The 57,671-nt window shown below is 62.8% G+C and carries 48 protein-coding genes and 1 pseudogene (1 of these 49 cut by a window edge); 28 read left to right on the plus strand and 21 right to left on the minus strand.

Translation table 11 applies throughout. The annotated features are described in order from the left end of the window. The 7 genes from EK16_RS09975 to EK16_RS10005 all read left to right on the plus strand — a co-directional run. Positions 1 to 1,763: the end of a baseplate multidomain protein megatron gene (locus tag EK16_RS09975; RefSeq protein WP_038036721.1), read on the plus strand. The gene continues 2,224 nt to the left of window position 1, outside the view; 1,763 of the gene's 3,987 nt are visible here — the last part of the coding sequence; the start codon falls outside the window, past its left edge; its stop codon occupies positions 1,761 to 1,763. Between the two features lie 9 nt (positions 1,764 to 1,772). Then, entirely contained in the window at positions 1,773 to 3,206 is a 1,434-nt protein-coding gene (locus tag EK16_RS09980) for a DUF2793 domain-containing protein (protein WP_038036872.1), read from the plus strand. A 30-nt stretch (positions 3,207 to 3,236) separates the two neighbouring features. After that, positions 3,237 to 3,872 carry a lysozyme gene (locus tag EK16_RS09985; RefSeq protein ID WP_231573667.1) on the plus strand — a complete coding sequence of 212 codons (636 nt, stop codon included), beginning with the start codon at positions 3,237 to 3,239 and terminating at the stop codon, positions 3,870 to 3,872. Next, on the plus strand, positions 3,851 to 4,138 hold the full coding sequence (locus EK16_RS09990) for a hypothetical protein (protein ID WP_156098571.1): 288 nt from the start codon (positions 3,851 to 3,853) through the stop codon (positions 4,136 to 4,138). Before EK16_RS09985 ends, EK16_RS09990 begins: the two co-directional genes overlap by 22 nt. A 322-nt stretch (positions 4,139 to 4,460) precedes the next feature. Next, a complete protein-coding gene (locus EK16_RS09995) occupies positions 4,461 to 4,775 on the plus strand; it encodes a hypothetical protein (RefSeq protein WP_051929231.1) in 315 nt (104 codons plus the stop codon). Further along, positions 4,772 to 5,215, plus strand: a complete 444-nt coding sequence (locus tag EK16_RS12555) for a thermonuclease family protein (protein WP_231573668.1) — start codon at positions 4,772 to 4,774, stop codon at positions 5,213 to 5,215. The genes EK16_RS09995 and EK16_RS12555 overlap by 4 nt, the downstream gene beginning before the upstream one ends. After that, positions 5,212 to 5,652, plus strand: a complete 441-nt coding sequence (locus EK16_RS10005; protein ID WP_081910472.1) for a 3TM-type holin — start codon at positions 5,212 to 5,214, stop codon at positions 5,650 to 5,652. Before EK16_RS12555 ends, EK16_RS10005 begins: the two co-directional genes overlap by 4 nt. 488 nt (positions 5,653 to 6,140) lie before the next feature. On the opposite strand, the gene EK16_RS10010 is transcribed toward EK16_RS10005, so the two are convergent. Beyond that, complete coding sequence (locus EK16_RS10010) at positions 6,141 to 7,580, minus strand: FAD-binding oxidoreductase (protein WP_051929232.1); 1,440 nt, start codon at positions 7,578 to 7,580, stop codon at positions 6,141 to 6,143. Positions 7,581 to 7,583: 3 nt separating this feature from the next. Next, complete coding sequence (locus EK16_RS10015) at positions 7,584 to 8,654, minus strand: L-threonylcarbamoyladenylate synthase (RefSeq protein WP_081910473.1); 1,071 nt, start codon at positions 8,652 to 8,654, stop codon at positions 7,584 to 7,586. 147 nt (positions 8,655 to 8,801) lie between these two features. On the opposite strand from EK16_RS10015, the gene EK16_RS10020 reads away from it, so the two are divergent. Then, positions 8,802 to 9,743: a histone deacetylase family protein gene (locus EK16_RS10020; RefSeq protein WP_038036724.1), complete on the plus strand. Its 942-nt coding sequence runs from the start codon at positions 8,802 to 8,804 to the stop codon at positions 9,741 to 9,743. A 49-nt stretch (positions 9,744 to 9,792) separates the two neighbouring features. Further along, positions 9,793 to 10,056, plus strand: coding sequence for an exodeoxyribonuclease VII small subunit (locus tag EK16_RS10025; RefSeq protein WP_051929233.1), 264 nt, complete (start codon positions 9,793 to 9,795; stop codon positions 10,054 to 10,056). Positions 10,057 to 10,810: 754 nt separating this feature from the next. On the opposite strand, the gene secB is transcribed toward EK16_RS10025, so the two are convergent. Both secB and EK16_RS10035 read right to left on the minus strand, forming a co-directional pair. Continuing rightward, positions 10,811 to 11,350: a protein-export chaperone SecB gene (gene secB / locus EK16_RS10030; RefSeq protein ID WP_038036727.1), complete on the minus strand. Its 540-nt coding sequence runs from the start codon at positions 11,348 to 11,350 to the stop codon at positions 10,811 to 10,813. 160 nt (positions 11,351 to 11,510) lie between these two features. Further along, complete coding sequence (locus tag EK16_RS10035) at positions 11,511 to 12,023, minus strand: FxsA family protein (RefSeq protein ID WP_051929234.1); 513 nt, start codon at positions 12,021 to 12,023, stop codon at positions 11,511 to 11,513. 278 nt (positions 12,024 to 12,301) lie between these two features. On the opposite strand from EK16_RS10035, the gene EK16_RS10040 reads away from it, so the two are divergent. From EK16_RS10040 to EK16_RS10080, 9 genes are all read left to right on the plus strand, one after another. After that, positions 12,302 to 13,018 (plus strand): Tim44/TimA family putative adaptor protein, encoded by a 717-nt coding sequence (locus EK16_RS10040; RefSeq protein ID WP_038036890.1) that lies wholly within the window; start codon positions 12,302 to 12,304, stop codon positions 13,016 to 13,018. A 242-nt stretch (positions 13,019 to 13,260) separates the two neighbouring features. Then, complete coding sequence (locus EK16_RS10045) at positions 13,261 to 14,655, plus strand: glutamate--cysteine ligase (protein ID WP_051929236.1); 1,395 nt, start codon at positions 13,261 to 13,263, stop codon at positions 14,653 to 14,655. 494 nt (positions 14,656 to 15,149) lie between these two features. Continuing rightward, the gene (locus tag EK16_RS12430) at positions 15,150 to 15,404 is read left to right on the plus strand and encodes a PepSY domain-containing protein (protein WP_197059675.1); all 255 of its coding nucleotides are present in this window, start codon (positions 15,150 to 15,152) and stop codon (positions 15,402 to 15,404) included. Between the two features lie 131 nt (positions 15,405 to 15,535). Continuing rightward, the gene (locus tag EK16_RS10055) at positions 15,536 to 16,225 is read left to right on the plus strand and encodes a response regulator (protein WP_038036734.1); all 690 of its coding nucleotides are present in this window, start codon (positions 15,536 to 15,538) and stop codon (positions 16,223 to 16,225) included. Positions 16,226 to 16,244: 19 nt separating this feature from the next. Continuing rightward, positions 16,245 to 17,714 carry an ATP-binding protein gene (locus tag EK16_RS10060; RefSeq protein WP_051929237.1) on the plus strand — a complete coding sequence of 490 codons (1,470 nt, stop codon included), beginning with the start codon at positions 16,245 to 16,247 and terminating at the stop codon, positions 17,712 to 17,714. Positions 17,715 to 18,336: 622 nt separating this feature from the next. Beyond that, entirely contained in the window at positions 18,337 to 19,539 is a 1,203-nt protein-coding gene (gene ccmI / locus EK16_RS10065; RefSeq protein ID WP_051929238.1) for a c-type cytochrome biogenesis protein CcmI, read from the plus strand. 63 nt (positions 19,540 to 19,602) lie between these two features. After that, the gene (ccmE, locus tag EK16_RS10070) at positions 19,603 to 20,094 is read left to right on the plus strand and encodes a cytochrome c maturation protein CcmE (RefSeq protein WP_038036735.1); all 492 of its coding nucleotides are present in this window, start codon (positions 19,603 to 19,605) and stop codon (positions 20,092 to 20,094) included. Next, a complete protein-coding gene (locus EK16_RS10075; RefSeq protein ID WP_038036737.1) occupies positions 20,091 to 22,082 on the plus strand; it encodes a heme lyase CcmF/NrfE family subunit in 1,992 nt (663 codons plus the stop codon). The genes ccmE and EK16_RS10075 overlap by 4 nt, the downstream gene beginning before the upstream one ends. Before the next feature lie 13 nt (positions 22,083 to 22,095). Beyond that, the gene (locus EK16_RS10080; RefSeq protein ID WP_038036740.1) at positions 22,096 to 22,602 is read left to right on the plus strand and encodes a cytochrome c-type biogenesis protein; all 507 of its coding nucleotides are present in this window, start codon (positions 22,096 to 22,098) and stop codon (positions 22,600 to 22,602) included. Between the two features lie 910 nt (positions 22,603 to 23,512). Here EK16_RS10080 and EK16_RS10085 read toward each other — a convergent pair. The 8 genes and pseudogenes from EK16_RS10085 to EK16_RS10120 form a co-directional block, all read right to left on the minus strand. Further along, entirely contained in the window at positions 23,513 to 26,461 is a 2,949-nt protein-coding gene (locus EK16_RS10085; RefSeq protein ID WP_081910474.1) for a bifunctional [glutamine synthetase] adenylyltransferase/[glutamine synthetase]-adenylyl-L-tyrosine phosphorylase, read from the minus strand. Positions 26,462 to 26,579: 118 nt separating this feature from the next. Continuing rightward, positions 26,580 to 27,977 (minus strand): sensor histidine kinase, encoded by a 1,398-nt coding sequence (locus EK16_RS10090; protein WP_038036747.1) that lies wholly within the window; start codon positions 27,975 to 27,977, stop codon positions 26,580 to 26,582. A gap of 1 nt (position 27,978) precedes the next feature. Continuing rightward, positions 27,979 to 28,653, minus strand: coding sequence for a response regulator transcription factor (locus tag EK16_RS10095; protein ID WP_051929239.1), 675 nt, complete (start codon positions 28,651 to 28,653; stop codon positions 27,979 to 27,981). Between the two features lie 310 nt (positions 28,654 to 28,963). Then, a complete protein-coding gene (locus EK16_RS10100) occupies positions 28,964 to 30,442 on the minus strand; it encodes a Do family serine endopeptidase (protein WP_231573669.1) in 1,479 nt (492 codons plus the stop codon). Between the two features lie 329 nt (positions 30,443 to 30,771). Then, entirely contained in the window at positions 30,772 to 33,216 is a 2,445-nt protein-coding gene (locus EK16_RS10105) for a PAS domain-containing sensor histidine kinase (protein WP_156098572.1), read from the minus strand. Positions 33,217 to 34,529: 1,313 nt separating this feature from the next. Then, positions 34,530 to 34,985: pseudogene (locus EK16_RS10110) on the minus strand (CoA-binding protein); the annotation flags it as partial. A gap of 59 nt (positions 34,986 to 35,044) precedes the next feature. Further along, positions 35,045 to 35,872: an enoyl-CoA hydratase gene (locus EK16_RS10115; RefSeq protein WP_051929242.1), complete on the minus strand. Its 828-nt coding sequence runs from the start codon at positions 35,870 to 35,872 to the stop codon at positions 35,045 to 35,047. 149 nt (positions 35,873 to 36,021) lie between these two features. After that, the gene (locus tag EK16_RS10120; RefSeq protein ID WP_038036753.1) at positions 36,022 to 36,828 is read right to left on the minus strand and encodes a hypothetical protein; all 807 of its coding nucleotides are present in this window, start codon (positions 36,826 to 36,828) and stop codon (positions 36,022 to 36,024) included. A gap of 1,093 nt (positions 36,829 to 37,921) precedes the next feature. Between EK16_RS10120 and rplM the strand changes: the two genes are divergently transcribed. Together rplM and rpsI are read left to right on the plus strand one after the other, a co-directional pair. Further along, positions 37,922 to 38,392, plus strand: a complete 471-nt coding sequence (gene rplM, locus EK16_RS10125; protein WP_038036754.1) for a 50S ribosomal protein L13 — start codon at positions 37,922 to 37,924, stop codon at positions 38,390 to 38,392. After that, a complete protein-coding gene (gene rpsI / locus EK16_RS10130) occupies positions 38,392 to 38,883 on the plus strand; it encodes a 30S ribosomal protein S9 (protein ID WP_038036755.1) in 492 nt (163 codons plus the stop codon). The genes rplM and rpsI overlap by 1 nt, the downstream gene beginning before the upstream one ends. A gap of 815 nt (positions 38,884 to 39,698) precedes the next feature. Here rpsI and EK16_RS10135 read toward each other — a convergent pair. After that, positions 39,699 to 41,195: a DEAD/DEAH box helicase gene (locus tag EK16_RS10135; RefSeq protein ID WP_038036901.1), complete on the minus strand. Its 1,497-nt coding sequence runs from the start codon at positions 41,193 to 41,195 to the stop codon at positions 39,699 to 39,701. 369 nt (positions 41,196 to 41,564) lie between these two features. Next, positions 41,565 to 42,194, minus strand: a complete 630-nt coding sequence (locus tag EK16_RS10140) for a class I SAM-dependent methyltransferase (protein ID WP_038036757.1) — start codon at positions 42,192 to 42,194, stop codon at positions 41,565 to 41,567. 596 nt (positions 42,195 to 42,790) lie between these two features. Here EK16_RS10140 and hemA point away from each other — a divergent pair. Then, complete coding sequence (gene hemA, locus EK16_RS10145) at positions 42,791 to 44,023, plus strand: 5-aminolevulinate synthase (RefSeq protein WP_038036903.1); 1,233 nt, start codon at positions 42,791 to 42,793, stop codon at positions 44,021 to 44,023. Positions 44,024 to 44,524: 501 nt separating this feature from the next. Here hemA and EK16_RS10150 read toward each other — a convergent pair. Continuing rightward, complete coding sequence (locus EK16_RS10150; RefSeq protein ID WP_197059676.1) at positions 44,525 to 45,172, minus strand: TrmH family RNA methyltransferase; 648 nt, start codon at positions 45,170 to 45,172, stop codon at positions 44,525 to 44,527. A 419-nt stretch (positions 45,173 to 45,591) separates the two neighbouring features. Here EK16_RS10150 and EK16_RS10155 point away from each other — a divergent pair, with 419 nt between their 5' ends. From EK16_RS10155 to EK16_RS10175, 5 genes are all read left to right on the plus strand, one after another. Next, positions 45,592 to 46,275, plus strand: a complete 684-nt coding sequence (locus EK16_RS10155) for a DUF1045 domain-containing protein (protein ID WP_051929244.1) — start codon at positions 45,592 to 45,594, stop codon at positions 46,273 to 46,275. Between the two features lie 105 nt (positions 46,276 to 46,380). Then, positions 46,381 to 46,953 (plus strand): molybdenum cofactor biosynthesis protein B, encoded by a 573-nt coding sequence (gene moaB, locus EK16_RS10160; RefSeq protein ID WP_051929245.1) that lies wholly within the window; start codon positions 46,381 to 46,383, stop codon positions 46,951 to 46,953. Between the two features lie 183 nt (positions 46,954 to 47,136). After that, a complete protein-coding gene (locus EK16_RS10165; RefSeq protein ID WP_038036759.1) occupies positions 47,137 to 47,769 on the plus strand; it encodes a 5-formyltetrahydrofolate cyclo-ligase in 633 nt (210 codons plus the stop codon). A 123-nt stretch (positions 47,770 to 47,892) separates the two neighbouring features. Continuing rightward, positions 47,893 to 48,711, plus strand: a complete 819-nt coding sequence (locus EK16_RS10170; RefSeq protein ID WP_038036761.1) for a TIGR00282 family metallophosphoesterase — start codon at positions 47,893 to 47,895, stop codon at positions 48,709 to 48,711. A gap of 185 nt (positions 48,712 to 48,896) precedes the next feature. Further along, positions 48,897 to 49,646 (plus strand): YebC/PmpR family DNA-binding transcriptional regulator, encoded by a 750-nt coding sequence (locus tag EK16_RS10175; RefSeq protein WP_038036762.1) that lies wholly within the window; start codon positions 48,897 to 48,899, stop codon positions 49,644 to 49,646. 607 nt (positions 49,647 to 50,253) lie between these two features. Here EK16_RS10175 and EK16_RS10180 read toward each other — a convergent pair. From EK16_RS10180 to EK16_RS10205, 6 genes are all read right to left on the minus strand, one after another. Further along, positions 50,254 to 50,799, minus strand: coding sequence for a protease adaptor protein RcdA (locus EK16_RS10180; protein ID WP_038036763.1), 546 nt, complete (start codon positions 50,797 to 50,799; stop codon positions 50,254 to 50,256). Between the two features lie 347 nt (positions 50,800 to 51,146). After that, entirely contained in the window at positions 51,147 to 52,556 is a 1,410-nt protein-coding gene (locus EK16_RS10185) for an RsmB/NOP family class I SAM-dependent RNA methyltransferase (protein ID WP_038036911.1), read from the minus strand. A 10-nt stretch (positions 52,557 to 52,566) separates the two neighbouring features. Further along, a complete protein-coding gene (gene htpX, locus EK16_RS10190) occupies positions 52,567 to 53,538 on the minus strand; it encodes a zinc metalloprotease HtpX (RefSeq protein ID WP_081910475.1) in 972 nt (323 codons plus the stop codon). A 482-nt stretch (positions 53,539 to 54,020) separates the two neighbouring features. Further along, positions 54,021 to 54,872 carry an SDH family Clp fold serine proteinase gene (locus tag EK16_RS10195; RefSeq protein ID WP_038036764.1) on the minus strand — a complete coding sequence of 284 codons (852 nt, stop codon included), beginning with the start codon at positions 54,870 to 54,872 and terminating at the stop codon, positions 54,021 to 54,023. An 84-nt stretch (positions 54,873 to 54,956) separates the two neighbouring features. Next, positions 54,957 to 55,727: a rhomboid family intramembrane serine protease gene (locus EK16_RS10200; RefSeq protein ID WP_038036765.1), complete on the minus strand. Its 771-nt coding sequence runs from the start codon at positions 55,725 to 55,727 to the stop codon at positions 54,957 to 54,959. A gap of 181 nt (positions 55,728 to 55,908) precedes the next feature. Beyond that, positions 55,909 to 56,595, minus strand: coding sequence for a response regulator transcription factor (locus EK16_RS10205; RefSeq protein WP_038036915.1), 687 nt, complete (start codon positions 56,593 to 56,595; stop codon positions 55,909 to 55,911). A 79-nt stretch (positions 56,596 to 56,674) separates the two neighbouring features. Here EK16_RS10205 and EK16_RS10210 point away from each other — a divergent pair, with 79 nt between their 5' ends. Together EK16_RS10210 and EK16_RS10215 are read left to right on the plus strand one after the other, a co-directional pair. After that, the gene (locus EK16_RS10210) at positions 56,675 to 57,208 is read left to right on the plus strand and encodes a L,D-transpeptidase family protein (RefSeq protein WP_038036766.1); all 534 of its coding nucleotides are present in this window, start codon (positions 56,675 to 56,677) and stop codon (positions 57,206 to 57,208) included. Between the two features lie 106 nt (positions 57,209 to 57,314). Further along, positions 57,315 to 57,587, plus strand: coding sequence for a type II toxin-antitoxin system prevent-host-death family antitoxin (locus tag EK16_RS10215; RefSeq protein WP_051929246.1), 273 nt, complete (start codon positions 57,315 to 57,317; stop codon positions 57,585 to 57,587). Positions 57,588 to 57,671: the final 84 nt, after the last annotated feature.

Here is a 57,671-nt window from a genome sequence, read left to right on the forward strand (position 1 = left end):
CGTGGTTTCCGGCGCTGTCCGCTGTCTGGGGCGATCATGCGTCCTATGCCGTGGGGCACTGGCTGAACGGGCGGCTGGATGGCATCTCGGTGGAAAGCCTCATCGCCGCCATTCTTGATGACTGGGGCTTTCCTGCGGACAAGCGCATCCTTGAGGCCACCGGCGCGCAGGTGACCGGCTATGTGCTGGACAGGCCCATGAGCGCGCGTGCCGCCATCGAGCCGCTTCTGTCCGCCTTTGCCCTCGATGCGGTGGAAAGCGCGGGGCGCCTGGCCATTGTGCGTCAACAGCGCCGGGCAGCCGCGCACATCGGGCTTGATGATCTCGCCGATACCGATCCTGAGCGTCCGCTTTTCGAGGTCACGCGGGCGGAACCGGTGGAGATCCCGCAGGCGGCCACCCTGCATTATCTGGAGGAGGCCGCCGATCATCGCCCGGCGGCGGTGCATGCGCGGATCACGGCCGAGGGGGATATCGCCCGGGCCGAGGCCGAAGGCGGGCGCGCGCCTTCTGTGAGCCAGACCCTGCCGGCGGCCATGCCGCAATCCCTGGCCGGGGCGCAGGCCAGCGTGCTCCTGCGCAGGGCCCGCAGCGGCAAGGAGCACCTCTCTTTCGCCCTCGGGCCGAAGCATCTGCATCTGGAAGCGGGCGATGTCATCACCTTCGCCCCCGCCGGCGCCCGCACCTGGCGCATCACCCGCATCGTCGAGGACGGGCCCTTGCGCCGCATTGAGGCGGTGCGTCACGATCCGCTGGCCTTTGAACCGCAGCCGTGGCCGGAGCGCCGCGCCACCACCACCGCCCGCCGCCCCTTGCCGGCGCCCCTGGTTCTGGTCCTCGATCTGCCGCGCCTGCGTGACCGACACGATCCGGAACGCCCCTATGCGGCCGCATTCTCCCGGCCCTGGCCGGGAACGGTGGCGCTGGAACGCGATGGCGCCTTTGTCGCCACCGCCATCGATGCGCCTGCCATCATCGGCGAGCTTCTTGATCCCCTGCCGGCGGCATCGCCCTGGCTCTATCAGCGTGGTATCGCCGCACGCGTGCGGCTTTATGACGGCACGCTGGCCTCCGTGACCGAGGAGGCCCTGCTGGCCGGTGCCAACGCCGCCGCCATCGGGGATCCGGCCACCGGCCGCTGGGAGATCGTGCAGTTCGCCACCGCCGAGCTCATGGCGCCCGGTGTGTGGCGCCTGTCGCGGTTCCTGCGCGGGCAGAGCGGCTCGGAGCCGGAAATCGCGGCCCATGCGCCCGGCAGCCGTTTCGTGCTGCTCAACGGGCGCCTGGTGCAGGCGGAGGGCTTCGGCATCGCGCAGGCCGGCCAGACCCTTTCCTGTCGTGCCGGTCCCGCCCGACGCGATCCCGGCGATCCCGCCTGGGTGCGTTTTGACGTGCCGTTTGCCGCCAGGGGCCTGCGTCCCCTTGCGCCGGTGCATCTGCGCCGGCAGGTGAACACCGCCGGCGACTGGACCTTCACCTGGATCCGCCGCTCGCGCGTGCCGGAGGCGGCCGATGCCTGGGGCGCGGGCGACGCCCCGCTTGCCGAGACGGCGGAACGCTATGTGTTTCAGATCGCCGATGCCGCCGCGCCCGAGGCCCTGGTGCGCAGCGTGGAGGTCACCTCACCCCGCCATGTCTGGAGCGCCGCGGAGCAGGCCGCGGATTTTCCCTCCGGCCTGCCCGCTCAAATCCGCGTGCGCGTGGCGCAGATCTCCGAAGTCACCGGCCCCGGCGCCTGGGCGGAGAAGATGTTCACCACATGAGGCATGACCATGATCCGTGACGTCACCCCTCGTCTGAGCCTGCCGCTGATCGCTGCGCAGCAGGCGCAGAAACATGTGACCCACAACGAGGCCCTGCGTGATCTCGATGCGCTGGTGCAGGCCACGGTGAAAAGCCGCACCCGCAGCGAACCGCCCGACAGCCCGCAGGAAGGGGATTGCTACATCGTCGCCGGTTCCGCCACCGGCGACTGGGCGGGACAGGAAAACGCCATCGCCGAGTTCCGCAACGGCGGCTGGGTGTTTCATGCGCCGGCCTCCGGCTGGCTGGTCTTTGTCGAGGATGAGGCGGCCTTCTTCTTCTTCGACGGCACAACCTGGCAGAGCTTGACAGCCGCGATCGCCGCCGCGCTGACGTTTCTCAAGCTGGGCGTCAACACCACCGCCGATAACACCAACCGCCTGGCGGTGAAATCCGATGCGGTGCTGTTCAGCCACGACGACGTCACACCCGGATCCGGCGATGTGCGCTTCACCGTCAACAAGAAAAGCGCGGGCAACACCGCAAGCCTTCTGTTTCAGGACAACTGGTCCGGCCGCGCCGAGATCGGCCTGACCGGTGATGACAATTTCCGCTTCAAGGTCAGCGCCGACGGCGCCGATTGGCATGAGGGCATCGTCATCGATGCCGCAACGGGGCGCGTTGCCTTCCCCTCCGGCGGGGTGCGCGAGGTGTTGTACGCCAACCGCACCTATTATGTCGATCCCGTCGGCGGGGATGATGGCAACGACGGTCTGTCCTGGGCCACGGCCTTTCGCACCATCAACGCCGCCCTGCGTGCCTGTTACCGTATCGACAGCAACGGCTATGCCGTGCGCATCATGCTGGCTGACGGTGTGCACGATGCCTTCTACCTGGACCGCCGCATCGTCGGCGATGCGCGTCTGGAAATTATCGGCAACGCCACGGCCCCGGGCAATGTCATCATTCAGGGCCGGGGCTATCATGTCGCCCGTTTCGGCGGCGGCGCCAAGGCCACGCTGCGCCACCTCAAGCTGGAGACGGCCAACAACTGGTCTCTCATCAACATCGAAGATGCCTCAAGCCTGCACATCGATGGCGTCATTTTCGGTGACGCTCTTAACAGGTCCCACATCGAGGCCCGGAGCAATTCGCGCCTTGTCGTCATCGGCAATTACACCGTCGCCGGCAGCGCCAAGAGCCATCTCAACTTCCGCTCCGGGTCCACCTTCACCGCCGCCGCCAAGACCGTCACCGTCACCGGCACACCGCACTTTTCAGATGCCTTCGCCATGTTCGGGCATGGCGCATCCTACGACTGCTGGCGCATGACCTGGCAGGGCGCCGCCACCGGCAAGCGCTACTACATTTTCTACAACGCCACCTGCAATGGTGGTCGTGCGGATCATTTCCCCGGGGATATCCCGGGAAACACCCATCTTGGCGGGCAATACAGCTGGTGAAGGCTGAACGACGGATAAGGAGCCCTAATCATGCATGATGCAGGCATGGGTGTGAATGCGGCCACGCTCGCCCTGATCAGGCGCTTCGAGGGCCTGCGGCTCAAGGCCTATCGCGATGCCGCAGGCTTCTGGACCATCGGCTATGGCCACACCTCCATGGCCGGCCCGCCGAAGGTGACGCCGGGCATGCGCATCAGCCGCAAGCAGGCGGAGCGTATCTTGCGCGCCGATGTCGAACGGGTGGCCGGGCAGGTGGCGAAGGTGCTGGGGCCGGACGTCTTATCCCGGCTCAATGAGAACCAGTTCGGCGCCCTGGTGAGCTTCGCCTTTAACGTCGGCATCGGCAATCTGAGGCGCTCCTCGGTGCTGCGCGCGGTGCGGGCCGGGCGTCTTGAGGAGGTGCCGCGCCTGCTGCTGCGCTGGACGAAGGCCGGCGGCCGCCGCTTGCCGGGGCTTGTGCGCCGGCGCCGGGCGGAAGGGCGCTTATGGCTCACTCCGCCGGGCAAGCGCCGGCCGCCGCCTGGGGCCATCGCCCGCCACACGGCGCAGGAAATCGCCGAACGACCCGGTCTGGCCGCCGCCTGGGCGGCCTTTTTGCTGGCCTTATCCACGCTCCTGGCCGCATTGGGAAAGGAGATCACCACATGGTTTGCCACAAACTTCTGATGCGCCGTTTCACCCGCCGCCTCCTGCGCCTTCTGCGAAAGAGCGCGGCAGGCGTGATCCGCAAGATGCGCCGGCTCATGCACGGGATCAAGGGCTGGCGCACGCTGATGTTTTCGCTGCTGGTTGCCTCGCTCGGCGTTTTCGAGGCCACGGACTGGACGAACCTTGTGCCCGACGGCCCGCACAAGGGCTACTGGCTGCTCGCCATCGCCCTCATCATCGCCTGGCTGCGCACCATCACCACAACCCCGGTCGGACAGCGTTAGGCAGGGGGGATATTGGCCAGTGCCGGAACAGGATTTTGTCCCGTCCCAAAATGTCTTGGCGGGGGATGTTACCCCGCCATCCCACTGCACGACACGACGTTGCTATTTTCCTCGTCACCCCGGCGTAAGCCGGGGTCTCGGGCCACAAATGCATGAGTTAATGGCCTTAGATACCGGCTTTCGCCGGTATGACAATGTGTGTGTCGTATAGTTGCAGTGGTCGCGGGGCTGATAACGCTCATCGTGACCGTCATGACCTTCTGGTTCGATCACAAGGACCAGATCACGACCTTCTTCAAGTAACGAAACGACACCATCCGCCATGCAGACAGGAAACGATCGTGCCGCCGCCTCCGGCTGGCACCTGGACCGGCGCGTGCCCGTGGCGCTCATCGTCACCATCATCATGCAGACCATCGGCATCGTCTGGTGGGCGGCCTCCATCTCCGCCCGCGTGGACGTTCTGGAGCGCCGCTTGCAGGAAGCGCGTCACAACCAGAGCAGGATTATCCGTCTGGAAGCCAACCAGAATGCGGTATACCAGAGGCTGGACCGAATCGAGGCCGCCTCCAGGCGCATCGAGGCCAAGCTCGATCGCCTGATCATGGCGCAAGTGGCAAGGGAGAAGAAACGGTGACACCATCCGAGAAGACATCCGCGAACAGTCAGGAAGAGGCGCAAACTCCGGTGACCGCGCCGGCCTATGTCTACCGCTGCCGGATCGAAAGGCCGGAGGACGTCTATGACGGCGATACCGTGACCGTCGTCGTCGATCTGGGCTTCAGCATCCATTACGGCGAACTGACCTTGCGGCTTTACGGCATCGATGCGCCGGAGATGCGCGGGGTTGAAAAGGAAGAGGGCCGCAAGAGCCGCGACTGGCTGCGCGAGCGGCTGAAGGACCGTGAGTTCATCGTCCAGACCATCCGCGACCGCAAGGGCAAATACGGCCGCTATCTGGCCATCATCTGGGTAGACGGCGTCAACATCAACGAGGAGATGGTCCGCCTGGGCCTTGCCGAACGCAAGGATTATGACCGGAGATCAAGGCGTCGCCGCAAGAGGGGATCGTCATGATGGCACTGGCATGGTTGGGAAAGGCTCTGGCCGCCCCCCTGGCCGAGACCATCCTCGCCCTGCTGCGCGAAGCAAGAGAACGCCGCATGAGCGAGCAGGCGTTGCGCATGGAGCTTGAACGCGCCATTGCGGAAAACGTTGCGCGTGTGGCGGCGGAAGAGCTGTGGGCGCGGCGGGATGTGCTGCGGGCCGAGATTGCGGGCGAAAGCGCCTTGCAGCGGCTGTGGCGGCCCGTGGTGGCGCTCACCGCCTTCTTTTCCTACTGGTATGTGATCGTCGCCGTGCCGCATCTCGTGGCCTGGGGCGTGATGGCGCCGCCGCGCTTCGGCGAAAAGGGACTGGACAACCTCTTCTGGCTCGCCGCCATATCCGTCGGCGGCTACATCGGTGCCCGCACCGCCGAAAAACTGGCCCGCCTGCGCCGCCCCGCGCCATAAGCCAGTGCGATCATGTCTCTCTGAGCATGCCGGCAGTGTGTTTTTCAAAAATCCATTCGGCATCGCCAACGTGATGGCGATCGTCATCGCCCCCGAAAACCCTCTCGTTTGTGACCATGAATTGCCGGCATCCTTGTTCAAGCCATGAAACAGACTGGAGCGCTGCAAGTGTTGCATGAGCGGCAGGCAAGAAGGAAACAAGATTCCTCCCCCTGATAGGGGGAGGTCGGCGCGAAGCGCCGGGTGGGGGTCGGGCCACAGGCTCATGAGGTTGCCGCCCGACCCCCTCCCTGCCCCTCCCCCTGCCAGGGGGAGGGAACGAACACAGCACTCTAAATCCTCCACCACAGCACAGCCTTAGCTCCGTCCCCGCTGTCCGGGTGCGGTTTATGGTCTGGGCCATGGAACGAAAAAATGCTCATCCATGCTCAGGCTGTATAGGCAACATCCTCTGAAAGAGCCTGTTGCCCGGTGTGGGGAAGAGAAGGTCAGGGCAGGAGCTTGCCGGGGTTGAGGATGCCCTTGGGGTCGAAGGCCTGCTTGAGCTGGCGCATCAGGGCGATCTCCGCCGGGCTCTTGATGCGCGCAAGCCACTGCCGCTTCATGCGGCCGATGCCATGTTCGGCGGAAATCGATCCGCCCAGCGCCAGCACCACCTCGTTGACCGCCTCCACCACCGCATCCCAGCGGGACAGAAAGGCCTCCCGCGACATGTCCGGCGGCTGGCTGATGTTGTAGTGCAAATTGCCATCGCCGAGATGGCCGAAAGGCACCGGCCTCGCCCCCGGCACAAGCGCCTGCACCCGTGCGTTGGCGGTCTCGATGAACTCGGCGATGCGCGACACCGGCACGGCAATGTCATTCTTGATCGAGCCGCCCTCATATTTCTGCGCTTCCGACATGCCCTCGCGCAGGCGCCAGAAGGCCTCGGCCTGACCTTCATTCTGGGCGAGCGCCGCATCCTCGATCAGCCCGGCCTCGAAGGCATCTCCGAGAATGCGTTCCATCTCCGCCATGACCGCGCCCGCCGCGCCATGACCGGAAAGCTCCACAAGAACATACCACGGCGTGGGCGCCGCCAGCGGCGCACGCAACCCCAGATGCTTCACCGCGAACGACAGGCCGAGATGGCTCATCAGCTCAAAGGCGGTCAACACGCCGCATTGCAGCCGCTCGCGGAAGAAGGTGAGAAGGGAAACGGCCTCGGCCGGGCTTTCCATGCCGGCGAAGGCCACCGCCCGGTCTGTCACCGCCGGAAACAGGCGCATCACCGCCGCGGTGATCACGCCGAGCGTGCCTTCCGAGCCGATGAGAACATCGCGCAGGTCATAGCCCGTGTTGTCCTTGCGCAGGCCGTTCAAGGATCCGACCACGGAGCCGTCGGCCAGCACCGCCCGCAGCGCCAGACACTGCGCCCGCGCCGTGCCATAGGCGATGACGTTGAGCCCGCCGGCGTTGGTGGCGAGATTGCCGCCGATCTGACAGCTCCCCTCCGCCGCCAGTGATAAGGGAAACAGCCGCGAGGCCTCTTTCGCCGCCGTCTGGGCATCGGCCAGGATCACGCCGGCCTGCAGCGTCATGGTGTCGTTGTCGAGATCGATATCGAGCACCCGGTTCAGCCGCGACAGCGACAACACCACCTCCGCCCCGCTCTCATAAGGGATCTGGCCGCCGACCAGACCGGTATTGCCGCCCTGGGGCACGATGGCCACGTCCGCCTCATGCGCCACCTTCAGAAGGGCCGCCACCTCCTCCTCGCTGCCCGGGCGCAGAACCGCCGCCGCCCGCCCCACGTAGCGATCGCGCCATTCGCGCAGGTAAGGCGCCATGGCCTCCGCATCGGTCAGCACATGCTGCGCCCCGACAATGCGGGCGAAGCGCTCAAGCACTGCGCCTGAAGGCGGCGAGAAACTGGCGGGATCGCGCATGGCTCAATCCTCCCTCCCTGCGGCGCGCGCATCCGCAGCATGGTTCGAAACTGACGCATCCGAAACATCCGAAACATCCGAAGCATCCGCCGCGGCCGCCCCCCTTTCCTCTCTTTCGCGCTCATCACGCGGTGCCGCCGCCCGCCGCAGCCGGTCGTTGATCGCCTCGCCCAGCCCCTCTTCCGGGATGGGCGCCACCGCGATGCTCTCAACACCGGTGTCATCGAGGATGTGCAGATAGGCGAACAGATTGGCCGCCGCCTCTTTCAGATCGCCGGAGGGCGAAAGATTGAGCCCGGGAACGCCCTTTGGCGCATCGGGGCCGAAGGCGAGGAACATCTCGCCCGGTTGCGGATGGGAGACATTGAGGCGCAGTCGGGCGCGCGGCGCATAATGGCTGCTAAGCTGCCCCGGCGCGCTCGGGCTCTTCTCCCCCGGCGTCTGCGCCCGTTTCACCGGCCGGCCGAGCACGCGCTCCAGGTCTTCCCGCGGAATGCCGCCCGGGCGCAGGAGAACCGGCGCACCCTCTTCATCGAAGCTGACGATGGTGGATTCCACCCCCACCCGGCACTCACCGCCGTCGAGAATGACGGCGAGATGTTCCGCCAGTGGGCTTTCCGCCACGTGCTCCGCCTCCGTCGGCGACAAGCGCCCGGAGACGTTGGCCGAGGGTGCCGCCACCGGCCGTGCGCACGCCTCAAGAAAGGCAAGCGCCAGCGGGTGATCAGGCACGCGCAGCGCCACCGTGGGCAGCCCGGCCGTGGCCAGATGCGAAATCGGTGCATCCGCCGCCCGGGGCAGCACCAGGGTAAGCGGCCCCGGCCAGAACGCGTCCGCCAGCCGGCGCGCCGCCTGCGGAAAGGTTGCAAGCGGCAGCGCCGCTTCAGGCGAGGGGACATGGATGATGAGCGGATTGAACCGCGGCCGCCCCTTGGCTTCGAAAATGCCCGCCACCGCGGCATCATTGCCGGCATCGGCCCCGAGGCCATAGACCGTCTCGGTGGGAAAGGCCACGAGCTTTCCTTCCCTAAGGGCGCGGGCGGCCGCGTGCACGTCTTCGGTCACGAGAACCATGGCGGATCCGTCTGTTCAAAGGCGCGTTTTCGGCAGTTCCGGGCGCGCGCCGCAAGGCCTGGGCGTTTTCGCCCTTGCGCCCGTTTTGTCAATGCCTACCATCTTTGACGTGGACCTGTCCAAGCCGTAGGGAAGGGAGCGTCCGCCATGGGCATCGGGCTTTATCATCATCCGCTCTTTGCGCGCCATGCCGTGCCGCAGGGGCATCCGGAACGTCCGGAGCGCGTGCGTGTGATCGAGGCGGCGCTGAAAAAGGCGGCGCTGCCTGAGGCCAGCTGGCATGAGGCGGGCGCCGCTAAGGAGAAGGACATCCTGCGGGTTCATGACCCCGCTCATCTGGAAAGCCTGAAGGCGGCGGATCAGCAGGCGCGAAAGGGCGGCGGGCTCGTCTCGCTCGATGCCGATACCTGGATGGGGCCGGAAAGCCTTGCCGCCGCCCTGCATGCCGCAGGGGCCGGCATCATGTCCACCCGCGCGGTGCTGGCGGGAACGCACTTGCGCGCATTCTGCATTGTGCGTCCGCCGGGCCATCATGCCGAACAGGCCCGCGCCATGGGATTTTGCCTGTTCAACAACGTGGCCATTGCCGCCGCCTGGGCGCTGGAGGAAGGCGGGCTCTCCCGCGTGGCCATCGTCGATTTCGATGTCCATCACGGCAACGGCACCCAGGCCATCTTCTGGAACGAGCCGCGCGTGCTCTATTGCTCCTCGCATCAGAGCCCTGCCTATCCCGGCACCGGAGAGGAGACGGAAAGGGGCGCCCATGACAATATCGTCAACTGCCCGCTGCCGCCGGGCAGCGGAGGAGAGGCCTTTCGCGCCGCCTATCGGGAGCGCATCCTGCCGGCGCTTGCCGCCTTCGCGCCCGAACTGCTGCTGATCTCCGCCGGCTTTGATGCCCACGCCGCCGATCCCCTGGCCTCCTTGCGCCTGCATGAGGACGATTATGCCTGGGTGACGCTTGAGCTTGTGAAGATAAGCGAGAAAGCGGGGCATGGGCGCATTGTCTCCATGCTCGAAGGCGGCTATGACCTCGAGGCACTTGCGGCGAGCAGCGCGGTGCACGTGCGCGTTCTGACCGAACGCTAAAATGTAATGCGTGCGGCGTGCGGATTGCATCAACGGGGAGAGAATCGGCATGAGCGAGGAAGGCACGACACAACGGCCGGTGGAAGAGATGAGCTTCGAGGAGGCCATGGCCGAGCTGGAACAGATCGTCGCCCGGCTGGAGCAGGGGCAGGTGCCGCTGGAAGAATCCATCGCCATCTATGAACGCGGCGAAAAGCTCAAGCAGCGCTGCGAGGCCCTCCTGCGCGAGGCGGAAGCCCGCATCGAGAAAATCACCCTCAATGCCGAAGGCAGGCCCGAAGGCACCGAGCCGCTGGATGTCCCCGAGGAATGACGAAGGGTCAGGAAGGGATTCGAGCAATTTAACGCATGCGTTTGTGGCCCGACCCCCACCCGGCGCTTCGCGCCGACCTCCCCCTATCAGGGGGAGGTTAGGATCATGCGCTCTTTATGCCTGCCGCCCGCTGCACCGGGACCAATTTGGCTTCTGACGGCAAGTGTATGTTTAATTCGTCGAAAAACCATGGGAAAACGTCATACCCGGGCTTGTCCCGGGTATCCAGGGGCGGTTTACGCAGGCGGTGATGGCTGTCAGGAACGGTTCTTCCAGGCTCTATCTTTCAAGAGGAACCTCCTTTCAAAAAGAATACGGCTCAAATCAAGCCTGCTGGCGGGCGCCATCGTCCACCAAAACCGCCTCGTTCGTGGCCCTGGATTGCCGGGACAAGGTCCGGCAATGACGTTTTATTGTGATTTATCAATGAGTTAAACAACAAACCCCTAGCTCATGGAAAGTCTTTTTTTCTCGGTCGATTTGACGGCAACAGCACGCTTCCTGAATTTTCTCGGACAAGCGTGAGGAGTTGCATGTTTCCCAAATATTTGGCGGGGTTTAAAAAACCCCGCCGAAACGTTCCGGAAGGATGTACACCATCCTTCCGGCGATGAGTGCAAAGAATGGCCGGAGCGGCAAGAAAAAAGGCGCCGGTGTTTTGCGGCGCCTTTCTTCTTGTCGCGACCGAATATTGTAGAAACAGGTGCGAATCGCCGGGCGAGATGGTCCGATCCGGACAAACGCAGGCGGACGTTTAAGCCTGCTCGCCGCCCTCGCCGGCGTTGGCGGCACCGTTGGCTTCCGCCTGCTGCTGGGCCATGCGCTGGGCATACATGGCGCCGAAATCGATGGGATCGAGCAGCAGTGGCGGAAAGCCGCCGTCCCGCGTGGCATCGGCAAGAATCCGCCGCGCGAAGGGAAAGAGCATGCGCGGGCATTCCACCAGCACCACCGCGCCCAGCATGTCCTGCGGAATGTTGGTGAGCCGGAAGATGCCGCAGTAGGTGAGCTCCACGTGGAAGACCACCTTGCCCTCATGCTCGGCATGAGCCTCGATCTCCAGCGTCACCTCATAGTCGGTCTCGGCGAGCTGCTGGGCGTTGACGTTCACGCCGATGTTGATCTGCGGCTGTCCCTGCAGGGAGAGAGACTGCGGGGCGTTCGGGTTCTCGAAGGAAAGATCCTTCAGATACTGCCCGAGAATGCCCATCTGCGGCACGGCCTGCTGATCGCCGCCCTGCTGCGCGGCCTGCGCGTCGCTGCCGTTGCCCTTGGTTTCGTCATTGTCGGCCATGGTCCTGCATCCCTTTCATGTCATGGCGGTTAACTGCCGGGGCGCGCCGGTTCAGAAGGCCTTGAGCGCCCGGCAAGGTTCCACGCCGTGGCTAGCATGGCCGGGCCGCCATCGCAAGGACAAGCGCGCAGGACAGGAACAAACGCCCGGGCCGCATTCATCACCTCCGCGGCGGGCGCCAGGGGGTGTCGGCATCGCGTCCGCCATGATCGCGGCGACGGGGCGATTCGATGATGTCGGGCTCTTCCTCGATGTCCACCACCTCCGCCTCGATGACGGTGGCGGACGGGCTTTTCCAGACGTATACCTCCGCCTTTTCCGCCAGCCGCTGCAAAATCAGCCCGGCCACGAATTTGCGCACCGGCGGCACCAGCAGCAGAAAGCCGATGGCATCGGTAACAAAGCCGGGAATGAGCAGCAGAATACCGGCCAGCACCAGAAGCGCGCCCGAGATGATCTCCAAAGCCGGCGTTCGCCCCTCTCGCGCCGCCTGCTGGAACTCCTGCAGAGCGGAGAAAGATTGCCAGCGCACGAGGATGACACCGAGCACCGCGGTGAAGAAGGTGAAGAAGACGGTGTTGAACACCCCGATCTTTGCGCCCACCTTGATGAAGGTGGCGATCTCAATGGCCGGAATGCCGACAAAGAGGAGAAGAAGGATCAGGAAGATCATGAAATTTCCTCCATCCCGGGATACTGCCTGTTGCAGTCCCGCGTGCAACACGGCAAAAGAACCCGTGCACGCCGGGATCGCACAGGGCGGTTTTCCAAAGGCGGTCCGGCCGATATAGTGATGGGACCGGGTGCCTGTTTTATGGATTATATAGGCATTTCACCCGGCCTTGTGCATGACGATCCGGTCATGCCGCTTCCACCCGGGCAAGAAAGATGCCACAGGCGTGCGCCATGGGCGAAGACGGATGGGCCGGTTTGCCAGGACGGAACGATGCCATGAATCACGCGTTCGATCCTCTCAATCTCTTGTTGCTGGCGGTGGCTGTGGTGGTTTTCTGGAAGCTGCGCTCGGTGCTGGGCACGCGCACCGGCCATGAGAAGACCATCGAGTTCCCCCCGGTGAACGACAAGCCCTCTCCCGCCCCGCGGCAGGAGCCGGCGCCGGCCGCGGAACAGGAGGAGGGCGTGCGCATCGGCCTGCCCGAGGAGGAAAAGCCCGTCTGGGAAGGCGTGGCCGAAGAGGGCTCGAAGCTGGCCCGTGTGCTCGAGGCGATCAAGGAGAAGGATCCCGCCTTTTCCGCGCAGGCCTTTCTCGATGGCGCACGCAAGGCCTATGAGATGATCGTCACCGCCTTTGCCGAAGGCGATACCCGCACGCTCAAGCCCCTGCTGTCGCCGGAGGTGTTCGCCGGCTTCCGTCAGGCTATTCAAGACCGCAAACAGCGGGGTGAAACCCTGGATCTCACCTTCATCGGTCTTGATGACGCCCGCATCGTGGACGGGGAGCTGAAAGGCACGCTGGCGCGCTTGACGGTGCGGTTCGTCTCGCAGATCATCACCGTGACCAGGGACAGCGAAGGCCGCATCGTGGATGGCGATCCCAATGCGGTCACGGAAGTCATCGACGTCTGGACCTTCGAGCGCGATGTCTCTTCCAGCGATCCCAACTGGACGCTTATCGCCACCGAATCCCCGGAGCAGGAAAGCGCTTGAAGCACACCTGCGCCCTTTGCAGCGCCGGTGTAGTTATGGACGCCACAGGCGGAGGCGGGCAAAGGCGCGCAAAGGCGCGCTTATTCCTGATGCATAACGCGAAGCCGGCGGCGGGGCTTGCATCGTGACCGCAGGCTCGCTAGAGCCTAGGGCATGTCATATCGGCGAGCGGGTGCCTTATCGATCCCCTTGCGCATGCGGCCGCATGCGTCTTTTTCCGTTCGCCGGCCTGAAAGCCCTGCATGAATCGATCCTCGGCAGAGACGGGACATCCGGCGTTGGACAGCAGCGAGATCATCACCGGCCGAGAACCGCTCATCGCCTGGCTGGAGGCGGGCTGCAAGCCGCGGCAGGCCTGGCGCATCGGCACCGAGCATGAGAAGTTTCCCTTCCTCACCGATACCCTGGCTCCCGTGCCCTACGAGGGGCCGCACTCCATCCGCGCCCTGCTCGAAGGCCTGCGCGAGCGTTATGGCTGGCAGCCGATCATGGAAGGCGAGGCCCTCATCGGTTTGAAGGATGAGAAAGGCGGAAGCTCCATCACCCTGGAGCCGGGCGGGCAGTTCGAGCTCTCCGGTGCGGCTCTGGAAAACCTCCATCAGACCTGCGAGGAGGTGCATGATCATCTCGCTCAGGTGCGGGCGGTAGGCGACAGGCTGGGCATCGGTTTTCTCGGCATCGGTTTTTCGCCGCTGTGGTCGCTGGATGAAACGCCCGTGATGCCCAAGGGCCGCTACCGCATCATGCGCGCGTACATGGCGCGCACCGGCAGGCTCGGGCGCGACATGATGTTCCGTTCCGCCACCGTCCAGGTGAATCTCGACTTTTCCTCGGAAGCGGACATGGTGAAGAAATTCCGCGTCTCTCTCGCCCTGCAACCGGTGGCGACCGCGCTGTTCGCCAACTCGCCCTTCACCGAGGGGCGGCCCAACGGCTATCTCTCCTGGCGCTCGGCCATCTGGCTGGATACCGATCCCGACCGCACCGGCATGCTGCCCTTCGTCTTCGAGGACGGCTTCGGCTTTGAGCGCTATGTGGATTATGCGCTCGATGTGCCCATGTATTTCGTCTACCGCGACGGGCGATACATCGATGCCGCCGGCCAGAGTTTTAGGGATTTCCTGCGCGGGGAGCTGCCGGCCCTGCCCGGCGAGCTGCCCACGCTGAAGGACTGGGAGGATCATCTCTCCACGATCTTTCCGGAGGTGCGCCTGAAGCGTTTTCTGGAGATGCGCGGCGCCGATTCCGGTCCGTGGCGGACGCTCTGTGCCCTGCCGGCCCTGTGGACGGGTCTGTTGTATGACGATACCGCCCTTGATGCCGCCTGGGACATCGTGAAGGGCTGGACGGCCGAGGACCGCCAGAAATTGCGCATGAACGTGCCGAAACAGGCCCTGAAAGCCCGCGTTGCCGGCAGGAGCGTGCGCGAGATTGCCCGCGAGGTGCTCGCCATAGCGCGTGATTCCTTGAAGCGCCGCAATCACGTGGGCTGCAAGGGGCAGGATGAGAGCCGCTTTCTCGATGTGCTCGACGAGATCGTTGAATCCGGCCGCACCCACGCCGAAGAACTTCTTGCCCTTTACGAAGGCCGCTGGAACCGCGACATCCGCCACGTCTTCAGGGATTTCGCCTATTGAGCCCCCTGGTTCTCTCAAGATTCACATTCATGTGATGTTCAGGGGCTATGGGCTAGATTTCCCGAACCATGACCAGACGGCCCGACATAGGTGAGACCGAAACCGGCAAAATTGTGCGCAGGCCCCGCCTGACCGCACGGCTGATGATTCTGGCCGGCGTGTTTCTCACTTTGGCTTTCGGCTCTCTGCATGCCCGGCCACTCGATGGTTTCGCTGTTTCACCCGAAAAGGGGATGACACGGGTTGCTCTGCCGCAGAAGCAGGGCCGGCTTTCTCCGCCATCAGGGTGGCCGGCTCTCCGTGCCCGCGTGGAGAGACCCGGGATCACGCCCGCATGGGAGAGAAAAGGCCAAAAGGCCATTTTCCATGGGCCCCGGCACAAATATCACTCGGGCAAAAGGGTAACGGCGCGCGCACGCATTCGTCTGGCGCGCATGCTGGAATTCCGGCCGCCCCGGCGGACAACACCTCCGCCAAGGCCTCCTCGCCTGCGGGTGCCGCGCCGGCCACCGCCGGGATTGCGCGCCTCCCCGCCGCGCCGTGTGCCCCGGCCGGCGGCAACGGCACGCCCGCGCATTGCGCCATCGACCGCCTTGCAGGTGGCCTTGCAGCAGATGCCGGGCAGCCTTGGCCTTGGCGTTGAGCTGCTGCCGGGGCCCAGGCCTGTGTATTCCGTCAAGCTCAAGACGGGAAACAGAATTCATCGCGTGCTGGTCGATGCCATGAACGGCCGCATACTCAATCGCTGAAAAAGGCCGCCCTGACTGTGCAAATGCCGGCAGGCGGGCTAGGATGTTTTAGAATGGGCATGCAGGTGCAAACCCGATATGCGGGCATGTCTCGGCCGGCATGCGCTTCCGATGAGGGCAGGAGGTGAGCCATGCGTCTGCTTGTTGTCGAGGACGATCCCGATCTCAATCGCCAGCTCGTCGAGGCGCTCAAAGAAGCGGGCTATGCCGTGGATGCCGCCTTTGACGGCGAGGAGGGCCATTTCCTCGGCGATACCGAACCCTATGATGCCGTGATCCTCGATCTTGGCCTGCCGGTGATGGACGGCATCACCGTTCTCGAACAATGGCGCCGCGCCGGGCGCACCATGCCGGTGCTCATCCTCACCGCCCGCGACCGCTGGAGCGACAAGGTGGCCGGTTTCGACGCCGGTGCGGATGATTATGTGGCCAAGCCCTTCCACATGGAGGAGGTGCTGGCGCGCATCCGCGCACTCTTGCGGCGGGCCTCCGGCCATGCCAGCAGCGAACTCACCTGCGGGCCGCTCACGCTCGATACCCGCTCCGCCCGGGTGACGCTCAACGGCATGCCGGTGAAGCTCACATCCCTCGAATATCGCCTGCTGGCCTATCTCATGCACCACAAGGGCAAGGTGATTTCACGCACCGAACTCATCGAACATCTCTACGATCAGGATTACGACCGCGACTCCAACACCATCGAGGTCTTCATCGGCCGCCTGCGCAAGAAGATCGGCAAGGACATGGTGCGCACCGTTCGCGGTCTTGGCTATTGCCTCGTCGATCCTGACGAGGAGAAGGCCGAAGACGAGGCGAAATGAAACAGGCCTTTGGGATCGCATGACCGAACAGCGGCAGCCGGAATATCAGCCCCCGGCCGAAAGCGCGGATCAGACCGAGGGGGAAGAGAAGGGCGGAACGGATGCCCGCCATTTTCCCCGCTCCCTGGCTGCCCGGCTAGTGCTGTCCGCCATGGCGGTGGCGCTGGTGCTGCTTGTTCTTGCCGCCTTTCTGCTCAGCTATCTTTTTCGGGTGACGGTGGAGCGCAATTTCGACGCCCGCCTGCAGGCGGTGCTCAATGGTCTTCTAGCCAACGTGGAAATAAACGAGAAAGGCCAGCCCTATCTGGCAAGCCGGCTGGCCGATACCCGCTTCAATCTGCCGCTTTCCGGCTGGTACTGGCAGATCGCGCCGGTAGATGGCAAGGGGCCGGTTCTGAAATCACCCTCGCTTCTAGAAAAGCGCTTTCCCTTGCCGCCGGAGAAAAGCCCCTTGCGCGATGACGGCGGCATGGCCCGCTATACCGTGAAGGGGCCGGGAGGCAAGACCCTGCGCGTGATCGAACAGCGCTATACGCTGTATGGCTCGCGCCCCTATTCCTTTATCGTCGCCGGCAACTACGACGAACTGCGCCGCGAGATCACCGCCTTCATGCGCACGATGATCGTCGTGTTCGCCGTGCTCGCCCTGGCGCTGGCTTTGGCCATATTCATCCAGGTGCGTTACGGCCTGCGGCCGCTCAAGCGCCTGCACGATGAGCTTTGGGAAATTCGCGAGGGACAGCGCGATTATCTCAACGAGAACTATCCCGACGAGATTCGTCCCGTGGCCCATGAGCTCAATCTGCTTCTCAAGACCAATCGCGAGATCATCGAGCGGGCGCGCACGCAGGTGGGCAATCTTGCCCATGCGCTGAAAACGCCGCTTTCCGTTTTGATCAACGAGGCCCAGGCCACGGAGGGGCGCCTGGCGCGAAAGGTCATGGAACAGGTGCGCCTGATGCGCGATCAGGTGAATGTCTATCTCGACCGCGCCCGCCGCGCCGCCAACGCCAGCAGCTTAACCGCGCGCACGCCCGTCTGCGAGGTCATCGAAGCGCTCGTGCGCACCCTGAAACGCATCTATCGCGACAGCGCATTTAAGGTGCACATCAAGTGCGATTCCGCTTTTCGCTTCCGCGGTGAGCGGCAGGATCTGGAGGAGATGATCGGCAACCTGCTGGACAACGCCTTCAAGTACGCCAGTCACGAGATCCGCATCACGGTGCGGGTGGAGGAGCAGGACAGACGCGTGCGCCGCTCCCGCCGCTGGCTGTGGGTGATCGTGGAGGATGATGGCCCCGGCCTGCCGGAGAAGGACTGGCAGACGGCGCTGAAACGCGGCCGCCGGCTGGACGAGACCAAGCCGGGGTCCGGTCTTGGTCTCTCGATCGTCAGCGAGACCGCGGCCATGTATGGCGGCGAGATACATCTGGCCAGGGCCGAGCTCGGCGGTCTGGCCGTGAAACTGCGCCTGCCGGCGAGCGGCTGAGCGCAAAATCACTGAAGCGACCGCCATGCCGCAAGCGGGAATCAGCCGCCCGCCAATCCCTCACGGTAGAAGCATGTATGCAGAATGTCGATGGTCTGTATGCGCGATATGCAAGAAAACGGATTTCGTCTTATTCTGTAGGTAGTTATTTGATCCTGTCGGTTGTGGGGGTTCGCCTTTCGTGTAGTTGATAATTCTGGTGATCGCCCCTAACTGTCTTAAGTGAAAGGCGCAGGCGTGATCGTCCGTATACGGAACATCGATCGCGCCCGGAGAGAAAACATCACGGTTGACCGCCCGTCGTCTGCAAGTTGCCCCCGGTCGCAGGAGGCGGGCAGGTCGGGAGCGGGTCCCTGCGGGGATCCGCTCTTCTTTTTTGCCAGGGGCCTTCTTGCGGCCTTTGCTGCCATCCGGCTTTAGCCCAGTCCGCTGACGAATGCTTTCGCCTTCCGGTGCCGGGGAATGGAAACCTTTGCCCGCTCACGGAGTCATGAACCATCCGTAATGCCGCGGCCATTGAAGAGGGCTGGCGAATGAAATAGGGTGCTTGCCAGCCGGCTTCAGGCCGGGCGCGTGTGCAGGAAGGAGGCCCGATGCGGGCACAAGGGAGTACCGGGTTCTCATGGCGGCAAACACCACCTTCTGGCTCGCTGTCGCGATCGTGCTGGCCATTGTCGTGCTCGCGCTGATCGTTCCGCTGTTGCGCCATCCCAGGCGCGTTCTTGCCCGGGCCGAATACGACCTGGCCATTTACAAGGATCAGCTGCGCGAGCTGGAAGAGGACATCGCCAACGGCCTCATACCGCCCGAAGAGGCCAAGGCGGCGCGCAACGACATCGCCCGGCGCATTCTCGCCGCCGATGAGGCGCGGCGGAAGGCCAGGGAAGCCCTGGAGGCCGGCAGCAGCCTCAGCGACAGGCTCGTCGGCGTGGTTTCCGCTGTCGTTCTCGTGCCGGCGCTTGCCGTCGGTCTTTATCTCATGCGCGGCCATCCCGGCATGCCGGACCTGCCCATGAAGGAACGCCTGCGCCATGCTGCGGAGCGCGGCGACATTGCCGCCATGGTCAGGCAGGTGGAGGAACGCCTGCGCGCCAATCCCGACGATGTGGAGGGCTGGCGCGCCATAGCACCCGTTTATCTGCGCATGGGCCGGCTGAACGAGGCGGCCGAGGCCTACCGCAATCTCATCCGCCTCGAAAAGCCCGATCCCGATCTTTACAACATGTATGGCGAGATCCTCGTCTTCAGGGATGGCGGCAAGGTCAGCAAGGAGGCGCGCCGGTCCTTCGAGGAGGCCCTGAAGCTGGATCCGAAAAATCCCAAGAGCCGCTTCTACCTCGCCCAGGCCGACCTGCAGGCGGGAAAGACCGAAAAGGCCCTCGCCGCCTTGAAGGCGCTTCTTGATGACCTGCCGCAGGACTTCTCCGGCCGCCGCGTCATCGAACGCCAGATCACCCGCATCGAGAAGACGCTGAAGCAAAAAGACGGGGAAAAGAAGCAAAGCGCCGCCGCAGCGCCGTCCACCTCCGCTCAGGCCAGCTCGGGACCGGATCCCGAGGCCGTGCGCCAGCGCATGAAGGACATGGCCAACATGTCGCCAGAGGAGCGGCAGCGCATGATCCGCTCCATGGTGGAGGGGCTGGCCGAGCGGCTGAAGGAGAATCCGCAGGATCTGCAGGGCTGGCTGCGTCTCATCCGCGCCTGGGGCGTTCTGGGCGAGAAGGACAAGGCGAGGGCGGCGCTGAAGGAGGCGCGCAAGGCTTTCGCCGATGACGAGAACGCCTTGCGCCGCATAGACGATCTGGCGAAACGCATGGCATTGTGACCGACGCCAATATGGCGGCCGTTCCGCTGAATGTTGCGCAGGAGACGACGGGAGTTAGGCAAGATGACCCGTAAGCAGCAGCGCCTGATACTGATCCTTTCGGCCATGGCCTTTCTCAGCCTGGCGGTGGGTCTGATCCTCTACGCCCTGCGGGATACCATCGTCTTCTTCTATACGCCGACGGAAATGGCGGAAAAGAACGTGCAGCCCGGAACCCGCCTGCGCCTCGGCGGGCTGGTGGAGAAGGGCTCGTTCCGGCAGGGAGAGAACGGCATCATCCATTTTGCCGTCACCGATACCAACAAGAGCGTGAAGGTCACCTACAAGGGCGTACTGCCCGATCTCTTTCGCGAGGGGCAGGGTGTGGTCGCCGAAGGCGTGTTACAGCCGGACGGGACCTTCAAGGCCGACACGGTTCTTGCCAAGCACGACGAGAAATACATGCCGCGCGAGGTGGCCGATTCTCTCAAGAAACAGGGGCTGTGGAAACACGCGAAGGACTATGGCGAGTATGGTGCTGACGGCGCCAAGGCTGGCAAGGAGCTGACGCAATGATCGTGGAGCTCGGACATTTCGCCCTCGTGCTGGCACTGGCCACCGCGATATATCTGACCGTGGTGCCCATTTACGGAGCGCAGGTGGGCAGCGCCCGCCTGATGAACGTTGCCGCCCCGGCCGCGGGCGTGCTGTTCCTGCTCACGCTGCTATCCTTCCTCAGCCTCGTGAATGCCTATGTCGTGTCCGATTTCTCGGTGCTCAACGTCTGGGCCAATTCCCACACCGACAAGCCGCTGCTTTACAAGATCACGGGCGTGTGGGGCAATCACGAGGGCTCCATGCTCCTGTGGGTGCTCATTCTCACCCTATATGGCCTCGCCGTTGCTCTCTTCTCCGGAAACCTGCCGGCCTCGCTGCGCGCCCGTGTCCTTGGCGTGCTCGGTGCGGTCTGTGTGGGCTTCTTGCTCTATATCGTCACCGTCTCCAACCCCTTTGAGCGCATTCCGCTGGATCGCGCGCCTGTGCAGGGCAGGGGGCTCAATCCCATCCTGCAGGACCCGGCCCTGGCTGCCCATCCGCCACTGCTCTATGCCGGTTATGTTGGCTTTTCCGTCACCTTCGCCTTTGCCATCGCCGCGCTGATGGAAGGCAAGGTGGATGCCGCCTGGGCCCGCTGGGTGCGGCCCTGGACGCTGGCGGCATGGATGTTCCTCACCGCCGGCATCGCCATGGGCTCCTGGTGGGCCTATTATGAGCTTGGCTGGGGCGGCTGGTGGTTCTGGGATCCGGTGGAGAACGCCTCCTTCATGCCCTGGCTTGCCGGCGTTGCCCTGCTGCATTCCGCCATCGTCGTGGAAAAGCGCAATTCCCTGAAGGTGTGGACCGTCCTGCTCGCCATCGTCTCGTTCTCGCTGTCGCTCATCGGCACCTTCCTGGTCCGCTCCGGCGTTCTCTCCTCGGTGCACGCCTTCGCCGTCGATCCGGAGCGCGGCGTGTTCATTCTCTCGCTGCTCGTCTTCTTCATCGGCGGCTCGCTGTTTCTCTATGCCATCAGGGCAAACACCCTGCGCACGGGCGGCACCTTTGCCCCCATCTCGCGGGAAGGCGCGCTTGTTGTGAACAACCTGCTCATGTCCGCCGCCACGGCGGCCGTGTTCATCGGCACGCTCTTTCCGCTCGTGTATGAGGCGGTCACCGGCGGCGGCAAGATCACCGTCGGCGCGCCCTATTTCAACCTCACCTTCGGCATTCTCATCATGCCGCTTCTGCTGCTGATTCCCGTCGGGCCCATGCTCTCCTGGAAGCGCGCCGATCTGCTGCCCGCCCTGCAACGGCTGTGGGTGGCGGCGGTGGCGGCGCTGATCGTTGCCTTCTTCGTGGTGCTGTGGGTGGATCACCGCGCCTTCAAGGCCGCGCTTGGCATTGGTGTGGGCGTGTGGATCGTGGTGGGCGCCATCGCCGAGATGCTGCAAAGGGCCATGCTGTTCAAGGCACCGCTGAAGGTGGTGCTCAAGCGCCTGGCGACCATGCCCGGCCAGATGCTCGGCATGACGCTGGCGCATCTGGGCGTGGGGCTTGTGGTCATGGGCGCGATCATTTCCTCCACCTGGAAGCAGGAGCTCATCACCTCCGCCCGCCCTGGCGAGACCTTGAAACTGGCGGGTTTTGAGATCACCTTCCTGGACGAGAGCAAGGTCAGGGGGCCGGACTATGTGGCGGAACAGGCGCGCTTTCAGGTGAAAAAGGATGGCCGCGTCCTTGGCATCGTCACCTCGGAGAAACGCACCTTTGCCGGCCGCGCCGGCATGCCCACCACGGAAGTGGGCCTGATGTACTTCCCCACGGGCGATCTCTACGTGGCCATTGGCGACAAGGACAGCAAGGGCCGCGTCGTGCGCATCTATTTCAATCCGTTCGTCTATTTCCTCTGGCTGGGCGCGGCGTTCATGGTGGTGGGCGGCATAACCTCGCTTCTTGACAGGCGCTTCCGCGTCGGCGTGCCTGACAGACAGAAGATCCCCGCCAGCGCCCAGCCGGCACAATGAAGGGAGGCGAACCATGCGCGGGAAGATCATGACGCTGATTCTGAGCCTGCTCGTCTTCTTCGGAACCGGCTCGGCCTCTTTTGCGGTCAATCCAGACGAGATGCTGGACGATCCGGTTCTGGAAAAACGCGCCCGGGAGATTTCCAAGAACCTGCGCTGCCTCGTCTGTCAGAACGAGAACATCGACGAATCCAACGCCGATCTCGCCCGCGATCTGCGCATTCTCCTGCGTGAGCGCCTCAAGGCGGGGGATACGGATGAGGAAGCCGTGCAATATCTTGTGGACCGGTATGGCGAATACGTGCTGCTCAAGCCCCGCTTCGGTCTGCACACCCTCCTTTTGTGGACGGGGCCGTTCATCGTGCTCCTCATCGGCGGGCTGGGGCTTTATTACACCCGCCGCCGCATGCAGCAGAACGCAGCCGCCGCCCGCATCGAGGCCGACCTGACCGAGGAGGAGAAAAAGCGCCTGCAGGAGCTTCTGAAGTCCGAGAGCGAAACGGCCGCAAAAACGCCCTGATGCGGGATGTCCGCTCATCGATATCCAAGGAAATTCAGGAAACGTGCTGTTGCCGCCAAATCGACCAAGGAAAAAAGACTTTCCATGAGTTGCACACTGCACGACACACCGTTTCCATCTTTCTCGTCACCCCGGCGAAAGCCGGGGTCTTGGGCCACAAACGCATGAGTCAATGGCCTGAGATACCGGCTTTCGCCGGTATGACGATGGGGGTGTCGTGTAGTATGCATGAGTTGGGAGTTAGTTTATTAACTCATTGATAAATCACAAGAAAACGTCATTGCCGGGCCTTGTCCCGGCAATCCAGGGCCAAAGAACTGAGGTGTTTTTGGTGGGCGGTGGTGCTCACCAGCAGGCTTGATCTGAGCCGTATGAAAATAAAATGCCGGAACGGGATTTTATCCCGTTCCGGAACGTTTTGGCGGGGTTTAAAACCCCGCTGAACTGTTCCGGAAGGATATAAAATATCCTTCCGGCAGTAAGAGCTTGAGCCCGTAAGAACCATTTCTGACTGACATCACCGCATGAGCAAACCGCCCCTGGATACCCGGGACAAGCACACTACGCTGCCTTCTTACTCGTCACCCCGGCGAAAGCCGGGGTCTCGGGCCACAAACGCATGAGTCAATGGCCTGAGATACCGGCTTTCGCCGGTATGACGGTATAAGTGTCGTATAGTATGCAGGACATGTCCGGGTATGACGTAACAAGTTGAACTTCCATAAGAAATATCACCCCCTAAGGTTAGGTAAGGGGAGAAATGCTCTGAAAAAGGCAGCTGCATAGCATGTGATTAATCACACTCTTCATGGTGAAAACCACGCGCAACACACAGAGGAATTGAATGGAACAGTGTTGGGATGGCCGCTACAGTCTCATCGCCGTAATGCCGGCGGGGAATGGTCTCTGATCAGACGGCCGGGAGGGCGCCGATGCGGCGTTCGAAGATGCCGGCCGTGGCCTTTTCAAGCTCCGTCAGGCGCGCTTCTGCTCCGGCCAGATCGGCCGTCTCCGTGGCATTGGCCAGCAGCCGTTGCAGCCCTTCCGGTGCGTTCTGTCCGTCAAAGCCTTCCCGCACGCACAGCCGCAGGATGTGCATGACGTGATGATAGACGCGCCAGGCATCCAAAAGCTGCCCGTAGTCCTGCGTATCCAGGATGGCGGCTTCGTGCAGGGCGGTGAGGGCTTCCCCCGTGTTCTGATGCAGGATCCCGGCATGCTGGGCGGCATGCAGAAGCTGCAGGCTCTGGGCGATGAACTCAATGTCGATAAGCCCGCCTTTAGCCAGCTTGACATCCCACACCGAGCGCGGCGGCTTTTCCTTCAGGATGCGCCGGCGCATGTCGAGAACATCGGCAAACAGGGTCTTTTCATCCCGGGGGGCGGTAAGCGTCTTTTTCACGATGGCCTCAATCTCCCGGCTGAGGGCCTCATCTCCGGCGATGACCCGTGCCCGTGTCAGGGCCAGATGCTCCCAGGTCCAGGCGTGCTCCTCGTGATAGCGCCGGAAACTTTCGATATGCGTGGCCACCGGTCCCTGCGAGCCGGAAGGGCGCAGCCGCATGTCCACCTCATAGAGAATGCCGTGCGCCGTCGGCGCCGAAAGGGCGGAGACCAGCCTTTGTGTCAGTCGCGAAAACCACTGGCCGCTCGCCAGCGTGCGCCTGCCGCCCGTGCTCTGCGTTGCATCCGGCGCATGGTCATAAACCACGATCAGATCGAGATCGGAGGTGGCCGTCATTTCCTGCCCGCCGAGCTTGCCCATGGCGATGATGGCCACCTTGCCCGCTGGCACCGTGCCGAAAGAGGCCGCCATCTCCTTCCACACCGCCCGCAGCATGCGCGCAATCACGGCATCGGCCAGCGCCGAATAGGCGCGGGAGGCCTCCTGTGGCGAGGCGGTCTCGGAAATCAGGCGCACCCCGATGCGGAATTTCTGCTCGGAGGCGAAAATGCGGGCAAGGTCGAGAACATCCTCGAACGCGGCCGATTCCGGAACCGCACGCTCGATCATGGAGAGATACCCTGCCCGGTCCGGAAAGGGCGCCAGAAAGTCGCCATCCAGCACCACGTCGAACAGGCGCGGCCGCCGCGCCAGCTCTTCTGCCAGCAACGGTGCCGTGGCCAGGATCGTCACCAGCAGGTCCATCAGGTGCGGATTGGCCTTGAGCATGGAGAAGAGCTGCACGCCGGTGGGCAGCCCTTCCAGAAAATGGTCGAAGGCCACAAGCCCCGCATCCGGATCGCCCGCCCGTGAGAGCGCCTTGAGCAGGATCGGCGTGATCTCCGTGAGCCGTTCGCGGGCCCGTTCCGAGCGCATGGCCCGGTAGCGGCCATAATGCCAGCCGCGGATGATGCTTGAGGCCCGCTTCGGATCCTGAAAACCCATGCGCTGCAGGGTCTTGAGCGTTTCCGCATCATCGTCGGCGCCGGTGAACACAAGCGAGCCGTCCTCCACCGCCAGCGCGCCCGTATCCTCAAACAGCGCGGCGTAATGTTTCTGGACGGTCTCCATGTGTTTCAGCAGCGTGGCGGAAAAGTCCTCCCGCCCGCCATGGCCGCAGAACCGCGCCAGGACCTCCAGCGCCTCCTCGCTGGTGGGCAGGGTCTGGGTCTGCTGATCCTGCAGCATCTGCAGGCGATGCTCGACATGGCGCAGATAGCGATAGGCCTTTTCCATCTCCTGCGCCACGTCCTCCGTGATCCAGCCGGCTTCGGCCAGGGCCTGAAGCATTTCAAGGGTCTTGCGGCCGCGCAGTTTCGGGTTGCGCCCGCCGGCGATGAGCTGCTGCGTCTGCACGAAGAATTCGATCTCGCGAATGCCGCCGCGCCCCACCTTGATGTTGTGCCCGGCCACGGCCAGTCGCCCGTGCCCTTTCACCGCATGGATCTGGCGTTTCAGGGCGGCCACGTCGGCGATGGCGTCAAAATCCAGATACTTGCGCCAGATCCAGGGCGAGAGCTCCTCAAGAAACATCTCGCTGAGCGCGATGTCTCCGGCCGCCGGCCGCGCCTTGATCATCGCCGCCCGCTCCCAGTTCTGGCCGAGGCTGGCGTAATAGGTCAGCGCCGCCTCCACGGAAATGGCCACCTGCGTGGAGCCGGGATCGGGCCGCAGGCGCAGGTCCGTGCGGAAGACATAACCCTCCGCCGTGATCTCCGATAGGGTGCGCACCATCTGCCGCACGATGCGCACGGCCACCTTCTGGGCCTCCGTTTCCTCGTGAAGCGGCATGCGCGCAGCATCGAAAAGGACGATGAGGTCGATGTCGGAAGAATAATTGAGCTCTTCCGCACCCATCTTGCCCATGGCCAGAACCGTGATTCCGCAGCGCTCGGGATCCGCATCGCGCAGTTTTCCGGCGCGCACTTGCGTGCGGAGGGCATCGCGCAGCGCCGCGGAAACGGCCGCATCGGCAAAACGCGTCAGCGCCGCCATGACCTCCTCAAGGGTCCAGGCATCGGCAAGATCGGCAAGCGCCACCAGAAGGGCAACCCGCCGGCGGATCTGGCGCAGGCGAGCCATGACCTCTTCAGTCGCTGCAGAAGCGGCCTCCTGCGCCGCTTCGCCCCCAGTTGTTGCCAGGGCTTGCGTCTGTTTAAGCAGAGAGGCGAGGAGCTCTTCCGGAGGCGTTTGAAAACAAGCCGTGGCAAAGTCGGCCTCGGTGAGAATGATGCGCGAAAGAAAGGGCGAGGCGCCGAAAACCGCGCGCAGCAGATTGCGCACACGCCGATCCTCTTCGGCAAGCGCGGCCAGCTTTGGTGCGCACGCCGCCAGTTGGCTCATGCCCGCATCCGCCCGCTCCCGGTCGGCAGGTGGCGGCAGGGGCATGTACATGTTGTGAATGACCCCAGCCATGCCTTGGGACAGTAGCGCCAAAGCGATACAACGCAACCACACGGATTGCGCGTGTAATCATGGGCGGAAAAGCACGCTGTCCGCAGCCGTTCTTCAAAAGGGGGCAAAGGCGAAAATGTCAGGTTTTTCCGTCCCTTGGCAGTTTCAGAATGGCACGCAGGCCGGGTTTGTTGTCCCGCAGGATCAGTTCGCCGCCATGCAGCCGCGCAATGGACGTAACCAGAGACAACCCCAGCCCGGAACCGGGCGCCGATCGTGATTCGTCAAGACGCACGAAGCGATCCTTGACATGTTCGGTCTCGCTTTCCGGAATGCCCGGCCCCCTGTCGGCGACAAAAAGGCAGATATGGCCATCGCAGACTTCGGCGCCGATGGTGATCTGCGGCGGTTCGTCATCCCGGCGGCCGTATTTCAGGGCGTTGTCCAGCAGGTTGACCAGGGCCTGCGCGATCAGCTGCCTGTCTCCGCGCATGCGCAAGGTCTCCGGTGCGGTCATCTTCAGGCTTCCGCCCTCGTCCTCCACGATGGGCTGATACAGCTCGCCGATCTCCCGCACCACTTCCGCCGCATCCAGCTCGGAAAAACCGGCCGCGGCCTGTCCGGCCTCGGCGCGGGCGATGAACAGCAGGGCGTTGAAGGTTTTCAGCAGATTGTCGGCGTGTTCGATGGTGGCCTCCAGCGCCCGCCTGTGTTCGGCCGGATCGTCGGAGCGCAGGGCGTCCTCCGCCTGCGCCCGCAGGCGATTGAGCGGCGTGCGCAGATCATGGGCGATATTGGAGGAAACCTCCTTCATCCCCCGCATCAGCCGCTCGATTTCATCGAGCATGTCATTGAGCGCCGCCGCCAGCCGGTCCAGCTCGTCTCCCGATCCTTCAAGCGGCACGCGGTCGGACATGCGGCCCGAACGGATGGCGCGCACCGTTGCCGTGATGGCGTCGATGCGCCGCAGGAAGTTTCGGGAAAGCAGCAATCCACCGCCGATGCCGAGAATGGCCGTCAGCCCCAGCGCCCAGATGAGCGTGTTGCGGATGATCTTGCCGAACTGCCGCAGCTCCTGGATGTCACGCCCGACGAGAAGGTGATAGCCTCCTTCCAGCCGCGTGTAGAACCCGCGGGCCTTGTGTTCGGTCAGGCCGCGGGGCGTTTCCACCACATAGGCGAATTCGATCCAGCCCGGCTCATTGTTCAGCACGTTGGCCGGCAGGCTCTTGAGATTGCCGCCCAGGCGCTTGCCCACGGGCGTGGCCAGCAGATAGAGCCCGCCGGTATCCAGCCGCGTGCGGTTCTTGATAACCGCCAGCACGCCCGGCGTGCCGTTGAGCGCATATTGCTCGGCAATGCCCTGCACCTCCGCGGCGATGGTCTCGTCCGCCTGTTCATCGAGCAGCTTCAGCGTCTGCCAGTAGACATAGCCGAGCACCGCCCCCACCGAGATGGCGAAGACGACGAGATAAACCGCCGCCAGCCGGAAGGTGCTGGTCTTGAGAAGCCGGAATGTCCAGCGCGCCCGCGGCAATTCAGTCCGCCCGCAGCATGTAGCCGGCGCCGCGCACGGTATGCAGCAGCGGCTTGTCGAATTCCTTGTCGATCTTGCCGCGCAGCCGCGAGATGTGCACGTCGATCACGTTCGTCTGGGGATCGAAGTGATAGTCCCAGACGTTTTCCAGCAGCATGGTGCGTGTCACCACATTGCCCGCGTGCCGCATCAGGTATTCCAGCAGCTTGAACTCCCGCGGCTGCAGCTGGATCTCCTTGCCCGCGCGCGTCACCCGCCGCTTTAAGAGATCCATTTCCAGATCGCCCACCTTCAGCCGCGTCTGCACCGGCTCCGCCGTCTTGCGCCGGCCCAGAACCTCCACCCGCGCCAGAAGTTCGGAGAAGGCATAGGGCTTGGCGATATAGTCATCGCCGCCGGCACGCAGGCCTTCCACCTTGTCGTCCACCTCGCCCAGCGCGGAAAGGAACAGCGCCGGCGTTTGGTTGCCTTCCTTGCGCAGGGTCTTCAGCAGGGTGAGGCCGTCCATCTTCGGCAGCATGCGATCGATGATCAGCACGTCATAATCGCCGTTGCGGGCCATGTTCAGGCCCTCCTCGCCATCCACGGCGAGATCGGTGACATGGCCGGCTTCGCGCAGGCCCTTCATCAGCCATCCGGCCGCTTCCTTGTCGTCCTCGATGATCAGGATGTGCATGAGCAGCCTCGTCTCGTTGATTCCGTCCTTTATGATCGGCCAGAAACGCTTACGTGTTCAACAGCCTGTCGTATTCAACAGCCTATATAGGCGTTCCCCGGCGAAGATACAGCCGCCTGTCGCCTTCCTGCCTCCCGGGCCGTTTCCGGCCGTCGCCTGAAAAAGCGGCGGCCCGCCGCGCATGTCATGTTCGCGGGGCGGGCCGCCCAAGTGCGGGGACATCATGAGGGAAGGGGAGGGGACTGCCAGGGATGATGCCTCCGCTTACGGGATGTTGCGGCTATCCTGAGCTGTCATCGCCGCGCTGTGATCAGCCCTTCTTCCCGCTCTTGGTGGACAGGGCCACGAAGCGCTGCACATCCCCGGAGCGCACCAGGAACAGCACCGCCTTCTTGCCCTTCTTCACCGCCTTGGCGATGGCCGCCTTCACGGCCTCGGGGCTGTCCACTTCGATACCGGCCACCTCGGTGATGATGTCGCCGGGCTTCAGCCCCTTCTTCTCCGCCTGCGAGCCGGGGGCAACGGCGGTGATCATCACGCCCTGACCGTCATCGGCGGTCTTCAGCTTCAAGCCCAGAGCTTCAACGGAAGCGGGCTCGGCCTTCTTCTCGCCGAAGGCCTTGGCGATCTTCTCATCGCTCGGCATCTGGCCGATCTTCACGGTCAGGGTCTTGCGGGCGCCATCGCGCAGCACCACGATCCTGGCCGTCTCGCCCGGGGTGATGTGAGCGATCTTGCGTGCCAGATCGCGCGGGCCCTTCACGGTCTTGCCGTTCACCTCCAGCACCGTGTCGCCCACCTTGAAGCCGGCCCGCTTGGCAGGCGAATCCTCGGTGACCTTCACCACGATCGCGCCCTTGGGCTCGTCAAGGCCGAGGCTCTCGGCGATATCGGGCGTCACCTTCTGGATCTGCACGCCAAGCCAGCCCCGCGTGACCCGGCCCTTGGTCTTCAGATCCATGATCACTTCCTTGGCCACGGAGGCGGGAATGGCAAAGCCGATGCCGACAGAGCCGCCCGTGGGCGAGAAGATGGCCGTGTTCACGCCAACCACCTTGCCTTCGAGATTGAAGGCCGGCCCGCCGGAATTGCCCTTGTTGATCGGCGCATCGATCTGCAGGAAGTCGTCATAGGGCCCCGCGCCGATCTGACGGCCCTTGGCCGAGACGATGCCCGTGGTCACGGTGCCGCCGAACCCGAAGGGATTGCCCACCGCGACCACCCAGTCGCCAACGCGCGGATCCTTTTCCGCAAACTCCACGTAAGGAAAGGTCTTGCCCTTGGCATCCACCTTCAGCAGGGCCAGGTCGGTCTTGGGATCGGTTCCCACCACCTTGGCGGTGTAGGTCTTGCCGTCATTGGTCTTGATCTTCACCACCGAGGCGTTTTTCACCACGTGGTTGTTGGTCACCACATAGCCGTCCGGCGAGATGAAGAAGCCCGATCCCACCGACTTGCCGGGCCGCATGCGCGGAAAGCGCTTGTGAAAGCCGAAGCGGTCCAGGCCAAAGTCCTCGAAGAACTTGCGAAACTCCGGCGGCAGCCGGTCCAGCCCCGGCATCTTCCGCATCATCTCGCGGGCATCCTCGCCCGCCACCGGCTGGTATTCCACTTCCACCGACACCACCGCCGGCATCACCTTCTCGACAAGGTCGGCAAAGCCCTGCGCCGGAGCCACGCTCTTTGCCTGCGCCGGCACGGCCATGAACACGGAGCTTCCGGCAAGGCCGCCAAGGGCGGTGGCCGAAAGCGCACCCGCCATGACCAGGGCCATGAGCGAGCGTTTCATCCTGCCGGTGCGTCCTTTTTCTCTTGTCCGCATCATTGCTGCTTGCACTCCATCAATTCCTTCATCGCGGAAGGCCCCGAAATCTCTCCCACCTGGCGGGGCCGTGTTCTCCGCAGTGTCACATTCCCTGGGGCGCTGCCCCCCGTTCGCCGATGTAGATAGGAAAGGGCGGCTTACGAGACCATGACGCCCGCATGAATTCTTCGTAAGCCCCGGGGATTCCGCCTGATTTTTTTGAGAAAGGCCCCTTAAGCCGCATGCCCTGGCCGGGTTTTTTGCGAAAGAGGGGGAACAAGGGAGGATGAAGCGCCGTCTTTTGCCTGCGTTCGTCACATGGCGCTGGGCAACCGTACGGTGACCGTGGTTCCCTCGCCCTCCACGCTTTCGATTTCCAGCGTGCCGCCATGCAGCTCCACCAGCGAGCGCGAAATGGCCAGCCCCAGGCCCGAACCGCCCTTGGCCCGGGAATACTGATTCGCCGCCTGCACGAAGGGCTGGCCGAGCTTGTCCAGATATTCCGACGGAATGCCGCTGCCGGTATCGCTTACTTCAAAGCAGATGGTGCGGTCTTCCTTCCAGGCTTTCAGGCGCACTTCGCCCGCATCGGTGAACTTGATGGCGTTGGAGAGCAGATTGAGCACCACCTGCTTGATCTTGAGCGGATCGACCACCGCCGGCAGCGATGCCGGCGCTTCCACTTCAAGCGCCAGCCCCTTGCCGCTGGCCTCGTTCTGCATCAGCTGCGCACACTCGCGCAGGATATCGGCCACGTCCGCCTGGCGCACCTCCAGCTTCACCTTGCCGGCCTCGATGCGCGACATCTGCAGGATATCCTCGATCAGCTCGAACATGTGCTGGGCCGACTTGTGAATGTCCGCCACGTATTCCTTGTATTTCTCCTGCAGCGGCCCGAAGGTCTCCATCAGCATCATCTCGGCAAAGCCGATGATCGGATTGAGCGGCGTGCGCAATTCGTGGCTCATGCTGGCCAGGAATTCCGACTTGGCGCGCGAGGCCGCCTCCGCCCGTTCCTTCTCGCTGATGTACTTGTGCACCAGTTCGATGAGGCGGTGCCGCTTCTGCTCCAGCTCCAGCCGCGAGCGCTCCAGCGCCTCCACGGTGGCGCGCAGCTCCGCTTCCGAGCGTTCCAGCCGCTCCTGCTGGCGCTTCAGCTCGGTGATGTCGGTGCCGACGGAGACAAAGCCACGGTCGCGGATGCGCCGCTCGTTGATCTGCAACCAACGCCCGTCATCCAGCTGCACTTCCGCCACCACCTCCTCGCCGTTTTCATCCACGTGAATGGACTGGCGCTTCTTCACCCGCGGCTTTTTCGCCGCCTTCATCACCTCCTCATAGGGCGTGCCTGGCACGCACACAGACGCCGGCAGCGAATGAAACTGCTGATATTTGGAATTGCACATGACCAGGCGGCTGTCGGCATCCCACAACACAAAGGATTCGGAGATGGCCTCAATCGCCTCACGCAGCCTGTGCTCCGCTTCCTTGGAGGCCCTGGCTGCCCGCTTCTGATCGGTGATGTCAATGGCAATGCCCACAAGACGCGGCGTGCCGTCCGCCGGATCATGCACCAGGGCCCCGCGCGCCCGAAGCCAGATCCAGTGTCCCTTGGCGTCCTGCAGCCTGAATTCGTGATCGAAGCTGGTGCTGCCGCTGCGCAGCAGATTTTCAGCCAGCTCAGCGATGGGCGCCTCCTCGGGATGCTGGCGGCTGGCGATCTCGCCATAGGAGAGATATTCCCCGCTCTGCGGCAGGCCGAGCATGGCGTACATGGAGCGCGACCAGAAGATGCGGCCCCGCGCCAGATCCCAGTCCCACAGGCCGCAGCGCCCGTGATCCAGCGCCGCATCCAGCCGCGCCGTGGCCGAGGCCAGCGCCGCCTCTCCCGCCCGTGCCCGGTCGGCATACCAGTTCATGGCCAGCATCAGCGTGATCAGCGCAATGCCGGCCAGACCGAAGGGCACGCCCAGGGCCCAGGCCGTGCGCCGCCAGTCGGCCAGGGCCGCATCCACCGGCTGAATGACCACAAGCCGCCCCTGCCAGGGCGGCACCTCCGCCGCCGCCACGATCAGGGCCCGCCCCTCGGGCAAGGCCACGGTTTTCGCCTTGGGCGTCATCGCATCGTGCGTGCCGCTTTTCTTCGTGAAGGACGCGGCCGCAAAGCCTGCGGTGCCGCCTGTGGCCTGTGCATCCTGAGCAAGCAGGACCTGCGCCAGCTTCCGCTGCCCGGCGGGCACGCTGGCCAGAATGCGCGCATGCGCATCGATCAACGCGAAGATACGGCCCTGAGCGAGCGCGTCTTTCGACAGTGCCACCTGCAGGTCAATGTCGGTGGGCATGCGCCAGGTGTCGCTCTTGCCGCCGATGATGTCCTTCAGCTTCAGCGCCGCGATCTGCAGGTGATGGTTGGTTCTTTCCGTGGCGGCGGAAATCGTTGCATTGCGCAGGGTGTAAAGATGCACGGCAAGGCCGGTGAACAGAAGCGTCACGAACAGAAGCGTGACGGCATTGAGCGCAAGGCGCACATGCCGCTGATCCAGCACGGCCAGCAGCCGCCGCACGGCTTGGCTGCCCTGGCCGGCATGATCCCGGACGAAGAGTGTTTCCAGGCCGCCTTTCGGCACCGTCTTGCCCCCTGTCGTGACCGGCTCGCCGATACAGGCGCCCTGAAGATCGGCAGACGCAAGCAGGGCAGAGGCCCTCGTCCGGCCGCTGGGGCCGGTGCCGGACCTGTCTGACCCATGGCCTGATGACATGCGTCTGCCCCGTTACGCCCCCGTTATCCCCGTTCGCATTTGCGAGCCCAAGCAAGCTTCATTGATTCAAAGCCTTGGCCGCATGTCCAGAGCGCATGCCATCACCCCGCGCAACCCCCGCAGGGATTCGCATCGAATCGGCTGCGTAACGGTTGCGCATCCGAAACGATGTTGCAGAATTCTGACAGTTCCTTATTCGTTCCAATCACCAAAAACCGATTGATGACGCAGTGGGGGAATGGGCGAAAACCCAACTCACGCCTTCCCTTGCAACAAGGAATAAGATGATTGTTAAAGCATTGAATCTAAAAATAAAACATCAGAAACCCAGTTGCCCTTGATATTCTTTTCACCCATGAAGCACCACTTTACCCCCTCCCCCTGGTAGGGGGAGGGACGGGGAGGGGGTCGGGCAACTTGACTCTGCGCTTGCGGCCCGACCCCCTCCCGGCGCTTCGCGCCGACCTCCCCCTATCAGGGGGAGGATTGAGACCATGCATCCTTCAGGCCAGCCCTCCTTAAAAACAACCAAAACAAGATAAGGCCGATGACGCAGTGGGGGAGTTTGCGAAAACCCAACTCACGCCTTCCCTTGCAACAAAAGATGAGATAGCTATTAAGACATTGATTTTGCAGAATAAAACGTCATTGCCGGGCCTTTTCCCGGCAATCCAGGGCCATGGACGATGCAGTTTTGGTGGGCGATGGCACCCGCCAGAAGGATTGATTTGTGTCGTATAGATATAAAATGCCGGAACGGGATTGTATCCCGTTCCGGAACATTTTGGCGGGGTTGTAAACCCCGCCTAAGGCATGAATGGTGGGGTAATATACCCCGCCGAAACGTTCCGGAAGGATGTACAACATCCTTCCGGCGATAAGTCTTAAACTTGGAAGAACCGTTCCTGACTGCCATCACCACATGCTTAAACCGCCCCTGGATACCCGGGACAAACCCGGGTATGACGTAAGTAGTTGATACTCAATACAAAAATAACAACCTTCCAAGTTTGGGCAAGGGTGGGAAAGAATGCCTAGATAAAGGCATCTGCGTAGCATGTGACTAATCACGCTCTTCGCAGCGAAAATCATTCGCAACACACAAAGCAATTTAGTTGGACACGACTGGGCTGATCTACGGGGTGACGAGAAAGATGGTACCGTTGTGTCGTATAGTGTGCCCTGCCATTCCTGCCTAAGGCGGGTTTTTCAACCCCGCCGAAGCCTCCCGGAAGGATATGAATATCCATCCGGCGGTGAGCGATGGCATTCGCCCGCAAAAAGGCCCTAAGCCATATGCCACGTGAATCTCAGCCGAAGAGCCGGGCGTATTCGATTTTCGGGCAGCGGTTCATGATCACGGTCAGGCCCGCCGCGCGGGCGCGCTCTGCCGCCTCTTCGTTGATCACGCCGATCTGCATCCAGATCACCTTCGGCCGGGGAACAAGCGAAAGCGCCTCATCCACCACCTTTCCCGCCGCCGCGCTGTTGCGGAAGATGTCCACCATGTCCACCGGCTCAGGGATCTCCGCCAGCCGGGCGAACACCGGCGCGCCGAGCAGTTCGCCCCCCGCCAGTCCGGGATTGACCGGAAAGACCAGATAACCCTTTTCCTGCAGGAAGTGCTGCACCATGTGCGCCGGCCGCTCCGGTTTCGCCGAGGCGCCCACCAGGGCAATCGTGCGCACGCTGTTCAGAACGTGGCGCAGTGTTGCGTCATTCACCTGAGCATCCGGTCCATTCATCCCATCCGGCCCATCCGCCGCCATGCATCCCATCCGTTTTTCCCGCAAATACCGCTAAGAAGATCCCTCGCGCACCGGGCGCATCAGGCATCACGCCATTCAGGCTTGCGTTTCTCAACAAAGGCGCAGATCCCTTCCACCGCGTCCTGCAGCATCAGGTTTTCCACGATGACACCGCGCGTATAGGCATAGGCATCCTCAAGCGACATCTCCAGCTGACGGTAGAAGGCATGCTTGCCCAGCGCCACCACTTTCGCCGACTGCGCGGCAATGCGACGGGCCAGGGCCAGCGTCTCTTCCCTGAGGTTCTCCGGCGCCACCACATGATTGACAAGCCCCGCCCTTTCGGCCTCCGCCGCCGGCATCAGCCGGCCCGTCACCAAAAGCTCCAGCGCCTTCTTGCGGCCGATGTCGCGGGAAAGCGGCACCATGGGCGTTGAGCAGAACAGCCCGGCGTTGATGCCGTTCACGCCAAAGCGCGCCGTCTCCGCCGCCAGCACGATGTCGCAGCTGGCCACGAGCTGCGCTCCGGCCGCCGCCGCCACGCCCTGCACCTCGGCGATGATGATCTTCGGCCCTGCGCGCATGGCCTCCATCATCTCCGTGCAGCGGTCGAACAGGCGGATGAAAAAGGCCTTGCCGCCATCGGCATCGGCGCGATGGGCATGGATCTCCTTCAGATCATGACCGGCGCAGAACCCCTTGCCCCGCGCCGCCAGCACGATTGCGCGCACGCTGTTATCGGCAAAGGCCTGAGAGAAGGCATCATCCAGGGCCTCAATCATCGCCAGGGACAGCGCATTGTAACGCTCAGGCGCATTGAGGATCAGCCGCCGAATGCCGCCCTCCACATCCTCGCTGACAACGAGCGCCTCATCCCCTGCCGGGGCCTTTTCCGTCCGTTCGCTCATGACCTGATCCTCCTCCCTCCCTCACGGCAAACCGCCGCCCGGACCACAGCCCATGAAACACGCATCCAATGCCCTTGCGGCCACACATTACCTGCGCACCCCGCACCAATCATCGTCCATGGGGCCTCAGCGCATGTGTGCCGTGACAATCATTCCGGCGCGGGCTGGTGTGCGTCTGCTGCGCCTTCGCCTTCGGCCTCGTCAGCATCGAGCAGCTTCAGTTTCTCAGCATAGACCGGATCGGCCATGAGCGCCTTTACGACTTTCCGGTTGTTCGGCGAGGGAACGAGCACCTTGAGCATCCGCACCAGCTCCTTCTTGCGCTCTGGCGGAAAGTGCGCGTTGTTCTCAACCGCGCGGATCTGCTGCAGGATGGGCTCGTCACTTCCTGCCAGAACCGAGGAATAGGCAAATCCCAGGTTCATGATCACCAGGTTCCACTCCGCCACGTCCTTGAAACCGAAGCGGCGGATTTCTTCCTGCATTTTGCGCCCGGCCTCGGTCTTGTCGGCGAATTCCTGCAAGGTTGGATATTCCTCGATACCCTCGTCATACTTGCCGTAAACAGCCGCCAGGGCATCCAGCGCCTTCTTGGCCTTCTCCACATCGAGCTCCACCGCCGCGATGTTGGGAATATCCTCGCGGATCATCCGTTCAAGCTCGATGGCCTCCTCCAAAGAGCCAGGCGCCGGGCCAACGTTCATCTCCGGCCCTTCAAGCTCCTCCGGCGGCGGCAGGGCCGGGCCGCTCTCAGGCATTGGCCCGCCGGGAAGATCCTCGCCCGCCGGCGTATCCGGCACCAGTGGCGCAAGCCTGCCCTTGCCGCCCATGCCCTCCTGTGAACCGCCCTCGTCGATGATGCGGTCCTGATCCTTCATCGGGCGCGGCGCCGCTGCGGCCTGATGCAGCCCGCCCGGGCTTAAGGCGAACACGGCACACGCCAGGCCAAGGGCCATCACGCTTCCCGCCCGGGCACAAGCCCGCCCGCGTCGAGCCGGCGTGATCGCCTGCCGTTTCCTCCCGTTCTTCCAGCGCTTTCTCATTACGTCTTTCACGCCCCCGTTTTGCGAACGTCTGTGCAATAGCAATGACGTGCATGGCCTGCAAAGCCGGTGCCGGCCAGTGTAACGCTCCCCCGGGAAGGCGTCCAGAAAGGCCGGCAGAAGCGCCTAGGTATTATCATACCATACTGCACTCCACTCACCTCGTCATACCGGCGGAAGCCGGTATCTCGGGCAACAAATGCATGAATTTGCGGCCCGAGACCAAAGGCTTCCGCCCATGCCTGTCCAAAAAATTCAGGAAGTGTGCTGTTGCCGTCAAATCGACCGAGAAAAAAAAGACTTTCCATGAGCTGGGAGTTTGTTGTTTAACTCATTGATAAACCACAATAAAACGTCATTGCCGGGCCTTGTCCCGGCAATCCAGGGCCAAGAATGATACGGTCTTGGTGGGCAATGGCGCCCGCCAGCAGGCTTGATATGTGTCGTATGCTTTTTGATGGGAGGTTCCTCTCGAAGGATAGAGTCCCGAAGAACCAAATTTGACAGCCATCACCGCATGCTTAAAACCGCCCCTGGATGCCCGGGACACGCCCGGGCATGACGTAACTAGTTGAACTTTCATAAAAAATATCGCCTCGAAGTTTGGGCAAGGGTGGAAGCATGCCTGGATAAAGGCATCTGCCTAGCATGTGATTAATTACGCTCTTCATGGCGAAAATTATTCGCAATGCACAGAGTAATTTTTTGGAGACCAATGGGCTTCCGCCGGGGTAACGAGATAGATGGCAGTGGCGTGTTGTGTCGCGTGAGGTATTATTTTACCGTATCCTTATCCTTCTGATTAAAAAGGACAAAACGCCATCAACCCATTTTTTCTTGACCTTGCCGGTTGCTCGGCATAAAAGCGCGCCGGACGGGATGCCGCCCGTCGCATGGCTGGAAACGTAAAAAAGGGGCTGAATGAGGCCTCTTGTCATCCGGTTTTGCGCTTTGAAGACGGCATCATCAAGGGCAGACCTCAACTTCAGAGGACGGAAAAAGACCCATGAAGACCTATTCCGCCAAGCCGGGCGAGGTGGAGAAGAAATGGATCCTGATCGATGCCGAGGGCGTCGTTCTGGGTCGTCTCGCCTCCATCATCGCCACGCGCCTCAGGGGCAAGCACAAGCCCCGGTACACGCCGCATGTCGATTGCGGCGATAACATCATCGTCATCAATGCGGACAAGGTGGTGCTCACCGGCCGCAAGATGCAGAAGAAGAAGTATTACTGGCACACCGGCTATCCCGGCGGCATCAAGGAGCGCACCGCGGACAAGATGCTTACCGGCAAGCGCCCGGAGCGCGTGCTGGAGCTGGCGGTGAAGCGCATGCTGCCCAAGGGGCCGCTGGCGCGCAGGCAGCTGAAGAACCTGCGCATCTATGCCGGGCCTGAGCATCCGCATGCGGCGCAGAAGCCCGAGGTGCTCGATGTCAAGGCGCTCAATCGCAAGAACGTTCTCAGGAGGGCTGGCTGATGCCTGAGGAAACCACCACGCTTGAAAATCTTGGCGAGGCGCTGGAGCAGACCGGCGCCGCCCCGCAGGAGGAAGCGGCCCTGCCGGAGCCGGAGATCGACGAGCACGGCCGCGCCTATGCCACCGGCAAGCGCAAGAACGCCGTCGCCCGTGTCTGGATCAAGCCGGGCTCCGGCCGCATCACCGTCAACGGCAAGGACGTGGAGGAATATTTCGGGCGCGCCACATTGCGCATGATCCTGCGTCAGCCGCTGGAGGCGGTGGATCGCGTCGATCAGTACGACGTCATGTGCACGGTCACCGGCGGCGGCCTGTCCGGTCAGGCCGGTGCGGTGCGTCATGGCATCGCCCGCGCCCTGGTCAAATACGAGCCGGCGCTGCGCCCCACCCTCAAGAAGGGCGGCTTCCTCACCCGCGACGCCCGCGTCGTGGAACGCAAGAAGTACGGCAAGCGCAAGGCCCGTCGCTCCTTCCAGTTCTCCAAGCGCTAAGCGCCTAATCAACCGCCCCGCGTTCCCGCCCAAGCACTCTGCACATATACAATATCGGGTGGTTGGGCGGGGGCGCGGGGCGGTGGGTGGTGCGAAAATTCGCCTCCGGGCGAATTTTCGATTGGACTCTAAGCGGCGCTGGCCAAAAGAGGCGGCAGCGCCAGCCGCACAGGACAGACGAAAAATCGGGGCGGAAGAATGCTCTTCCGCCCCTTTCTCATGCCCGCTCCTGAAACGTCTTGGCGGCGTCATGCGACACACGCGTCGTCATACCGCAGATCAGCCGGTATCTCAGGCCACAATTACTTGAAACCTAACGCCGGAAGGATGTTGTATATCCTTCTGGAACAGTCCGGTGAGGTTTTCAACCTACAGCATTTGCATAATGATTTGTGTTTAAAAGACAAATAATTTCAAATGGTTAGAAATGCGATCATGCCACACCACATCACACACCATAAGGTCACCATCTTCCACGTCACCCCGGCGGAAGCCGGGGTCTCGGGCCGCAAACGCATGCGTTTGTGGCTTTAGATACCGGCTTTCGCCGGTATGACGATTCGGGAATTTTATAATGTGTCTCAGAATATCCAGCAGGCATATTGCTCAACCTGCTGAATTTATTTGGCATTAAGAAATATTTGAATCCCGTAGGGCTTGAACCGGGATCACCGCAATCCGGGGCCACAGGCGAGGCAGTCATGGCAGGCAATCACCCTCGCCAGCAGGGCAACAGCGCCCGCATGGCCCTTGCAAAAGGATCTCTTAAAAAGACACCGGGCTTGAATGAAATGGCCTTGCTCTTCCTGCCTGCTTTAGCTTTCGCCGTTCACCGGCCGGGCCAGGAAGGCAGGCAGCGTATCGCCGGTAAAGCCGCCGGCGGGCGCGTCAGCGGCAGGTGTGTCTTCACCTGTCTTGCCGCCGGTCTTGCCGGCCGGAGCCTGTTCCTTCTGGGGCGTAAAGGCAGCAGCGGCCGGCTTCTTCTTGCGCCGGCGGCGCCTGCGCTTCTTCTTGCGGCCGTCGCCGTCCGCCTGAGCGGCCTTTTCTGTGCTCTTGCCGGTTTCGGCGCCTGCCTTTCCTGTCTTTGAGGGCTCGCCGCCCTTCGCGCCGGCCTTTTTCGCCTTTGCCGGCTTGCGCCGCTTCTTGCGCCGGCCGGAGACCGCCGCTGCGATCTCTTCCTCCGAAGGCGCTTCGCCCTCCCAGGGAATGTCCTTGCCGATCAGCTTCTCGATGGCCACCAGCGCCTTGTAGTCCTCCGGCGTCACCAGGGTGATCGCCGTGCCCTCGCGCCCGGCGCGGCCGGTGCGCCCGATGCGGTGCACATAATCCTCCGGCGAGACCGGCACATCATAATTGAACACGTGCGAAACTTCGGGGATATCCAGCCCCCGCGCCGCCACGTCCGACGCAACAAGATAGGTGATCTCGCCGTCGCGGAACTTCTGCAGCGTCTCCAGCCGCTCGTACTGGTCCATGTCGCCATGCAGCGCCCCGGCGTTATAGCCGTGCTTGTGCAGCGACTTGGCCAGAATCTCCACCGTCTTCTTGCGGTTGGCGAAGATGATGGCGTTGCGGATGTCGTCCTTGCGTGCGTCGATCACCTCGCGCAGCTTCGCCCGCTTCGCCTTCTCCTCAACCGGCGCCATCACCAGCCGCTGATCGATGGTCTCGGCGGTGGAGGAGGGCGGCTGCGCCTGCACCGTCACCGGCAGATGCAGGAAGCGCGCGGTGAGATGCTGGATCTCCTCCGGCATGGTGGCGGAGAAGAACAGCGTCTGCCGCGTCACCGGCAGCAGCTTCACGATGCGCTCGATATCGGGGATGAAGCCCATGTCCAGCATGCGGTCGGCCTCGTCGATCACCAGGATCTCGATCCCCGTCAGCAAAAGCCGCCCGCGCTCGAAATGATCGAGAAGCCGCCCCGGCGTGGCGATCAGCACATCGGCACCACGGTCAATGATGCGCGACTGTTCGTCGAAGGACACACCGCCGATCAGCAGCGCCACCTTCAGCTTGTGTTCCTTGCCCAGAATCTTGAAAGCGTCATGAACCTGCGCCGCCAGCTCCCGCGTCGGCTCCAGGATCAGGGTGCGCGGCATGCGCGCCCGCGCCCGTCCGCGCTCCAGCCGCATGAGCATGGGCAGCACGAAGGCCGCCGTCTTGCCGGAGCCGGTCTGCGCCAGGCCCAGAACGTCCTTGCCCTCCAGCGCGGGCGGAATGGCCTGTTTCTGGATTTCCGTCGGGGTCTTGTAGCCGGCGTCGGCGACCGCTTTCAGGACCTTCTCGCTCAGGCCCAGGTCTTTGAATGTCATGGATGTGTCCGTATTGATGTTGGTCTGGATGCTGTTCTCCGCCTGATCTGTCATCGTGTGCTGCTCAAGCTTTCGCAGGCATGAGGCGAAACGCTCAATAAAACCGGGGCGTGAAAGATCAGGAGCGGATGAAAATCACGGCGCACAATGCGCGCCATGGTGGGACGCTCCGCCGCTGGCCCGATATGCGTATCGCCCCAGAAAACCCGGAAATTCACTTCCCTTCAGGATCTTGCGGGACGACATCATGAATCGCGAAAACGAAAACCCGCCGCACCACGTGCGGCAACGATGCGTCTGCCCGGAACATAGGCGGACTCCCGCCTTTGTCAAGGAAAAGCCCCGCTCTTCCTGCTCTTTGCTGCACATTCAGCGCTTGCGCACGCTGCCGAGGAAATGCCAGGCCAGCACCTTCGGCCGCGGCAGGGCGTAGAACCGTTCAATCGATTCTTCCGCAAATCCCGCATCCTTCAGCAGCGCCGGCAGATCCCGGTTCAGATGACAGCCGCCCGCGAGCTGGCGCCAGGCGGGAGTAAGCCAATCCTGCAGGCGCTGCACCCGCGGCTCTTCCGCCCGCCCGTGCTCACAGAGAAGAAGGCGCCCGCCCGGCTTCAGCACCCGGAAAAACTCGGCAAGCGCCAAACGGATGTCGGGAATGGAGCAGCCTGTATAGGTCAGCACCACCGTATCGACGCTTTCATTTTCCAAAGGCAGCGCCTCTGCGCTCTGCGCCAGAATCTCCACCGGCACCTTCGCATCCCGCGCCCGCTTGCGCGCCAGCGCCAGCAGTTTCTCGTTGGGGTCAACCCCGATCACCTGTTTCACCCGCTCCGGGTCATAATGCACAAGGTTGCGGCCGGAGCCCATGCCGGGCTCTAGAACCACGCCTTCGGCCTGCGGCACGATCCGTTCCCTGAGCCGTGTAATCGGCGGCAGGCCGCAGACGATGTCGGTCAGCGGCGAAAGCAGCATCCGGTCATAAAGCGAAGTCCTGGCCATCTCATCAGATCGGGGTCATCAGGGCGGGGAAAGGGGCTCATCCGTTTTCCGTTTTCAGACGCAAGCTTAAGACAACATGACCAAAGGCTGAAAAGATATTCATGAAATGGAATTCATGCGGCATTCCGCGACATTTCACGATATTGTGAACTTGTTACAAGACGGTCATGTTCCATCTTGATCCGGATCAAGGATCGCCCTGAACCGCTTGGGCTCAAATTGCGGCCGCCATGAGACAAAACCGGCCGCAGCAAGGCGAAGGAAAAGGGCCTGAACGGTAAAATGCAAAAGAGCGGCGGGGCGAACGGGCGGTCAGCGCCGGCTTAGAAGGCTTCTGACAGGGAAAAACGGCGCACCGCCGCAGGATCGGGGATGGAAGGGAAGGAAAGGAAGAGTGTGAAAGGCCCTGCCGAACGGGGCGAGATGGAAAATGCGCCGGATGACGCCGCTTGAACGGGGCCTTCGGGCAAAACGGGGCGGCCGGGCGCATGAAGGCGAAAGCGAAAGGGAAGAGGAACAGCGCCCTTGCGGCGTTGAAATCCGGTCAGTTCGGGGGCGGCAGGCAGAGTAAACGGACGGGGAAGGCGATGAGCACCATCGATTACAAGAAGATCTTCCGCGAAGCCATCGAGGATCTGCACAAGGAGGGGCGGTATCGCTATTTCGCCCAGCTCAGGCGCAAGTGCGGCCAGTTCCCGAAGGCCGACTATTACGACGGCAAGGGCAACGTCAAGGAAGTCACCGTCTGGTGCTCCAACGACTATCTCGGCATGGCCCAGCATCCGGAAGTGCTCAAGGCCATGCACGAGGCCATTGATGATGTCGGCGCCGGCGCCGGCGGCACCCGCAACATCGCCGGCACCTCCTGGTATCACGTGCAGCTGGAAAAGGAGCTTGCTGATCTGCACAACAAGGAGGCGGCGCTTCTGTTCAACTCCGGCTACATGGCCAATCAGGCCACGCTGTCCACGCTGGCCAGGCTGTTGCCCGGCCTGATCACCTTCTCCGATCAGCTCAATCACGCCTCCATGATCGAGGGCATCCGGCACGGCCGCGGCGACAAGGTGATCTTCAAGCACAATGACCTTGCCGATCTCGAGGAGAAGCTCAAGGCCGTGCCCATTGACCGGCCCAAGGTCATCGCCTTCGAATCCGTCTATTCCATGGACGGCGACATCGCCCCCATCGCCGAGATCTGCGATCTCGCCGAGAAATACGGGGCCATGACCTATATCGACGAGGTGCACGCGGTGGGCATGTATGGCCCGCGCGGCGGCGGCGTGGCCGAGCGCGATGGCGTGATGGACCGCATCGACATCATCGAGGGCACGCTGGCCAAGGCCTATGGCATCATGGGCGGCTATATCGCGGCCGATGCCGACATCTGCGATGCCATCCGCTCCTATGCCTCCGGCTTTATCTTCACCACCTCCCTCTCGCCGGTTCTCGCCGCCGGTGCCTGGGCTTCGGTGCGCTATCTCAAGACCTCGTCCAGGGAGCGCGAGCTGCAGCAGAAACACGCCGCCCTGCTGCGCGAGAAACTGCTGGCGCGCAATCTGCCCGTCATCGTCACGCCCAGTCACATCGTGCCGGTCATGGTCGGCGATGCCGTGCGCTGCAAGCAGCTCACCGACGCGCTCATGGACCGCTTCGACATCTATGTTCAGCCCATCAACTATCCCACCGTGCCGCGCGGCACCGAGCGCATCCGCTTAACCCCCGGGCCCATGCACGGGCCGGAGGAGATCGATGCCATGGTCGAGGCGCTGGACACCCTCTGGGACGAGCTCGCCCTGCCGCGCCGCGAAACCCGCGAGGCCGCGGAATAACAGGGCCTCTCCGCACGCATTCAAACAGCGCCCATTGCCGGAACGGGACTTCATCCCGTTCCGGAACGTTTCGGCGGGGTATGTTACCCCGCCACCCATGCCACCAACTTCGTCATACCGGCGAAAGCCGGTATCTCAAGCCACACATGCATGCGTTTGCGGCACAAGACCTAAGGCTTCTGCCCACGCCTGTCCGAGAAAATTCAGGAAGCGTGCTGTTGCCGCCAAATTGACCGAGGAAAAAAGACTTTCCATGAGCTAGGGGTTTGTTGTTTAACTTATTGATAAATCATAAGAAAATGTCATTGCCGGGCCTTGTCCCGGCAATCCAGGGCCAGGAATGAGGCGGAGTTGGAGAACGACGGCATTCGCCAGCAGGCTTAATCTGAGCCGTATGGAAAGAAAAAGCCGGAAGGGGATTGTATCCCCTTCCGGAACGTTTGGGCGGGGTATTCTACCCCGCCATCCATGCCAGCATGGATTCTGTGCCCATCCGCGCGCTCATTTTTCAAGCCAGCGGGCCAGAAGCGCGGCATGGGCCGCATCGAGCGCCGCTGCTGTTTCCGCCGTATCGGTCAGGTCCCCCTGAAGGCCGGGAATGCGCGCTTCCGGCACCGGCGCGCGGCCCAGGCGCTTCTGCCCGAAGTATTCCGCCAGCGTCAGCGCCACCGACACCGAAAGATTGAAGCTTTCCGCCATGCCCACCATCGGCAGCCAGACCAGATGATCCGCCGCCTGCGCCATGGTCTCGGAGATGCCCCGGTGCTCGTTGCCGAAAACGAAGGCAGGCCGCTCAATGGCAGAGAGATCAAGCGTCGGCAAGGGCTTCGCCGCCGGATCAACCCGGGTGGCGATCAGCGTGTATCCTGCCTCTTTCAGCGCGCGGATGGCCTTGTCCGTGCCGTGATGGATGTGAAAATCCAGCCACTTGTTGGTATGCCCGGAGGTCTTCTTGCCTTCCCGCCGCGGGTTGAAGGGCTTTTCCTGCTCGAAGATAAGATGCACCGTCTGAATGCCGAAGGCATCGCAGGAGCGAAAGGAGGCGGCGGCATTATGCGGATCGTGAATATCCTCCAGCACCACCGCGGCTGCCAGATCGCGCAGGGCCGCGATGCGCGTCAGTTTCGCTTTGCGTCGTTCCGTCACCATGGCCGCATGCATTGACAGAAGACCGCGCCCAGGTAAAGCCCCCGCCGCATATAACCAACACCCCTGAAACGCCACCACCGCTCCTTCTGAGCCACACAGCCCCGCCGGCCTTTGCGCATCATTATGCGCATCATGTGGAATAATCGCGCCCCTTTGGCCCGCATGCCCTTGTCAGAAGGGCGGCGAGAGGCCATTCATCGCAGCAAAAGCCCAAAGCCTCAGGGCGTGGGCTCATAAAGGACGGCGATGCCAGCGGCATTTTCGCAAAATATCGCTGATCTTTTCGTCCGCAGGGAATAGCCAAAGCTATTTTCAAGGGCGAAAAGTCAGCGAGATGCAGCGAAAATGGCGACCTTCAGGGGCTGGCGCGTCGGATTTTATGAGGACACACCCTAAAACAGGGAAACGATCAAGCGGCCATGAGCGCTGAATGGTATCGATACGCCGTCTATTTCTCTCCGCGAAGCGACGAACCCCTGGCCGAATTCGGCCGCCGCTGGTTCGGCTTCGATACCGAGACCCGCAAGCCGGTTGAGAACGCCTGGGACATCCCCACCGGCATCATCCGCACGCCGGCGCGCTATGGCTTTCACGCCACGCTGAAGGCTCCCTTCCGCCTGCGCCGCGGCCGCAGCGAGGCGGAGCTGTTCGCCGCCGTTGAGAATCTGGCCGCCGAACAGGCGCCCGTGCCCCTGGGCCAGCTCATCCCCAAACCCCTGGGCAGTTTCATGACCCTGCAACAGGCCCTGCCGGATGACAGGGTAGATGCGCTTGCCTTCACCTGCGTGCGTGATCTCGATCTCTTCCGCGATCCGCTCACCGAGGAGGAGCAGGATGCCATCTTCGACAAGGGCATCACCCGCCGCCAGAAGGCCAATGTCTTCACCTGGGGCTATCCTTATGTTGGCGAGGACTACGTCTTTCACATGACGCTCACCTCCATCCTCGCCCCGCAGGAACTGCCGCGCTGGCAGGAGAAGGTGATCGAATGGGGCGCGGACTATCTGCGCAAGCCCGTGACCTTGCGCGATCTGTGCATCTTTGCACAAAAGGAGCCGAAGGCACCCTTTCACCTCATCGCGCGTTTTCCCTTGCGTGGCTGAGCGCCGCCGCTTGACAGGAAAGGGGAAAGGCCGTCACCGTGCTCATGAATATTTGCGGCTGAGCGTCGCTTAAAGACCGGAACAAACAGGGAGGAAAGACAAGCCGTGCAGGAGGAAAAAAAGCCCGTCCATCATGCCCATGGCGGCCCTGATCAGCGGGACTTCATCCCGCTGGGCATTGCCGTGCTCACCGTTTCCGACACCCGCACACTTGAAGATGACCGCTCCGGCGCCGTGCTGGCCGAGCGCATCGAGAAGGCGGGACACAGGCTCATCGATCGCGCCATCGTCATCGATGACGAAAAGCTCATCCGCGAGCAGCTTCAGAAATGGCTGGCGGAAGAGGAGGTGGACGTGATCATCACCACCGGCGGCACCGGTCTCACCGGCCGCGATGTCACCATCGAGGCCGCCCGCGGCCTGTTCGAAAAGGAGATCGAGGGCTTTCAGATTGCCTTTTTCCTCGTCTCCTGGCCGAAGATCGGCACCTCCGCCATGCAGTCGCGCGCAACCGGCGGCGTCGCCCAGGGCAAATACATCTTCTGCCTGCCCGGCTCTCCCGGCGCCTGCAAGGACGGCTGGGACGAGCTGCTCGTCAAGCAGCTCGATTATCGCACCCGCCCCTGCAATTTCGTGGAAATTCTCCCGCGGCTCGATGAACACCTGCGCCGCACATAGCGCCCGAATCCTCAAGCAGGACGAATGTAAGGGCAATTGAATCTTCACATTTCATGATGGCCCGCATCCGTCCGCGCATATGATGTTTCCGGAAGCTGTCCGGCTTTCCATCAGCTGCCGGTCTGCAAAAGCCCGCATATTCCCTGCTTGACAGGTTCGGGGCGTGCTGCACACCATGCCGGCATGATTGATCCGGCCCAGAATGACGAAAATGACGCGCCCGAGGCCATCGCCGCGCGGAAAGGCGCCTTGCGTCAGAATCTGCGTGGAGCGCGGGCGATGATGGCGCATGCGGCCGGCCCGCTGGCGGCGCGGCGCATTGCCGAGCGGGGCCTCGCCCTGTTGCGCCGGCTAGCCGTGCCTGAGGGCGCGGTGGTGGCCGGGTATCATGCCGTGGGCCAGGAGCTGGATGTCATCCCGCTGTTGCGTGCCCTTGATCAGGCCGGTTTCATCACCGCCCTGCCGGTGGTGCCGGAGGAAACGGGGCCGCTTCTGTTTCATCGCTGGCGGCCGGGCGAGCCGTTGAAGGAAGGGCGTTTCGCCGTGCCCGTGCCGGCATTTGCGGCGCCGGTGACGCCGCAGGTGGTCATCGTGCCGCTGCTGGGGTTCGACAGGCGCGGCTTTCGTCTTGGCCAGGGCGGCGGACATTATGACCGCACCCTTGCCCATCTGCGCGCAAACGGCGATATCGTCGCCATCGGCGCGGCCTATTCCGGTCAGGAGCTCGACAGGGTGCCGCGCGAGGCCCATGATGCGCCGCTGGACTGGATCCTTACCGATCGCGAGACGATCGGCCCCTTCACAGACGGCGCCTGAGGGCCTATCCCTGCCGGGATCGGGGGCGATCCCTTGCGGTCTCATGGGCAGAAGTATCGCAGCGCGCTGCCCTTTCTGCGGCAGGGCGATCGCCTCCAGCGGCAAGGATATGGTCCTGAAACGATGCGCATACTGTTTCTTGGAGACGTGGTCGGACGCGCAGGGCGCCGGGCGGTCATCGATGCGCTGCCAGGCCTGCGCGCACAGCTGAAGGCCGATTTCGTCATCGTCAACGGCGAGAATGCCGCCGGCGGCTTTGGCATCACCGAAGCGATCTGTGCGGAATTGTTCGACGCCGGTGCGGATGTGATCACCACGGGCAATCACGCTTTCGATCAGCGCGAAGTGCTGAGCTATCTCGAACGGGAACCCAGGCTGTTGCGGCCGCTCAATCTGCCGCCTGAAGTGCCGGGGCGCGGTTCCGGCCTGTTCGAGACGCAGGACGGGCGGCGCGTGCTCGTGCTGGCGCCGATGGGGCAGGTGTCGATGCATCCCTTGCCGGACAATCCCTTCCTCGCCGTGGATCGGGAACTTGCCGCCTGTCCGCTGGGCGAGGGCGCCGATGCCATTGTCGTGGACATGCATGCGGAGGCCACATCGGAAAAGATGGCCATGGGCCATTTCTGCGATTCGCGGGTCTCGCTGGTGGTGGGCACCCATACGCATGTGCCGACGGCCGATGAGCACATCCTGCCGGGCGGCACCGCCTATATAACGGACGCCGGCATGTGCGGCGACTACAACTCGGTGATCGGCATGGAGAAGGACGAGCCGTTGAACCGCTTCGTGCACAGGCTTGCGCGCGGGCGCTTTTCGCCGGCCATGGGGGAGGTGACGATTTGCGGGATCCTGGTCGAAACCGATGACCGAACCGGACTGGCGCAGAAGATCGGGGCCCTGCGTCAGGGCGGACGGCTCAATCCGGCCTGGCCGGATTTCTGATCCCTTTCAGGCGGGCCTTGGGAAGAGAATTGTATTGAATGCGATTTTTGACTTGATGGAGCAATCGCGCCATATCATACGCAAACCCGAACGATGATGGGGCCGAATGCGCGCCGGCCGCGAAGATGCGCGGGCGTGGCGCGATGTCGGCGGATTTCAGGGAACAAGACGGACGGGACAGGATCATGGCAGGGCATTCGCAGTTCAAGAACATCATGTATCGCAAGAGCCGCCAGGATGCGGCGCGCTCGAAGATGTTCGCCAAGCTTTCACGCGAGATCACGGTGGCGGCCAAGCTGGGCGGGCCCGATCCGGCCAGCAACCCGCGGCTGCGGCTGGCGATTCAGAACGCCAAGGCCCAGTCCATGCCCAAGGAGAACATCCAGCGGGCGATCAACCGCTCATCCGGCAATGATGCCGCCAATTACGAGGAAATTCGCTACGAGGGCTATGGGCCGGGAGGTGTGGCCTTCATCGTGGAGGCGCTGACCGACAACCGCAACCGCACCGCTTCCTCCGTGCGCGCCGCCTTTACCAAGCATGGCGGCAGCCTGGGGGAAACGGGCTCGGTGTCGTTCATGTTCGATCGCGTCGGCGAGATCCGCTACAAGCCGGAGGTGGCCGATGCCGATGCGGTGATGGAGGCGGCAATCGAGGCGGGCGCGGATGATGTGGTCTCCGATGAAAACGGCCATCTCATCTATTGCGCCTTCGAGGACATGCACGCCGTTTCCCAGGCGCTGACCGAAAGCCTCGGCGAGCCGGAATCGGTGAAGGCCATCTGGAAGCCGAAGACGACAACCCCCGTGGACGAGGAGAAGGCGGCCAGCGTGCTCAAGCTCATCCAGACGCTGGAGGATGACGATGACGTGCAGAACGTCTATGCCAATTTCGAAGTCTCCGATGAGGTGATGAAGAAGCTCACCGCCGCCTGATGGATGCGAAGGCCGTTTTCTGATCCGGCCAATGCGCGCTTATGCCGGAGTGAGCGAGCATGCATGATGTGAGAAGGGCCAGAAAGGCACGAGAGCGGCATTCAGAATGGGCATTTGCCCTTGTCCTCCCCCTGACAGGGGGAGGACGGCGTGAAGCGCCGGGTGGGGGCGGGCCCTATGAGGTTCACATATCTCTTAATGCCAAACAGATTCAGTAGGTAAAGCAACATACTAATTGGATGTTTTGGAACGCATTACATGACACTCCCATCGTCATACCGGCGAAAGCCGGTATCTAAGGCCAGTTACTCATGCGTTTGTGGCACGAGACCCCGGCTTTCGCCGGGGTGACGAGAAAAATGGCGACGTTGTGTCGTGTAGAGCAACTCATGGAAAGTCTTTTTTCCTCGGTCGGTTTGACGGCAACATCATGCTTCCTGATTTCCTCGGACAGGCGTGGGCATACGTCGGTATGACGATATAAGCGTCATATAGCATGGGGATGCGCCCCATCCGGCCGGAGAAGGGGCAGAGGCGATGATGTTTGAAGCCGTCCGTTTTGGCGGGCGGCTTTTTTCCTGGCCGGGCAGGGAAAGGTGAGAGCGGCTCAATCCGAGGAATGGCCGCCGAAGGCTTGTACCAGGCGGGCCATGTGATCGGCGAGAGGATGGGTGGCGGGCGGTTGGGTGCGGGTGCGGATCATCTCATCGAGCCGGGCGATGCGTTCATGAAGGCGATGGCTGCGACGGATGAGATCGCTCAATCCCTCCGGGAGCATGGCGAGGGTCTCTTCATCCGGCTCGGCAAGATCGTCCAGCGAGACCTGGTTCTGTTCTTCCAGCGCCGCCTCCTCGGAAAGCTCGCCGGCGCTGACCGCCTTCTGCAGAAGAAGCCAGGAGGCCAGCTGCATGAGGCGGGTGGTCAGGCGCATGCTCTCGGTGGCATAGGCAAGAGCGGCGGCGCGCTCCAGCCGGCGGGCCTCCTGCCGGCCGGGACCGTCCAGATAATCGGCGGTCTCTTCCACAAGGGTCATGCCTTCCTGAAACACGTCGGCGAACTGGCTTGAAGCGGTGAACCGGCGCATGAAGTTGACGAGCTTGTCGTTTTCGCCGTCGTGCCTGGTCTCGCGATCGGTCATCTGCATGTCCCCCATGATGTGATCCCACGCATGATGCGGGCAAAGGCCGCACTGGTCAATACTGATACACCCCCGTTTCTTGCCAGAACGTGACAGCAAGAACCGGGCCAGAGCGCAAGGCACAGAAAAAAAGCCGCGCACAAGGCGCGGCTTGAAGTCTAACAGGGAGGCGTCAAACAGAGTGGACAGGAGCCACTCGGAAGAAATCCAGATGACCGGATTACGTTAACCATGTATGACGCATTACCGTTACCAAAAGGTTAACGAAATTCATTTTTCCTGCCTAAAAGTTGCAAAGGCTTTCATGCCCGGCGAAACACAGGCGAGGGGCAGTCTTTTTGCCTCTTCTATTCCGATCAGAATCAGGAGGCTGCCTTGACAAGACGGGCGGCGAAGAAGCCGTCCATGGTGTGCGCCGAACCGATGCGATAATGGGGCAGGGTGCGCAATGTGCCTTCTTCGGTGATTGCGTGTTCAATTCCGGGCAATTCGTCAGGGTTGATGGGCTGCAAGGAGACGTCGCCCTTGTGCTCGGCAAGAAAGCGCGCGATCTGCTCCTCTCCTTCCTCCGGCTGCAGGGAGCAGACGCAATAGACGAGCATGCCGCCGGGCTTGAGCATGGCAAGAGCGGCATTCAGCATGCGGCGCTGAAGCGTGACGAGTTCTTGCTGCTGCTTAAGCGTTTTCAGCCACAGCACTTCCGGGTGACGCCGCGCGGTCCCGGTGGCGGTGCAGGGCGCGTCGAGAAGAATGGCATCGAAAGGTAGCGGCGGCGTCCAGCGCAAGGCATCGGCGCACACGATCTCGGCGGAGAGATCAAGGCGGCTGAGGTTTTCGCGCAGGCGTTCAAGCCGTTTTTCCGAGATGTCGAGCGCCGTGACCTTTGCCCCGGCGGCGGCAAGCTGCGCCGTTTTGCCCCCGGGGGCGGCGCAGAGATCCAGTACGGTGCGGCCCCGCACATCGCCGAACAGGCGGGCGGGCAAGGCCGCGGCAGCATCCTGCACCCACCAGGCTCCTTCCGCAAAACCGGGCAGTGCGGGCACGGGGCTTTCGGGATGTGGGATGCGCAATGTCCCGGTGGGCAGAACGGTGGCGTTTAAGCGCGCGGCCCACTCTTCGGCGGATTCGGGATCCTTCAGCGTGAGATCGAGCGGCGGCTCTTCCATCACCGCCTGCATGATGGCGCGGGTGCCCTGACTGCCCCAGGCCCGGGTCCAGATGGTGTGCAGCCAGTCGGGCAGGTTCAGGCGGGCTGGATCCTGTTCTGCCAGCAACGAATCCCGTACCCCCGCCAGGCGACGCAAAACGGCGTTGACCAGCCCGGCAAGATGGCGGGTGGCCGGTCGCGCCCGGGCCAGGGTGACGGCAAGGTCGATAACGGCGTGATCGGGCGTGCGCATGAACAGGATCTGGGCGGCGGCCGTATGCAAAAGGGCGCGCACCCAGCCGGCCTTGCGCGGCAAAGGGCGCGTGATGAAGCGGGAGAGCGCGGCCCGGATCTGACCATGATGTTTCAGCGCAGTGCGCACGATGCGCTCGGTGAGGGCCCGGTCCTGTCGTGGCAGGCGGGACAGCGCAGCGTCCGCGCGGGCAAGCGCGACATCGAGCATCTGCCCCTCTTCCATCACCTGCTCCCACAAACGGGCGGCAAGCCGCCGCGGCGGCAGGCCCGCGCCCGGCTGACGGGCGGATGCGGAAGCCGCGGCCCGTGCATGCATCACCGATGCTCTGGCGCGGCGGCGGGGATGGGCGGATTTCGGGCGTGTGGTCATGAACAGGCGCTCATCCCCAGGGGCCGCGGCGACGATTGGTCTGTGACCAGGGGCCGGCATGACCACGGCGGGCAGCATGATCTGCGCCTGCGTCCCTGACGGCGGAAGCCCCGGCGTTGCGCGAGGCGGGGTCGCTCATGCCCATCTCGCGCGCCAGCTCCAGAAGGGCGGCGATCCTGTTTTCGGTGTTGGGATGGGTGGAAAAGAGATTGTCCATGCCCTGACCGGAGAGGGGATTGACGATGAAGAGATGGGCGGTTTCCGGATGTTCCTCCACGCGCGGATTGGGAATGTGCGCGGCCGCATCAGCGATCTTCTTTAAGGCCGAGATAAGGCCATACGGGTTGCCGGCGATCATGGCACCCTCGCGGTCGGCGGCATATTCCCGCGTGCGCGAAATGGCCATCTGCACCAGCATGGCCGCCAGCGGCGCCAGAATCATCATCAGCAGCGTGCCCACGAAGCCGAGCGGATTGTTGCGGTCGCGCCCGCCGAGAAAGAAGGCGAAGTTGGCGAGCATGGAAATGGCGCCGGCGATGGTGGCGGTGATGGTCATGATCAGGGTGTCGCGATTCTTGATATGCGCCAGCTCATGCGCAATGACACCCGCCAGCTCATCCCGGTTCAGCATGTGCAGAAGCCCGGTGGTGACGGCAACAGCCGCATGCTGCGGATCCCGCCCGGTGGCGAAGGCATTGGGCTGATCGGTGTGGATGATATAGACCTTCGGCATGGGCAGGCCGGCCCGCCGCGCAAGGGAGGCAACAAGGGCATACAGCTCCGGCGCCGAGGATTCATCGACCGGCTCCGCCCCGGTCATGGAGAGCACCATCTTGTCCGAGTTCCACCAGGAGAAGATGTTCATGCCCAGCGAAAAGAGCAGGGCGATGAGCAGGCCCGTCTGACCGCCGAGGAGATAGCCCATGCCCAGAAACAGGGCGGTCAGGGCCGCCAGCAGGAATGTCGTCTTCAGATAGTTCATGGCCGTTCCGGCGAGTTTCTCTCCACGATCCGCATGATAAGCCGTGCACTTTCGCCTCTGGCGATTATGCACGCGCGAGGCATCCACATGCGCTCACAGTGTATGCCAAATATCGTGCCTTCGCCTTTTCCGGGCAAGGGGCGGAGATATGACGGTTCGGTAAGATTGCCTCGCATCTGTCATAAACACCCTGCCGGAACGGGATTGTATCCCGTTCCGGAACGTTTCGGCGGGGTTTGAAAATTCCGCCACACACTACACGACACATATACCGTCATACCGTAGATCAGCCGGTATCTCAGGCCACAAGCGCATGAGTTTACGGCACAAGACCCCGGCTTTCGCCGGGGTGACGAGAAAGATGGCGACGTTGTGTCGTGTAGTGTGATTCCGCCAACTGTTCCGGAAGGATATGCACTATCCTTCCGGCGTGGGTTTTTCCGGAGCAAGGCGCCGAAGCCTGCCTGCGGTGCGCGCGCCCCTCAGGGTTGATCGCCGCCGTGGAAGGGCCGGCGCGGGGCGCTTCCTGTGCGCTTCTCCGGCAGATATTCCACCGACGGCAGGGCGCGTGTCGGCTGCGGATAGAGGCTCATGAGCTCGTAGATGGCCTGGGGCATGTCCGTGGTCACGGGCAGGCCGAGCTCCTTGGCCTCATCGGGCAGAATGGGATAGTCGTGCGTCCAGCGCCCCTCAGAGAGGGTGCGGGCGATCTCTTTGGCCTTCTTGTCGTCCATCTTGCCCTGAAGCAGATACTCCGCGGTGCGCTTCACCTGCGCGATGGCCTTCTTGGAAACATCGGCGAGGATGAGGGTCTGGTCCTCGATATCCTTGACCTGCTTCTGTTCCGTCACCTTGAGCACGGAAGCAGCGGGCGTCTGGCCCAGCTGCGGATCGATGGGGCCGAGCACCGCATGCGGACTCATGCAGATCTCATCGGCAGCGAGCGCAATCAGCGTGCCGCCGCTCATGGCGTAATGCGGCACGAAGACGGTGGTCTTGGCCGGATGGCTTTTCAGGGCGCGGGCGATCTGTGTGGCCGCCAGAACCAGGCCGCCGGGCGTGTGCAGAATGATGTCCAGCGGCACATTGTCGTCGGTGAGCTGAATGGCGCGGATCACCTCCTCGGAATCCTCGATGTTGATGAAGCGCATGATGGGAAAGCCCAGCAGGCTCATGGTCTCCTGACGATGAACGAGGAGGATGACCCGGCTGCCGCGTGCCTTCTCGATCTCGGCGATCTTGCGCTGGCGCATGGCCTCCATCAGCTTCTTCTGAATCACGGGCTGCAAGGCCGAGAAGATGAAGAACAGCCAGAACAGATCCATGAACGTCATGACATATGGCTCCCTGTCGCGAGCGGCGCACGGGCGATCAAGAACAAGCCCTTCGCCATCATAGGTGATTCGTCACAGAGGTGATCAGCCCCAGGGGCCTCGCTTGCGGCTGCCGTCCGGACAGCAGCCAAAGACGCCTTCGTCCGCCTGCAGCGGGCGGTAGCGCCGGCCTTCGCGCCCCCAGATGCCGGCGGCGAACCAGCCGACGATGAACCCGCCGATATGCGCCCACCAGGCCACGCCGCCGGCCTGGGGATGGGCGCTTAGGCTCGCCATGCCCTGAATGAGCTGGCTGACGAACCAGATGGTGGCGAAGGCCACGGCGGGCAGATCGAAGAAAAGAGGATAGAAGAAGATGGGCACGAGGACCACCACGCTCGAACGCGGAAACAGCCGCATGTAAGCGCCGGTGACGCCGGCGATGGCGCCGGAGGCGCCGATGGCGGGCAGCGTGGAGGTGGGGTTCATCCAGGCGTGGGCGAAGGAGGCGCCAATGCCACAGAGAAGATAGAAGATCACATAGGGCACATGGCCCATGCGGTCTTCCACGGCGGGACCGAAGATGTAGAGCGTCCACATGTTGAAGACGAGGTGAAGCAGGCCGCCGTGCAGAAAGGTGTTGGTGAGGAAGGGCAGGAGGGTATTGGGCGGCAGGCCGTGGGCCTCGCCCCAGCCGGGCACGAAATAGCGGGCGGGCACCAGCCCCCAGGTATTGAGAAACTGGCGCAGGGCCGGTTCGCCGCCGGCGGCGAACCAGGACATCTCCCAGATGTAGGCCAGCACGTTGAGCGCGATCAGCGCCCAGGTGGCAAACGCCGGATAACGCGTGGCCACGGTGGTGGAAATCGGAAACACGGCGCGCTTCCCCGTTGCGAGCTATCTTTGCCTTAGAGCCCATGCCCTGCCCGATGGCCTAAGGCGCAACCCAGTCCTTGAGCGTGAGCCTAGCAGGGGCACGGCGCTTGGCAAGAACGCATGATCAGTTTTCTGATTCATCCGACACAAAAGGGCGATTGCGCGCACGCTCTTTCGGCGTTCAAGGGGCCAGGCGATAGCCGCCGGATTCGGTGAGCAGGATCTCGGCGCGGGAGGGTTCCTTCTCGATCTTCTGGCGGAGGCGGTAGATGTGTGTTTCAAGCGTGTGGGTGGTCACCCCGGCGTTGTAGCCCCAGACCTCGTGCAGGAGGGTTTCGCGGGTGACGGTGCGGCCGCCGGCACGATAGAGAAACTTGAGGATGGCGGTTTCCTTCTCCGTTAGGCGGATGCGGCGGCCGTCCTCGGTAAGCAGCATTTTCTGCGCGGGCTTGAAGGTGTAGGGCCCGATGCGGAAGACGGCATCCTCGCTGTTCTCGAACTGGCGCAGGTGCGCACGCATGCGCGCCAGCAGGACGGGAAGGCGGAAGGGCTTGGTCACATAGTCATTGGCGCCGGAATCAAGCCCGAGGATGGTGTCCGCCTCGGAATCCTTGGCGGTGAGCATGATCACCGGGCCCTTGTAACCACGCCGCCGCATGATCTTGCAGACCTCGCGCCCGTCCATGTCCGGCATGTCCACATCGAGCAGAACGAGGTCGTAATGATCCTCCTCGATGGCTTTTAAGGCCTCGGTGCCGTTCTCCACGTCGCGCACCTCGAATTCCTCGTGTAGCGACAGCTGCTCCTGCAGCATCTCGCGGAGGATCTCGTCATCATCGACAATCAGGATCTTGCGGCTGTTGCCCATGGTGCGTTTCCCGTGCATGGTCTTATTCGGTCACCGGCAATCTACGACGAAGACTTCCGTTTTTCAAAAGGCCTAAGGGATGCGCACACGCATTGTTGAGCGATTGCGTCTTTTCGTGAACCCGCGCAATCCGGCGCGTGGCTGGCTGCGCTGCGGCGCATTGCACGTTCCGGCGGCCCTGGGCGAAAAGGGCGTGACGCATTTTCCGCGGGAAGGGGACAAGGCCACGCCTTGTGGCTGCTTTCGCCTGCGCACGGTGTTCTACCGGCCGGATCGGGTTGCGCGACCGGTAAGCGCCCTGCCGGTTAAGGCGATCCGCCCTGATGACGGCTGGTGCGACGATCCTGAGCATCCGCAATACAACAGGCCTGTGCGCCTTCCCTTTCCGGCCTCGGCGGAGCGGATGTGGCGCGAGGATCACCTTTATGACATCGTGGTGGTGCTGGATTTCAACATCCGCCCGCGGGTTATGGGGCGCGGCAGCGCCATCTTCTTTCACGTCGCCCGGCCCGATCTCGGCCCCACTTTGGGATGCGTGGCGATACCGGAAAAGGCAATGCGCCTTGTTCTTGCCCATTGCGGCCCGCAAACCCGCCTGTGCGTGGAACGATAACGCACCGCATTGTGAGGGCGGGGGGCTGAGGGGAGCCCGCATAAGCCGGTTTGCCCCATCATGTGTTCAGCGTGTATCATTCTATGGCCAGAACCGGGAGGAGATCATGGCCGATGTGAAAGAGAAAGCCCGGAGAACCTGGGCGCTTGAGGACGCCAGGCAGCTGTTTGGTGAGCTTATCGAGAAGGCGCGCTCGCAAGGGCCGCAGCATGTCATGATCGACGGCAAGGAGGCGGTGGTGGTGATTTCTGAAGAGGAATACAAGCGGCTGAGTAAAGACAAACCAAACTTTGTTGAATTTTTGCGCTCCTCACCCTTGAGAGGAGTAGAGCTTGAGATTGATCGGGATAATTCCTCAATGCGTGAGGTTGAGCTTTGAGCTATCTCATTGATACAAATATCATTTCCGAAGTTGTTCGCCATCGCCCAAATAAGCGCGTTATTGAGTGGCTGAAAAATACGC

It is taken from the genome of Thermopetrobacter sp. TC1 (assembly GCF_000746275.1).
GTDB lineage: Bacteria > Pseudomonadota > Alphaproteobacteria > Rhizobiales > Aestuariivirgaceae > Thermopetrobacter.

Coding starts and splice junctions, on each gene's coding strand:
- EK16_RS09980 (WP_038036872.1), top strand. CDS start 1,773: ATGATCCGTGACGTCACCCCTCGTCTGAGCCTGCCGCTGATCGCTGCG.
- EK16_RS09985 (WP_231573667.1), top strand. CDS start 3,237: ATGCATGATGCAGGCATGGGTGTGAATGCGGCCACGCTCGCCCTGATC.
- EK16_RS09990 (WP_156098571.1), top strand. CDS start 3,851: ATGGTTTGCCACAAACTTCTGATGCGCCGTTTCACCCGCCGCCTCCTG.
- EK16_RS09995 (WP_051929231.1), top strand. CDS start 4,461: ATGCAGACAGGAAACGATCGTGCCGCCGCCTCCGGCTGGCACCTGGAC.
- EK16_RS10005 (WP_081910472.1), top strand. CDS start 5,212: ATGATGGCACTGGCATGGTTGGGAAAGGCTCTGGCCGCCCCCCTGGCC.
- EK16_RS10010 (WP_051929232.1), bottom strand. CDS start 7,580: ATGCGCGATCCCGCCAGTTTCTCGCCGCCTTCAGGCGCAGTGCTTGAG.
- EK16_RS10015 (WP_081910473.1), bottom strand. CDS start 8,654: ATGGTTCTCGTGACCGAAGACGTGCACGCGGCCGCCCGCGCCCTTAGG.
- EK16_RS10020 (WP_038036724.1), top strand. CDS start 8,802: ATGGGCATCGGGCTTTATCATCATCCGCTCTTTGCGCGCCATGCCGTG.
- EK16_RS10025 (WP_051929233.1), top strand. CDS start 9,793: ATGAGCGAGGAAGGCACGACACAACGGCCGGTGGAAGAGATGAGCTTC.
- secB (WP_038036727.1), bottom strand. CDS start 11,350: ATGGCCGACAATGACGAAACCAAGGGCAACGGCAGCGACGCGCAGGCC.
- EK16_RS10035 (WP_051929234.1), bottom strand. CDS start 12,023: ATGATCTTCCTGATCCTTCTTCTCCTCTTTGTCGGCATTCCGGCCATT.
- EK16_RS10040 (WP_038036890.1), top strand. CDS start 12,302: ATGAATCACGCGTTCGATCCTCTCAATCTCTTGTTGCTGGCGGTGGCT.
- EK16_RS10045 (WP_051929236.1), top strand. CDS start 13,261: ATGAATCGATCCTCGGCAGAGACGGGACATCCGGCGTTGGACAGCAGC.
- EK16_RS10055 (WP_038036734.1), top strand. CDS start 15,536: ATGCGTCTGCTTGTTGTCGAGGACGATCCCGATCTCAATCGCCAGCTC.
- EK16_RS10060 (WP_051929237.1), top strand. CDS start 16,245: ATGACCGAACAGCGGCAGCCGGAATATCAGCCCCCGGCCGAAAGCGCG.
- ccmI (WP_051929238.1), top strand. CDS start 18,337: ATGGCGGCAAACACCACCTTCTGGCTCGCTGTCGCGATCGTGCTGGCC.
- ccmE (WP_038036735.1), top strand. CDS start 19,603: ATGACCCGTAAGCAGCAGCGCCTGATACTGATCCTTTCGGCCATGGCC.
- EK16_RS10075 (WP_038036737.1), top strand. CDS start 20,091: ATGATCGTGGAGCTCGGACATTTCGCCCTCGTGCTGGCACTGGCCACC.
- EK16_RS10080 (WP_038036740.1), top strand. CDS start 22,096: ATGCGCGGGAAGATCATGACGCTGATTCTGAGCCTGCTCGTCTTCTTC.
- EK16_RS10085 (WP_081910474.1), bottom strand. CDS start 26,461: ATGGCTGGGGTCATTCACAACATGTACATGCCCCTGCCGCCACCTGCC.
- EK16_RS10095 (WP_051929239.1), bottom strand. CDS start 28,653: ATGCACATCCTGATCATCGAGGACGACAAGGAAGCGGCCGGATGGCTG.
- EK16_RS10100 (WP_231573669.1), bottom strand. CDS start 30,442: ATGAAACGCTCGCTCATGGCCCTGGTCATGGCGGGTGCGCTTTCGGCC.
- EK16_RS10105 (WP_156098572.1), bottom strand. CDS start 33,216: ATGTCATCAGGCCATGGGTCAGACAGGTCCGGCACCGGCCCCAGCGGC.
- EK16_RS10115 (WP_051929242.1), bottom strand. CDS start 35,872: ATGAGCGAACGGACGGAAAAGGCCCCGGCAGGGGATGAGGCGCTCGTT.
- EK16_RS10120 (WP_038036753.1), bottom strand. CDS start 36,828: ATGGCCCTTGGCCTGGCGTGTGCCGTGTTCGCCTTAAGCCCGGGCGGG.
- rplM (WP_038036754.1), top strand. CDS start 37,922: ATGAAGACCTATTCCGCCAAGCCGGGCGAGGTGGAGAAGAAATGGATC.
- rpsI (WP_038036755.1), top strand. CDS start 38,392: ATGCCTGAGGAAACCACCACGCTTGAAAATCTTGGCGAGGCGCTGGAG.
- EK16_RS10135 (WP_038036901.1), bottom strand. CDS start 41,195: ATGACATTCAAAGACCTGGGCCTGAGCGAGAAGGTCCTGAAAGCGGTC.
- EK16_RS10140 (WP_038036757.1), bottom strand. CDS start 42,194: ATGGCCAGGACTTCGCTTTATGACCGGATGCTGCTTTCGCCGCTGACC.
- EK16_RS10150 (WP_197059676.1), bottom strand. CDS start 45,172: ATGGTGACGGAACGACGCAAAGCGAAACTGACGCGCATCGCGGCCCTG.
- EK16_RS10155 (WP_051929244.1), top strand. CDS start 45,592: ATGAGCGCTGAATGGTATCGATACGCCGTCTATTTCTCTCCGCGAAGC.
- EK16_RS10165 (WP_038036759.1), top strand. CDS start 47,137: ATGATTGATCCGGCCCAGAATGACGAAAATGACGCGCCCGAGGCCATC.
- EK16_RS10170 (WP_038036761.1), top strand. CDS start 47,893: ATGCGCATACTGTTTCTTGGAGACGTGGTCGGACGCGCAGGGCGCCGG.
- EK16_RS10175 (WP_038036762.1), top strand. CDS start 48,897: ATGGCAGGGCATTCGCAGTTCAAGAACATCATGTATCGCAAGAGCCGC.
- EK16_RS10180 (WP_038036763.1), bottom strand. CDS start 50,799: ATGGGGGACATGCAGATGACCGATCGCGAGACCAGGCACGACGGCGAA.
- EK16_RS10185 (WP_038036911.1), bottom strand. CDS start 52,556: ATGACCACACGCCCGAAATCCGCCCATCCCCGCCGCCGCGCCAGAGCA.
- htpX (WP_081910475.1), bottom strand. CDS start 53,538: ATGAACTATCTGAAGACGACATTCCTGCTGGCGGCCCTGACCGCCCTG.
- EK16_RS10195 (WP_038036764.1), bottom strand. CDS start 54,872: ATGACGTTCATGGATCTGTTCTGGCTGTTCTTCATCTTCTCGGCCTTG.
- EK16_RS10205 (WP_038036915.1), bottom strand. CDS start 56,595: ATGGGCAACAGCCGCAAGATCCTGATTGTCGATGATGACGAGATCCTC.
- EK16_RS10210 (WP_038036766.1), top strand. CDS start 56,675: ATGCGCACACGCATTGTTGAGCGATTGCGTCTTTTCGTGAACCCGCGC.
- EK16_RS10215 (WP_051929246.1), top strand. CDS start 57,315: ATGGCCGATGTGAAAGAGAAAGCCCGGAGAACCTGGGCGCTTGAGGAC.